At 68.9% G+C, this 57671-nt stretch carries 47 protein-coding genes and 2 pseudogenes (2 of these 49 only partly in view); 17 read left to right on the forward strand and 32 right to left on the reverse strand.

Going from position 1 to position 57671, the window contains the following annotated elements; all coding sequences use genetic code 11:
• Positions 1–1275: the 3' portion of an MMPL family transporter gene (locus tag NBG84_RS22610; RefSeq protein WP_250921383.1), read on the forward strand. It extends 876 nt beyond the left edge of the window; the window shows 1275 of its 2151 coding nt (coding positions 877–2151); the start codon falls outside the window, past its left edge; it ends in the stop codon at positions 1273–1275.
• Positions 1276–1307: 32 nt separating this feature from the next.
• Positions 1308–1712 (forward strand): Imm7 family immunity protein, encoded by a 405-nt coding sequence (locus NBG84_RS22615; RefSeq protein WP_250921384.1) that lies wholly within the window; start codon positions 1308–1310, stop codon positions 1710–1712.
• A gap of 28 nt (positions 1713–1740) precedes the next feature.
• Here NBG84_RS22615 and NBG84_RS22620 read toward each other — a convergent pair whose 3' ends face one another.
• Together NBG84_RS22620 and NBG84_RS22625 are read right to left on the reverse strand one after the other, a co-directional pair.
• A complete protein-coding gene (locus NBG84_RS22620; protein ID WP_250921385.1) occupies positions 1741–2025 on the reverse strand; it encodes a putative quinol monooxygenase in 285 nt (94 codons plus the stop codon).
• Positions 2026–2338: 313 nt separating this feature from the next.
• Positions 2339–3334, reverse strand: a complete 996-nt coding sequence (locus tag NBG84_RS22625) for an NAD-dependent epimerase/dehydratase family protein (protein ID WP_250921386.1) — start codon at positions 3332–3334, stop codon at positions 2339–2341.
• Between the two features lie 159 nt (positions 3335–3493).
• Here NBG84_RS22625 and NBG84_RS22630 point away from each other — a divergent pair, with 159 nt between their 5' ends.
• Both NBG84_RS22630 and NBG84_RS22635 read left to right on the forward strand, forming a co-directional pair.
• On the forward strand, positions 3494–4141 hold the full coding sequence (locus NBG84_RS22630; protein ID WP_250921387.1) for a hypothetical protein: 648 nt from the start codon (positions 3494–3496) through the stop codon (positions 4139–4141).
• A 44-nt stretch (positions 4142–4185) separates the two neighbouring features.
• On the forward strand, positions 4186–5601 hold the full coding sequence (locus NBG84_RS22635; protein ID WP_250921388.1) for a PepSY-associated TM helix domain-containing protein: 1416 nt from the start codon (positions 4186–4188) through the stop codon (positions 5599–5601).
• A 63-nt stretch (positions 5602–5664) separates the two neighbouring features.
• Here the strand turns inward: NBG84_RS22635 and NBG84_RS22640 are convergent, their stop codons facing one another.
• From NBG84_RS22640 to NBG84_RS22660, 5 genes are all read right to left on the reverse strand, one after another.
• The gene (locus tag NBG84_RS22640; protein ID WP_250921389.1) at positions 5665–6306 is read right to left on the reverse strand and encodes a winged helix-turn-helix domain-containing protein; all 642 of its coding nucleotides are present in this window, start codon (positions 6304–6306) and stop codon (positions 5665–5667) included.
• A gap of 433 nt (positions 6307–6739) precedes the next feature.
• A complete protein-coding gene (locus tag NBG84_RS22645) occupies positions 6740–7825 on the reverse strand; it encodes a DUF6891 domain-containing protein (protein WP_250921390.1) in 1086 nt (361 codons plus the stop codon).
• Positions 7826–8104: 279 nt separating this feature from the next.
• Complete coding sequence (gene glnII / locus NBG84_RS22650; protein WP_250921391.1) at positions 8105–9130, reverse strand: glutamine synthetase; 1026 nt, start codon at positions 9128–9130, stop codon at positions 8105–8107.
• 261 nt (positions 9131–9391) lie between these two features.
• The gene (locus NBG84_RS22655) at positions 9392–10540 is read right to left on the reverse strand and encodes an ARPP-2 domain-containing protein (RefSeq protein ID WP_250921392.1); all 1149 of its coding nucleotides are present in this window, start codon (positions 10538–10540) and stop codon (positions 9392–9394) included.
• Positions 10537–12096 carry a hypothetical protein gene (locus tag NBG84_RS22660; protein ID WP_250921393.1) on the reverse strand — a complete coding sequence of 520 codons (1560 nt, stop codon included), beginning with the start codon at positions 12094–12096 and terminating at the stop codon, positions 10537–10539. Before NBG84_RS22660 ends, NBG84_RS22655 begins: the two co-directional genes overlap by 4 nt.
• 349 nt (positions 12097–12445) lie before the next feature.
• Between NBG84_RS22660 and NBG84_RS22665 the strand changes: the two genes are divergently transcribed.
• Entirely contained in the window at positions 12446–13369 is a 924-nt protein-coding gene (locus NBG84_RS22665; protein ID WP_250921394.1) for a Gfo/Idh/MocA family protein, read from the forward strand.
• 335 nt (positions 13370–13704) lie between these two features.
• Here the strand turns inward: NBG84_RS22665 and NBG84_RS22670 are convergent, their stop codons facing one another.
• The gene (locus tag NBG84_RS22670) at positions 13705–14085 is read right to left on the reverse strand and encodes an ArsC/Spx/MgsR family protein (RefSeq protein ID WP_250921395.1); all 381 of its coding nucleotides are present in this window, start codon (positions 14083–14085) and stop codon (positions 13705–13707) included.
• A 462-nt stretch (positions 14086–14547) separates the two neighbouring features.
• On the opposite strand from NBG84_RS22670, the gene NBG84_RS22675 reads away from it, so the two are divergent.
• Together NBG84_RS22675 and NBG84_RS22680 are read left to right on the forward strand one after the other, a co-directional pair.
• Positions 14548–14862 (forward strand): hypothetical protein, encoded by a 315-nt coding sequence (locus NBG84_RS22675; protein WP_250921396.1) that lies wholly within the window; start codon positions 14548–14550, stop codon positions 14860–14862.
• Positions 14863–15306: 444 nt separating this feature from the next.
• Positions 15307–16737 carry a glycoside hydrolase domain-containing protein gene (locus tag NBG84_RS22680; RefSeq protein WP_250921397.1) on the forward strand — a complete coding sequence of 477 codons (1431 nt, stop codon included), beginning with the start codon at positions 15307–15309 and terminating at the stop codon, positions 16735–16737.
• 121 nt (positions 16738–16858) lie between these two features.
• On the opposite strand, the gene NBG84_RS22685 is transcribed toward NBG84_RS22680, so the two are convergent.
• The 4 genes from NBG84_RS22685 to NBG84_RS40730 form a co-directional block, all read right to left on the reverse strand.
• Entirely contained in the window at positions 16859–17683 is an 825-nt protein-coding gene (locus NBG84_RS22685) for an MOSC domain-containing protein (protein WP_250921433.1), read from the reverse strand.
• Positions 17684–17753: 70 nt separating this feature from the next.
• Complete coding sequence (locus NBG84_RS22690; RefSeq protein ID WP_250921398.1) at positions 17754–18347, reverse strand: GNAT family N-acetyltransferase; 594 nt, start codon at positions 18345–18347, stop codon at positions 17754–17756.
• Between the two features lie 79 nt (positions 18348–18426).
• Entirely contained in the window at positions 18427–19362 is a 936-nt protein-coding gene (gene hemC, locus NBG84_RS22695) for a hydroxymethylbilane synthase (protein WP_250921399.1), read from the reverse strand.
• A 22-nt stretch (positions 19363–19384) separates the two neighbouring features.
• Positions 19385–19516, reverse strand: a complete 132-nt coding sequence (locus NBG84_RS40730) for a hypothetical protein (RefSeq protein ID WP_285367398.1) — start codon at positions 19514–19516, stop codon at positions 19385–19387.
• A 394-nt stretch (positions 19517–19910) separates the two neighbouring features.
• Here NBG84_RS40730 and NBG84_RS22700 point away from each other — a divergent pair, with 394 nt between their 5' ends.
• The gene (locus NBG84_RS22700) at positions 19911–21041 is read left to right on the forward strand and encodes an amidohydrolase family protein (protein ID WP_285367400.1); all 1131 of its coding nucleotides are present in this window, start codon (positions 19911–19913) and stop codon (positions 21039–21041) included.
• Positions 21042–21685: 644 nt separating this feature from the next.
• Here the strand turns inward: NBG84_RS22700 and NBG84_RS22705 are convergent.
• A complete protein-coding gene (locus NBG84_RS22705) occupies positions 21686–22054 on the reverse strand; it encodes a hypothetical protein (protein ID WP_250921400.1) in 369 nt (122 codons plus the stop codon).
• A 772-nt stretch (positions 22055–22826) separates the two neighbouring features.
• Complete coding sequence (locus tag NBG84_RS22710) at positions 22827–24242, reverse strand: hypothetical protein (protein WP_250921401.1); 1416 nt, start codon at positions 24240–24242, stop codon at positions 22827–22829.
• Positions 24243–24527: 285 nt separating this feature from the next.
• On the opposite strand from NBG84_RS22710, the gene NBG84_RS22715 reads away from it, so the two are divergent.
• Positions 24528–25385, forward strand: coding sequence for a hypothetical protein (locus NBG84_RS22715; protein WP_250921402.1), 858 nt, complete (start codon positions 24528–24530; stop codon positions 25383–25385).
• A 339-nt stretch (positions 25386–25724) separates the two neighbouring features.
• The gene (locus NBG84_RS22720) at positions 25725–26336 is read left to right on the forward strand and encodes a DUF5753 domain-containing protein (RefSeq protein WP_250921403.1); all 612 of its coding nucleotides are present in this window, start codon (positions 25725–25727) and stop codon (positions 26334–26336) included.
• Positions 26337–26514: 178 nt separating this feature from the next.
• On the opposite strand, the gene glnA is transcribed toward NBG84_RS22720, so the two are convergent.
• Entirely contained in the window at positions 26515–27924 is a 1410-nt protein-coding gene (gene glnA, locus NBG84_RS22725) for a type I glutamate--ammonia ligase (protein ID WP_250921404.1), read from the reverse strand.
• 367 nt (positions 27925–28291) lie between these two features.
• Here glnA and NBG84_RS22730 point away from each other — a divergent pair, with 367 nt between their 5' ends.
• Positions 28292–28756, forward strand: a complete 465-nt coding sequence (locus NBG84_RS22730; protein WP_250921405.1) for an RDD family protein — start codon at positions 28292–28294, stop codon at positions 28754–28756.
• Positions 28757–28878: 122 nt separating this feature from the next.
• On the opposite strand, the gene NBG84_RS22735 is transcribed toward NBG84_RS22730, so the two are convergent.
• From NBG84_RS22735 to lipB, 4 genes are all read right to left on the reverse strand, one after another.
• Positions 28879–29589 (reverse strand): DUF4191 domain-containing protein, encoded by a 711-nt coding sequence (locus NBG84_RS22735; RefSeq protein WP_250921406.1) that lies wholly within the window; start codon positions 29587–29589, stop codon positions 28879–28881.
• Positions 29590–29599: 10 nt separating this feature from the next.
• Positions 29600–29818, reverse strand: coding sequence for an SCO2195 family GlnR-regulated protein (locus tag NBG84_RS22740; protein WP_250921435.1), 219 nt, complete (start codon positions 29816–29818; stop codon positions 29600–29602).
• Positions 29819–30417: 599 nt separating this feature from the next.
• Positions 30418–31371, reverse strand: coding sequence for a lipoyl synthase (gene lipA / locus NBG84_RS22745; protein ID WP_250921407.1), 954 nt, complete (start codon positions 31369–31371; stop codon positions 30418–30420).
• A gap of 125 nt (positions 31372–31496) precedes the next feature.
• The gene (lipB, locus tag NBG84_RS22750; protein ID WP_250921408.1) at positions 31497–32291 is read right to left on the reverse strand and encodes a lipoyl(octanoyl) transferase LipB; all 795 of its coding nucleotides are present in this window, start codon (positions 32289–32291) and stop codon (positions 31497–31499) included.
• Positions 32292–32517: 226 nt separating this feature from the next.
• Here lipB and NBG84_RS22755 point away from each other — a divergent pair, with 226 nt between their 5' ends.
• Positions 32518–33972: an NsdA family TPR-like regulatory protein gene (locus NBG84_RS22755; RefSeq protein ID WP_250921409.1), complete on the forward strand. Its 1455-nt coding sequence runs from the start codon at positions 32518–32520 to the stop codon at positions 33970–33972.
• 156 nt (positions 33973–34128) lie between these two features.
• Here the strand turns inward: NBG84_RS22755 and NBG84_RS22760 are convergent, their stop codons facing one another.
• Positions 34129–35448, reverse strand: a complete 1320-nt coding sequence (locus tag NBG84_RS22760; protein ID WP_250921410.1) for an NAD(P)/FAD-dependent oxidoreductase — start codon at positions 35446–35448, stop codon at positions 34129–34131.
• A gap of 632 nt (positions 35449–36080) precedes the next feature.
• On the opposite strand from NBG84_RS22760, the pseudogene NBG84_RS40735 reads away from it, so the two are divergent.
• Both NBG84_RS40735 and NBG84_RS22770 read left to right on the forward strand, forming a co-directional pair.
• Positions 36081–36173, forward strand: a pseudogene (locus NBG84_RS40735) (helix-turn-helix domain-containing protein); the annotation flags it as partial.
• A 675-nt stretch (positions 36174–36848) separates the two neighbouring features.
• Positions 36849–37556 (forward strand): annotated as a pseudogene (locus NBG84_RS22770) (sensor histidine kinase); the annotation flags it as partial.
• A 157-nt stretch (positions 37557–37713) separates the two neighbouring features.
• Here the strand turns inward: NBG84_RS22770 and NBG84_RS22775 are convergent.
• Positions 37714–38613 (reverse strand): TIGR01777 family oxidoreductase, encoded by a 900-nt coding sequence (locus NBG84_RS22775; RefSeq protein ID WP_250921436.1) that lies wholly within the window; start codon positions 38611–38613, stop codon positions 37714–37716.
• Positions 38614–38649: 36 nt separating this feature from the next.
• Between NBG84_RS22775 and NBG84_RS22780 the strand changes: the two genes are divergently transcribed.
• On the forward strand, positions 38650–39228 hold the full coding sequence (locus NBG84_RS22780; protein WP_250921411.1) for a GNAT family N-acetyltransferase: 579 nt from the start codon (positions 38650–38652) through the stop codon (positions 39226–39228).
• A gap of 30 nt (positions 39229–39258) precedes the next feature.
• Here the strand turns inward: NBG84_RS22780 and NBG84_RS22785 are convergent, their stop codons facing one another.
• A complete protein-coding gene (locus tag NBG84_RS22785) occupies positions 39259–39780 on the reverse strand; it encodes a DUF4240 domain-containing protein (protein ID WP_250921437.1) in 522 nt (173 codons plus the stop codon).
• A 159-nt stretch (positions 39781–39939) separates the two neighbouring features.
• On the opposite strand from NBG84_RS22785, the gene NBG84_RS22790 reads away from it, so the two are divergent.
• Positions 39940–40878 (forward strand): SDR family oxidoreductase, encoded by a 939-nt coding sequence (locus NBG84_RS22790; RefSeq protein WP_250921412.1) that lies wholly within the window; start codon positions 39940–39942, stop codon positions 40876–40878.
• Between the two features lie 194 nt (positions 40879–41072).
• On the opposite strand, the gene NBG84_RS22795 is transcribed toward NBG84_RS22790, so the two are convergent.
• The 8 genes from NBG84_RS22795 to NBG84_RS22830 all read right to left on the reverse strand — a co-directional run bounded on the left by NBG84_RS22795 (position 41073) and on the right by NBG84_RS22830 (position 53796).
• Positions 41073–42056, reverse strand: coding sequence for a helix-turn-helix transcriptional regulator (locus tag NBG84_RS22795; RefSeq protein WP_250921413.1), 984 nt, complete (start codon positions 42054–42056; stop codon positions 41073–41075).
• Positions 42057–42087: 31 nt separating this feature from the next.
• Positions 42088–42906, reverse strand: a complete 819-nt coding sequence (locus tag NBG84_RS22800; protein ID WP_250921414.1) for a MerR family transcriptional regulator — start codon at positions 42904–42906, stop codon at positions 42088–42090.
• A gap of 140 nt (positions 42907–43046) precedes the next feature.
• On the reverse strand, positions 43047–45728 hold the full coding sequence (gene aceE, locus NBG84_RS22805; RefSeq protein WP_250921415.1) for a pyruvate dehydrogenase (acetyl-transferring), homodimeric type: 2682 nt from the start codon (positions 45726–45728) through the stop codon (positions 43047–43049).
• A 614-nt stretch (positions 45729–46342) separates the two neighbouring features.
• Positions 46343–46966 (reverse strand): GntR family transcriptional regulator, encoded by a 624-nt coding sequence (locus tag NBG84_RS22810; RefSeq protein WP_250921416.1) that lies wholly within the window; start codon positions 46964–46966, stop codon positions 46343–46345.
• 143 nt (positions 46967–47109) lie between these two features.
• The gene (gene sucB, locus NBG84_RS22815) at positions 47110–49011 is read right to left on the reverse strand and encodes a 2-oxoglutarate dehydrogenase, E2 component, dihydrolipoamide succinyltransferase (RefSeq protein ID WP_250921417.1); all 1902 of its coding nucleotides are present in this window, start codon (positions 49009–49011) and stop codon (positions 47110–47112) included.
• A 128-nt stretch (positions 49012–49139) separates the two neighbouring features.
• Positions 49140–50528 carry a dihydrolipoyl dehydrogenase gene (lpdA, locus tag NBG84_RS22820; protein WP_250921418.1) on the reverse strand — a complete coding sequence of 463 codons (1389 nt, stop codon included), beginning with the start codon at positions 50526–50528 and terminating at the stop codon, positions 49140–49142.
• A 381-nt stretch (positions 50529–50909) separates the two neighbouring features.
• Entirely contained in the window at positions 50910–52427 is a 1518-nt protein-coding gene (locus NBG84_RS22825; protein WP_250921419.1) for a leucyl aminopeptidase, read from the reverse strand.
• 577 nt (positions 52428–53004) lie between these two features.
• Positions 53005–53796 carry an adenosylcobinamide-GDP ribazoletransferase gene (locus tag NBG84_RS22830; RefSeq protein WP_250921438.1) on the reverse strand — a complete coding sequence of 264 codons (792 nt, stop codon included), beginning with the start codon at positions 53794–53796 and terminating at the stop codon, positions 53005–53007.
• A gap of 159 nt (positions 53797–53955) precedes the next feature.
• Here NBG84_RS22830 and NBG84_RS22835 point away from each other — a divergent pair, with 159 nt between their 5' ends.
• Positions 53956–54723: a hypothetical protein gene (locus tag NBG84_RS22835; protein ID WP_250921420.1), complete on the forward strand. Its 768-nt coding sequence runs from the start codon at positions 53956–53958 to the stop codon at positions 54721–54723.
• Between the two features lie 332 nt (positions 54724–55055).
• Here the strand turns inward: NBG84_RS22835 and NBG84_RS22840 are convergent, their stop codons facing one another.
• Both NBG84_RS22840 and cobT read right to left on the reverse strand, forming a co-directional pair.
• Entirely contained in the window at positions 55056–56831 is a 1776-nt protein-coding gene (locus tag NBG84_RS22840) for a phosphatidylglycerol lysyltransferase domain-containing protein (protein ID WP_250921421.1), read from the reverse strand.
• Between the two features lie 79 nt (positions 56832–56910).
• On the reverse strand, positions 56911–57671 hold the 3' portion of the coding sequence (gene cobT / locus NBG84_RS22845; protein ID WP_250921422.1) for a nicotinate-nucleotide--dimethylbenzimidazole phosphoribosyltransferase. Its footprint extends 397 nt past the window's final position; only the last 761 of its 1158 coding nucleotides appear in the window; its start codon lies beyond the right edge, outside the window — the gene reads right to left on this strand; the stop codon is at positions 56911–56913.

A 57671-nucleotide genomic window follows, 5' to 3' on the forward strand; every position in this document is an offset into this window, starting at 1 on the left:
GGTCTGATGCTGTTCGAGGGCTTCGCGCTCGCCACCATCCTCGTCGTCTTCATCGCCATGCTCGGCTCGGTCACCGTGCTGCCCGCACTGCTCGCCTGGCTGGGGGACCGCGTCGACGCCGGCCGCCTCCCCTTCCTCAACCGCCGTGCCAAGAAGGCGGGCCGGAGCGGTGCTCTGGCGGGCGCGGTGCTGGGGCCCGTACTGGCGCGGCCGAAACTGTTCGCCGCCGTGGGCGCCGTCGTTCTGCTGGCGCTCGCCGCCCCCGCGGTGGGAATGAAGACCGAACAACTCGGTATGGAGAAGCAGTTCGGCTCCGACGCGGCACTCTCCATCGCCCATCAGCGCATCACCACCGCGTTCCCCGGTGGACCCGAACCTGCCCGGGTGGTCGTTTCGGCCGATGACATCACGGCCGGGCCGGTACGGGCCGCGCTGGCCGCCTTCGCCCAGGTCACCGTGGACCGGGAGCGCGATGTCGCGGAGATCGAGGTACCCCTCGCCGGCGATGGCTCCGACGACCGTTCGAAGGCCGCCCTCGCCGAACTCCGGGACAAGACCGTGCCCGCGGCCTTCGACGGCACGGGAGCTGAGGCCTATGTCGCCGGTGAACTCGCCGAGTCGGTCGACTTCAACGACCAGTTGAAGCGCGGCATCGTCCCGGTCTTCGTCTTCATCACGGCGGTGACCTTCCTGCTGATGCTGTTCTGCTTCCGCTCCTATGTCATCGCCGCCACCTCGATCCTGCTCAACCTGCTCTCGGTGGCCGCCGCCTACGGGGTGATGGTCGCGGTGTTCCAGCACGGCTGGGGCGCGTCCCTCCTCGGCACGGAGGCGGTCGGCGCTATCCAGAGTTGGCTGCCGCTGTTCGTCCTCGTGGTGCTGTTCGGGCTGTCGATGGACTACCACGTGTTCGTGGTCTCACGCATCCGTGAGGCCTGGGACCGGGGGGCCGACACACCGAGCGCCATCAGCGAGGGCGTACGCGCCACCGCGGGCGCGGTGACCGGAGCCGCGGCCATCATGGTGGCGGTGTTCGCGGTCTTCGGCACGCTCTCCATGCAGGACATGAAGCAGATGGGTGTGGGCCTTGCGGTCGCGGTCCTGCTGGACGCGACGATCGTACGGATGGTGCTGCTGCCCTCGGTGATGGCGCTGCTCGGCGAACGGAACTGGCACACCCCCAGGGCCCTGCGCCGGCTGCCCCGGCTGGAGCACGGCGAACCGACCGACCAGCCGTCCGTGGCGACGGGATCTCCCCGGCACGCGGCCCGGTAGGGCGGGCGGGTGACGGTCGTAGGATCGGGAGGGTGTTTGAGTACCACGGCTGGGTGACGGTCCGGGAGAGCTCGTTGGACGATGACAGCGAGAGCGCCTCGCGGGAGATCGCCGCCGAGCTGCGCCGACGGATCGAGCAGATGGAATCCCGCACCACGGCACTGCTGGATCTCCGCTGGATGAACGGAGAGCTGTTCCTCCATCTCGCCGGACACACCAACCACCGTGCTTCCTCAACCGCCGCGCTCGACCTCTTCGCCGAGGTCGGCGCGCTGGCCCCCGGCTCCTACGGCCTGCTCCACATCCGCGATGACGAGGACCCCGCCCATGAGAACGCGGTGCGGGTGCTGAGTCTGGTACGCGGACGGGTCAGCGAGTCCACGGAGCGGCTGCTGTCACCGTGCATACCGACCCTGGAGTCTCCCCACCAGGGGTAGTTACGGCCCAGCACGGTGGTCACGGTGGTCACGGCGGCTCGATCGCGGAGATGCGGTACTTGTGCACCTGCGCGTCCCGGATCTCCGCGGTCTGCTCCGGTTCCGGCCCGGAGCCACGGAACCCCGCCAGTTCGGCATCCGATGCCCACCGCTCGTACACGGTGATCCGATCGGCCTCCAACGGGTCCGCCGACAGGACGAAGTCCAGGCAACCGGGGGTGGCCCGCGCCTCCTCGACAACCCGGCGGCACCCGGCCAGATAGCCCTCTCGCGCCTCCGGATCGACCGCGATCCAACCGGACACAATCAGCATGTTCGTCCTCCTGAGCGCATGGGCGCGGTGAGTGCACACCGCGGGTGGGAGCCGCTGGAAGCAACGGCCCACCGAGAAGAAGACGCTCCGGAGCACGGAAAGTCATCGGACGACACGGACCTTGGGGAGATGGGCTTCAGCGATACGGGCCTGGGGGCTGGGGGGACCGCCATGGTCGGGGCAGTGCTGCGTGCCGGGCCATGGTGTGGTGGTGAACCTCATGAACCAGGCCATCACCACTTGGGCCGAGCCGGGGCCGAAGCCCGCTTGAGGTGCGCGGGCCTCGCGGCCGAGCCCTACCGCACCGGCCTCCTCACACCCCCAGGAGCTTCGCCTCCACCACCGGGTCAAGCCCCACCTTTGGGCGGTCCGGCCGCAACTCGGCCCTACCGCCGACCGATTGGAGCCACGACCAGGTGTCGGCGACCGTTTCGGCAGCCGGCCGGCACCGCAGCCCGGTTCCCAGCGCCCGCACCACACTCAACCCGTACACCGCGTTGTGGAGATCGGCGGCCTCCGCCCGCGGCACCCAGATCGGCAGATCACTCCATGGCTCGACACCCGCCGCCAGAATCCTCCCCGGCTCCGTCCAGCGCAGCTCCGCCCCGGACCCGGTGACCTGGACACAGGCCGTCAGCAACTCCTCCATCGTGGTGTGCGCCGGCTCGCTGGCGAGGTTGTACGGACCACTGAGCCCGGCGGCGGCCGCCGACAGCGTCCACTCGGCGAAGTCACGGACATCGATGAACTGCAACGGCGTCCGACCAGGCCCGGGCGCCAGCACCGGACCGCCGCGGGCGATCCGGCCCAGCCACCAGGGCAGTCGGCCGATGTTCTCCCAGGGGCCGAGGAGCAGCCCCAAGCGCACCAGCAGTGTCCGATCGGCGCCCAAGGCGTCCAACGCCGCCAGTTCACCACCCCGCTTGGCCTCCGCGTAGGGGACGCCGTCCGCGTCCGAGGAGGACTCCACCACCGGCGCCGACTCGTCATAGCCGACCGCCACCGGCCAGGTGTACACCGAACAACTCGACACATAGACATAGCGGCCCACCCGGTCGGCCAACAGCCGGGCCGAGTCCCGCACCACCCAGGGCGCCGCCGACCAGGTGTCGAGCACCACGTCCCAACCGCCTTCGGCGAGCGCGGCCAGCCCGTTCGGCTCGGTCCGATCGCCCAGCAGCTCCGTCGTACCGGGCGGAGCCTCATGCCGACCCCGATGGAAGACGGTGACCTCCCAACCGCGGGCGAGAGCCGCCTCCGCCACCGCCCGACCCGCGAACTCCGTACCACCCAGAATCAGAAGTCTCATACGTTGACTCTGCCTCCTCCCTCCCCAGGTGAACAGGACTTCTGCTGCCAGAAGAGTGCTGTTTGCACAGCAATCGCCCCAGCGTTGCCAGCAGTCCCAGAGATCAGAACGTTCCCGCCTCTCCCACAGCCGCCCGGGTGATGGCAGCATGTGCGCACCATGACGGATGCCCGGTCGCCACTGCGCGCTCTGCGGGCCGCACTTTTCGCGGCGATCTGCTGCTCCTTGGCGGCCATGGGGCATTCCTTCACATCTGGGCACGACCTACCGCTCCTCGTACTGCTGCCCGTCCTCCCGGTGACCGCCGGCTGCGCCTGGCTCGCGGCCGGAAGACGCCGCGGCACCCTCTCCATCGGACTGGGCCTGCTGGCGATGCAGGGCGCGCTCCATCTGTTCTTCGCGCGCGTCCAAGGCCATACCGCGGCGCCACCACCCGCCCCGCCCCACTCCGCCATGGGAGCGGTCGACCATATGGCCACGGCGGTACCTCCCGACGCCGCACCGCTGGGCCAGTCCTCCCTCACCATGGTCGCGGCGCATCTGGCCGCCGCCGCGTTCTGCGCGCTCTGGCTGGCGCACGGCGAGTCCGCGTTCTTCCGGCTGGCCGCCGCGGCCACCTCACTCGCCTTCACACCGCTGCGGCTGCTGCTCACCGTCGTCCTGCTGCCGGACAATCCACGGCCGGCGCCGGCGCGACGGCCGCTGGCCATCCGCCGCAGCACTCTTCTCCTCGGTCACACCCTGGTGCGCCGTGGCCCGCCCACGGTGCTCACTCCCCGTGCCACGACCCCTGGAGCAGCCGTCTGACCTGGGGTCGATTCCCCATGTCACACCAACTCCCCAGGATGACCATGGCCATTGACGTCCCTGTCCAGGGCACCACCGAGACCGAACAGGAGACCGCAGCCTCCACCTCCACCTGGAGCGCACTGCGGCCCCTCGTCCTCCGTATCCACTTCTACGCCGGGCTGCTGGTGGCCCCGCTGCTGCTGATAGCCGCCGCCAGCGGTCTGCTGTACGCACTCTCCTTCCAGGCAGAGAAGATCATCTACAGCCATGAGCTGGAGGTCCCGGTCGGTGACCGGGCCCTGCCTCTCGCCCAGCAGGTCAAGGCGGCCCAAGAGGCCCGGCCCGATGGCACGGTGACCGCCGTCTGGCCCAGCTCTGAGGACGGCGCGACCACTCGGGTGCTGATGAGTTCGCCCAAGGTCGATGAGAACAAGTCCCTCGCCGTCTTCGTCGATCCGTACACCGCCGAGATACGCGGAGCACTCCCCTCCTACGGCGGCTCGGGAGCCCTTCCGGTGCGCGCCTGGACCGATGAGCTCCATCGCGACCTCCACCTCGGTGACCTCGGCCGCTACTACAGCGAACTGGCCGCCAGTTGGCTCTGGGTGGTCGCCCTCGGCGGTCTGGTGCTCTGGCTCGGCCGTCGCCGCCGCAACAAGCGCGCCCTGGTGCTGCCCGAGCGGGGCGCCAAGGGCCGTCGCCGTACGCTGTCCTGGCACGGCGCCATCGGCCTGTGGGCGACCATCGGTCTGGTGCTGCTCTCCGCGACCGGACTGACCTGGTCGCGGTACGCGGGCGAGAACATCGGCGCCGTCCAGGACCAGCTCGGTGGTGCGACCCCGGCCGTCTCCGCGGTGCTGGACGGCGGCTCCGGCGGTGGCGGTGACCATGAGGGCCATGGCGCGGGTCACGGTGAGGCGCACCAGGGCGCGGATGTCGGCATCGACAAGGCGCTGCAGTCCGCGCGGGCGGTCGGGATCGACGGATCGCTCGCGATCGTGCTGCCCAGCGAGGGCACCGGCTATGTGATCAGGGAGACGGACGCCAGCTTCCCCGTCCATCTGGACTCGGCCGCGGTCGATCCGGCGAGCGGTGAGGTCATCGATGAACTGAGGTTCGCCGACTACCCCGTACTGGCCCAACTGACGCGCTTCGGCATCGACGCGCATATGGGCGTGTTCCTCGGCCTGACCAACCAACTGGCACTGGCGCTGCTGATGGTCGCCACGATCATGCTGACCCTGTGGGGCTATCGGATGTGGTGGTTGCGCAGGCCGACCAAGGGGCGGAAGCTCGCATTCGGCCGCCCCGTTGCGCGGGGCACATGGCGCAAGGTCCCGGTGGTCGTGCTGCTGCCGTTGGCCGCGGTCACCGCGCTCATCGGCTGGTTCGTACCGTTGCTCGGCATCACCCTGGTCATGTTCCTGGTGCTCGACCTGGCGATAGGGCTGATGGCGAAGGTCCGCGCCCGCGCCTAGCTCGTGTCGTCGCAGAACGGACGGGGCCCGGTCCGCGTGTCACCACGGGACCGGGCCCAGCACTCACGGGGTGTACTTGTAGCCGACCCGGCGCACGGTCTTGATGGTGCGCCGGTGCTCGGCACCGAGCTTGCGGCGCAGCCGGGCGACATGGACATCGACGGTCCGCCCGTCGCCCACATGCCCATAGCCCCACACGGTGGTCACCAACTGATCGCGGGTGTGCACCCGATGCGGGTACGCCACCAGATGCGCCAGGAGTTCGAACTCCAGATACGTCAGGTCCAGCGCCCGCCCCGCCACCAGCGCGACCCGCTCCACCGGATCGATCCGCACCGGGCCCGATTCGCTGACACCGGCCTCGCTCGCGAGGGACGGGTAGGGGGGAGCGGCTGCTGCTGGGGCGGCCGGAGCCGGTAGCGGTAGCTGCTGGTCGGCGGGTACGAGAACGAGATAGCCCACCATCGGCGGATGGCCGGGCAGGCTGGGCACGCTGTGCTGGGGTGCGGGCAGCCAAGTCGCTCCGGGTGGGAGGAAGTCCACCACACTGCGACGGTTACCGGTGCTGCCCAGGGGCGCGACCTCATCGCGGTCGACGGCACGCAATCGATGACGGACGGGGTTCAGCGGCCCGCTGTCGACGGCGGCTGCCGCAGGGGCACCGGAGACAGCCGGAAGGGAGGAAAAGGAACGGGGGTTCGCCATGAGAGGTCAGCTCTCTTTCGCGCGGAGGATTCGTCGAGCCGTAGGGACGGACGTACGTCATGCGCGCTGGCCGAAGGCCGGGGGAAACGGCTTTAGAGGGCCTGCGCGTTCACCGCGCGGCAACACACCCGGTCGAAGTCATGATGCTGCCGGGACGGCCAGAACGGCTCAAGGTCGCTGCGACCTGTCGCGAGATTCTCAAGGCTGGCCATGGGGCTCATTGAATCAGATGAACACGATGCGAACGAGGGTCCCTCTCAGGGATCGAGACGCGAGTCTCATCACATCCCGTTTCCGCAGGCAGAAGGGTTGGCGAAATGCTGTCGGTGGGGCGCGGGGGACTGACTTCCCCGCCGGTGGATCCGCCGAGAACCGGCAAGCGCACCGACCCGCGCCCGCTTCCGCACCGCCCACACGCTGTGCGCCCGCGCGCTCAACCCACGAGCCGCCTGCGCCACTCCAGCGGGACCTCGATCGCCTTACTCGGATCGTCGTTCCAGTCCGTGGCAAGCCCCACCTCGGTGAGCGCCGAAACCACTTCTCGACCGATGGCCCTCGTCGTGTCGGCCGAGCTGTCGAACCCGCCGTAGTGCAGCAGCAGTCCACGCTCTGACGCCTGCTCAGCCGTCTGCGCGTGGAAGTAGACAAAACCGCGAGCCGTGGGCGAACCGGCACCACCTATTTCGGCCTGGCCGCAGGAGTGGCAGCAGGCGAAATTCTCCCGGGCGGTGATGCCCGAGGCGTCCAGGGCGGCGAAGGCGCGGGCCAGCCGCTCCGGGTCGGTCTCGCCCTCCCACTCGGACTGCTCGGCGACCCGCTCCAACCACAGCCGGTTCACCAGCGACTCCGCCTGACCAGTGGTGACGACCACGGCGGAGCCTCGGCGACCACCCTCACGCCGATCACTCGCGCCAGCGCTCCCGGCCGGCTCCCCGTCGGGGACCTCACCCGCACCCCGGGGATCGTCCGCGCCGCTCGTCCCGCTCCCGTCGCGGCTGCTCTCACCCCCGTCCTCCCCGCCATCAGCCGCTTCGAGGCCATCTCCGGTCACCCGGAAGTGATCGCGGACCCTCTCCACCAACCGGCTCCGGGTGCTGTATCCGGCGATGAGCTGCTGACGGACCAGTCGCTCCAGTTCCTGACGGACGCCATCGTCCAACTCGGGCACCGGTCCCGGCTCGGGGCCCAGATCCACGGGCGTCCACTGGCCACCCGCGCGCCACTCGTCCTCCCCCTGTGCCCAGCCGGTCAGCAGCCGGGCCACGGACTCCGCGTCCGTGAACCGCGCTTCCTGTTGGAGCATGGGGCGCGGCCCCTCGCGGTACTCGACGTCGAAGTGAGCCTCCGGGCCGCGCCGCACCTGGATGAAGACATCCGGGAGATCGGGTATCCGCTGGATCAGCAGAGAACGCCGGTCCCCGTCCCCCTCCCTGGTTCGGCGCACCAGTTCCGCCAGCTTCGAGGACGTCACTCGGACATGCTGCTCATCGTCTTCGGTCATCACCTTGATCTCCAACATACGGGTCACCATGGCATGCCCCGCTGACAGCCGACACCAGAACAGAAGGTGACAAAAAAAACATAGGCGACGAAAGAATTCGACAGCGCCCAAGACGCCGAGAAGGGGCGCCGCCGTATGGCGAACGCCCCTTCGAAAGCGGTACGTATCAGTGCGAGACCGGCCCAGGGCCCGCGCGTGGCCACCATGGTCAGCGCTGGACCAGCGCGAGGTCGATACGAGAACGGTGCGAGATCAACGCGGTATCGGCGCGAGGCCCCCGCGGGAGCCCGTGCGGGATCAGACCCGCCCGGCCTTCTCCAGCGCGGTGCAGCACGTGTCCACGAGCAACCGGGTCACCACATACGGGTCGACGTTGGCGTTGGGGCGACGGTCCTCGATGTAGCCCTTGCCGTCCTTCTCGACCTGCCACGGGATGCGGACCGAAGCACCCCGGTCCGAGACGCCGTAGCTGTACTCGTTCCAAGGAGCGGTCTCGTGCAGCCCGGTGAGCCGGTCGTCGATGCCCGCGCCGTAGTTCTTGACGTGGTCGAGCGGCTTGGACCCCTCGCCCAGGGACTCACATGCGGTGATGATGGCCGGATATCCGCCGTCCTCACGCATGGCCTTGGTGGAGAAGTTGGTGTGCGCGCCCGCGCCGTTCCAGTCACCCTTCACCGGCTTCGGCTCCAAGGTCGCCGACACCCGGAAGTCCTCGGCGGTGCGGTAGAGCAGCCAGCGCGCGATCCACAGCTGATCCGAGACCACGACCGGGGTGAGCGGACCTACCTGGAACTCCCACTGTCCCGGCATCACCTCGGCGTTGATTCCGGAGATGCCCAACCCGGCGGTGAGGCAGTTCTCCAGATGCGCCTCCACCACATCGCGGCCGTGGATCTCATCGACACCGACACCGCAGTAGTAACCACCCTGAGGGGCGGGGAAGCCGCCGATCGGGAAGCCGAGCGGCCGCTCGCCCTCGAAGAAGGTGTACTCCTGCTCGATACCGAAGATCGGTTCCTGCGCGCCGAACCGCTCGGCCGTCTCGACCAGCTGCGCCCGGGTGTTGGAGCGGTGCGGAGTCAGATCCGTGTTGAGGACCTCACACAGCACCAGTACGTCGTCACCGCCCCGGATCGGGTCCGGGCAGGAGTAGACCGGCTTCAGCACACAGTCCGACGAGCGGCCCTCGGCCTGGTTGGTGCTGGACCCGTCAAAGCCCCAGAGGGGCAGTTCCTCGCCCTTGGTCAGGATCTTCGTCTTGGAACGGAGCTTGGCGGTCGGTTCGGTGCCGTCGATCCAGATGTACTCAGCCTTGAAGGTCACGGGTCTCATCCTTTGCGGGTGCTGCTGTATCACCGCCACTGTCGCAAAGGGCGATTTCCCCACCATTGCCCGAAGATGAACCCCGTGTTACGTGGGGGTGGTGCGGCCTCAGGGATGGGAGGGGTATCCAGGCCGCTAGCGCACCAAATGCCCAGGTCACCCATGCCCCTGCCGTCCCCAGTCGACGCCCGGCCCCCGTTTACGCCACCGTCATCTCGTCCATGCGAACGCCACCCGGCTCATGCCGACGCCACCCCGGGTTCACCTTCGGCCCGCGCGCTCCACCCCGTGCTTCAGCAGTGACGAAAAACCCGCGTCATGGATCCTGCCGACCAACTGACCCCGGTCGATCCCCAGGGCCTGCGCCGTGCGATTCAGCTGCCAGTCGTGGTCGTACAGCCCGTTCAGCAGATGACCGCGACGGATCTGCGCCTCGGAGAGTCGGAACGTCTTGAGATAGGCCACCCGCCCCTTGTGGTCACAGATCGCCTCCCCGATGTGCTGCTCCGGCTCCCCGCGCCCGAACGACGGCAGAAAACGCCACAGCCCGAACTCCCCCATCCGGTACACCCGCTCGAAGTGGTACGAGGGGTTCAGCAGGCGGTTCGCCATCAGCGCGTCATGGTTCTCGGTCCAGCTGCGCTCCTGCGCCCGGGCCGCCGCCCGCAGATCCGCCAGACTCCGAATGTGGCGCTCCCCACCGATCCGCGCGTCGAAGGCCGGCACGGGACCACCGTAGAAGGCGTACTGGTGCACCAGCTCGCCGTAGAGGTCCTCGATCAGCGAGGGGTGCAGCGCACGATAGTCATCCGGATGCGGCACGACGAAGGCAGCCGCCAGTGCGTCCGCCGTGTACACCAGCACCCCGCACTGTCGCGGATGGAGCTCGAAGATCCGTAGCGCCTGCCCGAGCCCCGGCACCTGCCAGCCCGCGTACGCAGCCTCGGCGCGCGGTGACATCCCCTGCCGTACCGCCGCTTGCGACCACTCGTCCCAGATCACCGACGGCCCACCGAAGTGCAGCGCCAAATAGCCCTCCAGCGCCAGATGCAGCGGAAGGAACCGCAGCCGCTTCTCGGTGACCCCCTTCTGGCGCCGACGCTTGGCGAGCCCGTGGTGCAGCCGAATGGGAACGCAGTCCGTCCCGGTGGGGGCCGAACCGGCCAGCTGCGTGCCGTAGGCGGCTGACTGTCCGCCGTCACCCGACCAATCCGCGATGAAGCCGTGCGGAATGTACGAGAGGTACCGCGTACGGGGGCCGACGTCCACCGCGCCCAAGGCATGGCGGTAGATCTCATGGTGCAGCCGCAGCCCGGCGACCGGGGCCTCACGCACCAGGGGCACCAATCGGATGCCGCCCCACACCTGGGAAGGCATGGCGCTCACCCCGGACAGATCCAGCTTGTTCATCGTCCCCCCTTCCCCTGGTCGGCCTTCCGGCTGGAGCTCTGATCGCCCTGCTGGTCGCCTGGCTGGTTGCTCTGCTGATCGGTCCTCTGACGGTGCTGCTGAAGGGCCTTCCGGTCGGCCTTCCGGTCGGCCTTCTGAGCGGTCAGAAAACGCTCCGTCCGGCGGTCGAGATAGGCCAGCAGCTCCGGGAGTCCGGTACGCCCCTCGGTGAACTGCGCGATCTCCACCAGCGCCGCAAGGTCCTCCGCGTCACGGATGCCGGCCGTGGGGACACTGGGCGCCAACCGACGCACATCAAAACCCTCGGCGTCGTAGACCGGGTTCAGATGGACGATGCTGGTGCGTCGCTCCGGATCGAGCCGGGTACGCCACACCCGCAGCACCTCACCGGCCAGTCCTGGGGGCGCGTTGTCAAAGCCGTCAGAGACGATCACCAATCGCTCGGGAGAATCCTCCAGGGCGTCGAGTACCCGGCTGCCGAGCGGGCTCGGGCCCCAGGGCCGGACCATCAGCGGATCACGGCCCCCCGACGTCCAGTGCGCACCGTAGGAACCAGCCAGCGCCTCCAACAGGAAGTGGGCACCCAAGGCGACCGCGAGCGGTCGGCGGCGCTTCACCCCCGATCCGTACGACGAGTAGCTGTCGTCCAGAACGGCCGAAACCCTGCCCCAGCTCCCGGCGTAGGGACCCGCGGCCCGCAGCGCTGACGCCCGTAGGGCGGCCGTCAGCTCCGCCCGCCGGAGGTGCCGCTCCGCGCGGGGAAGGGAGAGGACGAACAGGGCGAGCCGAGTGAGTGGCATCACGGTCAGATCGGTGGTGGTGCCGGTGGTGTCGCCGGTCGTGCTCTGCGTACGCAGTCGCTCCAAGCGGGTCATACGCGGCGCGATCCGCTCCAGGAAGCGAGCGCGAGGCACACCGTGCTTCGCGGCGAAGCCCTCGGCGATGGTGAACGGCAGCTCGTAGATCGCGTCCTGCTCGTAGCGGGCGCGCCGGTAGGCATCGAGACGGGGGTCGGAATAGCGCGTGCTCTTCCCCGGGCGGAAGAGAAACGCGCCCAACTCGCCGTCGAGTGGGTTGTGGGTGTGGCGGGCGACCGTCTTGAGAGCGCTGCGGTACTTCACCGCGTCATGGGCGAGGTCGGCGCGAGCAGCCAGCCAGTCCCGCTGAATCGCCCGGGTACGGCGGTTGTTGACCTTGGCACTGCGCAGTGCGTGGAAGGCCCGGTAGACGCGCTGCGGCGGCAGGGCGGCCAGTCGGGCGGCGATCAGACGGCCCTCGGTCCGCTTCTGCTCCGGGTCGGCCTCATCCGCCGTGCACAGCAGTTCCACGATGATGCGGACGGCGTTGTGGTCGTTGATGTCGAGGGCGAGGACCGCGGCGTAGATGGAGCGGTAGTTGACTCGTACGTACTCGTGCAGGAAGGACAGCGACAGACGCTGGTGGTCCGCCCGGGAATGGAACTCCCGCTGACCAGTCGCCGTGACCGCGGCATTCACGAAGAGTAGTACGTCCTCGGCCGCTATCAGATCGGCGAAGCTCTCCTTCGTCCCGGTCATGGCCCCTCCGCTCGCTTCACCGATGGTCCTCTCGCCCAGAGGAGACAGGCCCTCCCCGCCCCTATGCGGCTGCTCGTCACCTGCCCCGTCCCCGGCCGCTGCCTGATGCGCCTGATCCCTTGTGTTGTCCACAGGGTGCTTTGGCCTCGCGGCGAACAGCCGGCGAGATGGGGCACCTCGCTAGCTCCGGCAGGGGAAGCCGGCCGGGGAATGAGGGCGCGATCAGCGAAATCACTGCTTCAAAGGCAAGTCCCGGAAGTCGCACCGGAGTCCCGCGGCCGGCCCGGAAAACCTAGCACCTTGTCCACAGGCCGCTACGGGAATATCCGTGGGCGGGCACACTGAGGCCATGACTGATCTCATGTCCGTGCGGAAGCCCCGGTGGGGGCTGCTGGGGGCCGGCCCCTGGGCAGAGCAGACCCAGGCGCCCGCCCTCGCCACCCATGGCGGTATCGAGTTCGCGGGGGTGTGGGCGCGGCGGGAGGAGGCGGCTGCCGCGCTGGCCGCTGCCCATGGCACCCGGGCGTTCAGCGGTGATCAGGGCGTCGAGGAGCTCCTCGCCTCCTGCGACGCCGTCGCGTTTGCGCTGCCACCTGATGTGCAGGCGCCCTTCGCCGTTCGTGCGGCGCGGGCGGGCTGTCATCTGCTGCTGGACAAACCGATCGCGACAACCGTGGCTGCCGCGCGCTCGGTGACCGACGCGGTGGAGGGGGCAGACGTCGCCTCGGTGGTGTTCTGCACCCTGCGCTTCGCCGTGGACACCGAGCCCTGGATCGAGCAGCAGGCCGCGATGGGCGGCTGGTTCACGGCCCACGCCCAGTGGCTCGGTTCCCTCTATGCCGCGGATGACGCTCCGCCCCAAACCGGTTCCTTCGCGGCCTCCCGCTGGCGCCGGGAGAAGGGCGGACTATGGGATGTCGGACCCCATGTGCTGTCCGTACTGATACCGGTGCTCGGAGATGTCACCCAGGTGACCGCGGCCCGAGGCCCCCGGGACACGGTCCATCTGGTGCTTCGCCATGAGTCGGGTGCTTCCAGCACCACATCGGTGGGCCTGAGTGCCCCGCCGAAGGCATCGGGCGCCGGCATCGAATTGATCGGGGACCAGGGGCGAGTGATGCTGCCGCAGTGGTCGGACGCGGTCACTTCGTTCCACCGGGCGATGGACGCCCTGCTGGAGTCCGCACGGACCGGGCGTCCGCATGGCTGCGACGCTCGCTTTGGACTGCGTCTGACGGAGATCCTGGCAGCGGCGGAGTCGCAACTGAGTTGATCGGATGAGTTCATTGGGCGAGCTGACCAGATGAGTTGATTGGACGAGCTGGTCGAACCGACCGCCTGCGCGAGCCCGTCGATGAGCCTGCCCGGGTGCATCTGTCCCGATGAGCCTGTCCCGAGGCTGGCCCGTTTCGCTGTGGTCGACTCCGGCCTCACCGACGGCCTTGGCGACGGCCCGGCCCGTGGGGCATCGCCCACGCATGGGTCAGGGGAGGCCTCATCCCCAGCCCCAGCCCAGTTCGGGCCGTCGATGCTCGATACTCGGCGCCGGGGCGCTGTCCGCTCCGGTACCCGACTTCGTTCGGCTCCTGCCCAGACCACGCTGACGCATCAGTGCGTCGGGGCATCTCCTTGACGCCTGAGCGCCTCGCGTACAGCTTCATCGTCTCGCGCCACCACAGCCGTGCCGTCGTCCGCGGTGATGATCGGACGCTGGATCAGCCGCGGATGGCGGGCCAGTGCCTCGATCCAGCGTTCACGCGAGCCGTCCTCGCGGGCCCACTCCGCCAACCCCAGGGCCTTTGCCTCGGGTTCCTGGCTGCGAGCGATGTCCCAGGGCTCAAGCGTGAGGCGTCCCAGCACCTCCCGGATTTCGTCCTCGCTCGGGACATCCTCCAGATAGCGCCGCACGGTGTAGCGGGCGCCTTCCCCGTCGAGCAGATCCAGGGCGCTGCGGCACTTGGAACAGGCTGGGTTGATCCAGATCTCCATGCCGAGCACCGTACCGCCGCCCCTGCCACATCAAAGCCCCCGGCCCGACCCGCCGGCCCTCCATCCGGGAGGACCCCGAGGAGGCCGTCGGGGATGGTTCCGCCGCACCCCTTCGCCCCTCTCGTCCCCCGACTGCCGCCGCCGGCGAACCGCTACCGCGCACCACCCGGGGCGGGCATCCCCGCCTCGCCCCACCCCGCGGACGGCTTCCGGACGGCGATGGGCAGCGACCAACCCCGCCCGCATCTGCCCGGATCCTCCCGAGACCGTTTCGGGCGGGCCAGCGCCCGTTCGCCCCGCCGCACCATCCCTCGGCACCTTCCCCACCCCGTTCACCCCATCCCCTCGCGACACGGGGCCAACATGCCTCAAATGGCCTCTGAGCAGGGGCGATTGTCAGTGTCAGCGAGTAGAATGGGCAGTAGTTCGGGATGGTCCCGCCAGCCTGTCTGGAGGTTGCCAATGACCGTGGCCAAGCTCATCAGGAAGCCGTCGCAGACCGACGCACGCACCGAGTCCACCGCCGGGTCTTCGGCGGAGCAAGCCCCGCCGAAGAAGAAGCGGCTGCCCGCCGGCCAGCCGCGCGAATGGTATGTGACACACAACCGCCGGTTGAAGGCGATGCGCCTCGCCATCGCCCTGCTCGACTCCGGTGTCTACCACCCCGCCACCGCCGACAACCGCCGGATACGGACGACGGCCGATCGCATCGGCATCCATCCGCCGTCGGACACCACCTGCCGAATGGTGCGCGCGCTCATCCGCTACGGCCGCTGACCCGCTAACGGCACCGACAGAACCAAAGGAACCAGGACCACCAACGGTCCAACACTCCAACGCGTCATGGGCGACCCATGGGCGCCAACGGATCAAGGGGCCCGTCGTCCGGCCGGGGACGGCGGGCCCCGACGCGACTCCTCCAGCGATTCCCCTTCGTGCCGGGCTTCGTACCGGGCCCGGCACAATTTCCCTCCGTACAGGGTCCATCCATCCCGAAACCGGGCATCCTGATCCCCATCGGTTAGCGCCACACCTTGGGGGACTTGTATGTGGCATCCGCACCGCGCCCTGCGTAGAACTCTGCAAAGAATCCTGCACCCTGGGCAACGACTGATCCGCCCCGCGTCCAGCACTCACCCCGGAGACCACCGACACCACACGGCCACCACGCACCACACGGATCGCGCCCATCGTGCAGGCAGCGAGCGGCCCGCCGAGCATGTGTCCCACGCCGACCACGCCGACCGTACGGATCTCACGCGTCGGAAGCACCGTAGGCGCGACCCGTCTCAGGGCACCCCGTACGCACTCCGGGGCCCGGCCCGCCGCGGACTTCGCCTCTCCACCGTCATCACCTTCTCGACGGCTGCGCTACTCGGTGCCGCCACCGCCCTCTCCTTCGCTCCACCGGCGGCGGCGGAACCGGCCACACCGGTTCCCTACGCGGCCGGTGCGAGCGCCACCCGCTACTCCGGACTTGCCTTCGACACCTGCACCGCGCCCGCCCTCGAAGCCATGCGCGCCTGGACGGCCTCGCCCTACCGGGCGGTGGGGGTGTATTTCGGCGGGGTCAACCGCACCTGTGCTCAGCCGGAGCTCACCCCGTCCTGGGTGGCCTCGGTCGGCGCCCTGAAGTGGCGCCTGCTGCCGATCTACAAGGGTCTGCAACCCCCGTGCGGGGCCAAGCCGACCGATGCCAAGATCAGTCTGGTCCCGGCGGCTGCCAGGTCCCAGGGCATCGCCGCCGCCACCGACGCCATCGCCAAGGCGAAGGCGCTCGGCATGCAGCCTGGCAGCGCGTTCTACAACGACATCGAGTTCTACTCCCAGACCGACAGCGCCTGTCGGACCGCGGTACTGACATACCTCTCCTCCTGGACCAAGGAGTTGCACCGCCTCGGCTATGTGTCGGGCGTCTATATGAACCTCAACCTCGGGGCGAAGCAACTCTCCGACGTCTACGCCTCCACGGCCTACGCGCGTCCGGACGCGCTGTGGGTCGCGCGGTACGACAACGTCGATTCGCTCAGGGGTTGGACCGGCGTCGCCGACTCCAAGTGGGCCGTGCACCAGCGGGCCAAGCAGTTCCGCGGTGACCACAACGAAACCCACGGCGGCACCACGATCTGGATCGATTCCAACCGTCTCGACACACCGGTGGCGACGCTCGCGTACTCCTACACGGTGACCAGCACGACCGCGCTCAACGCGCGCACCGGCCCCTCGGGGGCGTATCCCATCACCCGTTCGCACGCCCCCAGGGCTGCCCTGAAGGTGGTGTGTCAGACCCCGGGACAGAAGGTCGGTGGCACCACGGTGTGGAACAAGCTCTCCGACGGCTCCTATGTCAGTGACCGCTATGTGAGCACCCCGTCGGCCACCGGTTACAGCTCGCCGCTGCCTCGTTGTCTCTACCCGTACCAGGTCACGGCGGCCGGCGGACTGTCGGAACGCACTGGTCCCGGGGCTTCCCATCCCGCCCGGGCCACCCTCCCCAATGGCTCGCTGGCCTGGGTGTACTGCCAGCGAGCTGGCTCGAAGGTCGGTACGACCACCGTCTGGAACCGGCTGGAGAACGGCCGCTACGCATCGGACTACTACGTGGCCAACCCCAGCAACACCACCTACAGCAAGCCGGTTCCCCGCTGCTGACGCGGGCCCCGCGGCCCGGGCGCTCCTCGCCCGGGCCGACTCCCCGTACAGCGGGGTCTGGCCGGGTCATGCCGGGGTCCGGTCGAGCGTGTGGGGAGGGAACGCTGGTCGGTCGACCCGGTCAGGGGCGGTCGGTGACCGAGACCGGGTCGCCCACCCGAAGCGTGCCGTGCCGCACCACCGCGGCCTTCATCCCAAAACTGACCCTGTTCTCGTACTGCGGCTCCCGCCGGTAGGTGGCGAGGGTCCGGATCGGTTCCGGCCCGGATCGCGCCCCGCTGAGCTGGTCGACCATGGGGACCGCGCATCTCGTCGCCCGCACCGCGTAGGCGAGCCGTACCGTTCCGATGCGCAGTCGGCGCATCTGGTCTTCGGCATGTGGCGCGGTACAGCCGTCAAGGACGATGTTGGGCCGGAAGCGGTCCATCGGCACGGGTGCGGCCCCCCGCGCCTCGATCAGCGCGTTGAGATGGTCCAACGAGGCCTGGGACGTCACCAGCACGGCATGGGCGTCGGCGAAGCCGGCCTTGCCGGGAGTCTCACCCCAACCGTCGCGGTCGAAGTCCGGAGGCACCCGTACCAGCCGTGATGGGGCTCCCAGCGCTTCGGAGAACCACTCGGCGGCGGCCTCGCCCTGGTCCACTCCCTCGCCGATGGGCCGTCCGAACATGCTCACCGCGAGCCGCTTGCCCTCCGGTTCCACCGGGAGCAGTAGCTTCTCCACCCCGTCGGCGGTCAGCTGCAGCCGGGCACCGCCGTCCAGGACCGCCGGTCGGATCGCGGCCATCGCGGGATGGGTGCGCTGGCTCCGGAAGGAGCCGTCAACGGCATCGACGACCATAAACGTACGGTCATGGGCGAGGCCGGTTTCCGTCACGGTCGCGGAGTCGGTTTCCGTACCGGCACAGCCCTTCACCGGGTAGTACGTCAGGCGCTGCACCGAGATCGCGGTGGACTGACCCGATGACACAGATCGGGAGTCGGACGCGGAACCGGAACCGGCGACGGAACCGGAATCAGAGCCTGGCACGGAGACGCTCCTTTGCGGCGGGCCACTCATCGGCGAGTAGCGAGAAGTAAACCGTGTCCCGCCAGCTGCCGTCATGACGTATTCGATGCCGGCGCAGTACTCCCTCACGCCGGGCGCCGAGGCGGGCGATGGCCGTCTGCGAGCGCTCATTGCGATGGTCGGTCTTCAACTGGACGCGGCCCATACCGAGATCCTCGAACGCATGGCCCAGCAGCAGCAGTTTGGCCTCGGAGTTGACGACCGTGCGCCAGTACTCGCGGCCGTACCAGGTCCATCCGATCTCCAGCCGCTCATCGCTGACATCAATGTCCAGATAGCAGGACCAGCCAATCGCCCGACGGCTGGCGAGATGGATCACTGCGAAGGGCAGGGAGGTCCGCTGCCCGGCCCCGTCGAGCAACGCGCTGAGTTTGGCGCCCAACTCCTCCTCGGTAGCGGGGGCGGGGCCGCCCTGCCAGCGCCAGATCTCCTCCACACCGCCACCTGCGGCGAAGAGATCGGGAAGGTGAGCCATGGTGAGCGGCTCCAGTCGGATGTGGCGGCCGAGCAGGGTGATCGGAGCCGGTGTCTTCGCGGACATACCACCGCACGCTAGCCGGTTGCTGTATTAGTCGCAAACTATTTTCACACTAGTGCGAAGTTCCCCGGGGTGCGGTTTCTCAGTGCGCGATCTCGTCGATCAAGTCGCGTGCCCCCTGCCGCAGCAGAGCCACCGCTACGGACGTGCCAAGGGTGGCGGGATCGAGTGGCCCGGCCCACTCATGGGCGTTCAGCACCCGCTTTCCGTCCGGGGTGAACACCTTGGCCCGCAAGGAGAGATCCCCGCTGCCCTCGGACCGGGCGTAACCGGCGATGGGGGAGTTGCAGTGCCCCTGAAGGACATGGAGGAACATCCGCTCGGCGGTCGCCTCGCGATGCGCGGCCGGGTCGCCGAGCCCGGTCACGGCATCGATCGTCGTGGTGTCGTCCTCCCGGCACTGGAGCGCGAGAATCCCCGCTCCGATCGGCGGGCACATGGCCTCCACCGACAGCACCTCGCTGATCACATCCGTGCGCTCGATGCGCTCTAGCCCAGACACGGCGAGCAGTAGCGCGTCCGCGTCCCCCGCGGCGAGTTTCTCCAGCCGCCTGTTCGCGTTCCCGCGCATCGGTACGCACTCCAGTTGCGGATGGGATGCGGCGAGCTGGGCGACACGTCGTACGGACGACGTGCCGATACGAGTCCCATCCGGCAGTTCATCGAGAGACAGCCCGCCGGGGTGGACCAGTGCGTCCCGGATGTCATCGCGACGCAGAAACGCCGCGAAGGTGGTGCCGGCCGGCAGCGGGCGATCGGCAGGCACATCCTTCACGCAGTGCACGGCGAGATCAGCCTCCCCGGCGATCAGCGCGGCATCCACCTCTTTGGTGAACGCGCCCTTGCCGCCCAACTGGGCGAGATCCCCCATCCAGCGGTCCCCCGAGGTGGTGACGGGCACGACCTCGGTCCGGACTCCGGGGTGCAGAGCGCTCAACTCGGCCCGGACGCGCTCGACTTGAGCGAGTGCCATGGGGGAGGAGCGGGAGACGATACGGATCAGCTCAGGGGCAGACATGCGGACACCCTAGGGCGTCTCGCTAGAGGGTCATTTCACTTCCCAGCTCAGGGCCCTGCGCTGACCCGATGGCGGAGTCGGCGGAAGCGGCATGGACGCCATCGGCGCGCTCCCGCGCTGAGGAGCCCGCCTTCCAGGTGGCGGGGAACTCCACCGGCTCCTTCCGAAGTCCGCACGCGGCCGCCCCAGCCCAGGTCATAGGAGAGCGGAAGCGCCTCGGGGAGGCGGGGGAGAGGGCCGCGGTCCGGTCGTCGGGCGGGTACCACGGGCAACGCCATGGGGCTCGACCCACGCCGAACGATCGTCTTCTCATCTGCTCCAACCCCGGGTCCATCGGCTCGGGCGTGGGCGGTGGCAGCCCTTCCGCTGCGCGGAGCCAATCGCATGGCCACCGCCGCGTCGGCGGTCGTGCATCCGGGGGACCGGTCACCTACGGCGTGTGTGTCGGCGTCACCCTCGGGGCCGTCCACTCCACAGTGAGTATCCAGACAACGAGTATCCGAACACTGAGTGTCCAAACCCACCAAAGCGCCCAGGGGTGTACCCACATGCCACACGCAAACCGGGGGATCGGCCGCCGCGACATGCTGCTGCTGGCAGGAGGCGCGGCAGCCACCGCGGCCGTCACCGACACCAGCGCCGCACACGCCCTTGGTACGAGCGCGAGGCCACTGCCGCGCACGCGCCCCAGCGGCGATGCCCGAGGCGCGAGGATCGACGTCCACCATCACTACACCTCACCCGCCTGGGTGCGGTGGGCCGAGGGGAAGGACCTGATCAACCCCGCCCAACTGCCCTGGTGGACCCGCTGGGACCGCACCACCACACTGAAGCTGATGGACGACGCGGGTATCGCGACCAGTGTGCTGAGCCTGGCCATGCCGGTACGCCGCTTCAAGGACCCGGCGCAGGTACGGGAGAGTGTGACCGTCGCCTTTGAGGCAGTGACGGAACTGACGGCCGCTCACCCCGACCGATTCTCCTTCTTCGCGCCCATCTTCACCGATGACCTGGAGACCTCACGCCATTCGTTCACCCGGGGACTCGACGAACTCGGCGCACTCGGCGTGCAGACCCGAGCCAGCACCCATGGTGTCTATCTCGGCGACCCATCACACAACACACTGCTGGCCGAGCTCAATGAGCGCTCCGCGGTGATCAACACCCACCCCCTCGACCTGCCCGGCGCGGACCCCACCCGCCCGGCCGTTCCCGGCGTACCGAGCTTCCTCTGCGACTTCCCGCTCGACACCACACGCGCCGCGGTCAACCTGATCCTCAACGGAACGCTTGACCGCTTCCCCAACCTCTCCTTCATCCTCCCCCACGGCGGCGGCTTCCTCCCCTACATCGCCAGCCGAGCGGAGGCCTTCGCCGGCTTCCTCACCCCCGCGATCGAGCCCTCCCGAGTGCGGGACTACCTCCACCGCTTCTACTACGACACAGCGGCCCCCATGGGCCCGGAGTCCCTCGCCACCCTTCTGACCGTCACCGACCCCAGTCGTCTCCTCTACGGCAGCGACTGGCCAGCCACCCCCGCCACCACCATCACCGACTTCGCCCTCCCTGCCCTGGACAACGACCACACCCTCACCCCCCGCCAGCGCCGCCACATCAACCGCGACAACGCCTTGCGCCTGATGCCGGCACTGAACCGAACGGGGGCCGGGGTGGGGTGATCGTTCGGGGGGGCTAGCTCATGGGTGGGACGTCGGGGTGAGGTGTCGCCTGGCGATTGACTTCGTAGCGTCAACTGTTCGCTGTCGCGCGTCGTGCCGGATGGGCGGAGGGCCAGCCAGTCCGTTTTCAGCGGTCTGCCAGGCGAATTTGACGACCGTGCGTATGCACTGAGGGCCGTTGTCCCCGAAATCAGGGACAACGGCTCTCAACCACTCGTGCTCACGCCCGGTGGGACGGACACCGCTCAGACGCGCCTGGAGGCAGAACACTCCCTCCCAGGGTTTCTCGGTGCACTCTCGGCGCATCAGGAAACACGCAGCGACCGCTCCCCGCCGGGCGCACCGTCCCGGAAACACGGCGGATCACTCATCGACACTCCCTGGGGATGGCGTTCCATGCGATTCACGCCGACCGGGTGTGTCATACGAAGGCGGTTCTTCCGACGCCGGTCCGAGACTTCGGGTGTCATGTTCCCGCGAGGCGTCTCGGTCGTCGACAACCGCCCCGTTGCGCAGCTCGTTCCGTACTTGCCGCCAAGCACGAATGATGTGCGGAAGCTTCGACAGTACCTCGCCCACCTGTGTCAGCAGGAGCGTGAGACAACCGAAGGCAGCAAGGATGATCAAGCTGAGGTTGTCCCAACTCACCGGGTGACCCCCGACTCCTGCTGCGGGAGGCCTCGCTGTCCGTCCAAGCGCAAGGTCGCGTCGCCCAACCGGATTTCGAAGTGATCGACGGCATCGTGAGCAACGGCACCGGAAACACCGACGGGAGAAGCGGTCAGCGACGCGGCCACGTCCTCTACATAGGGGAAGCCGTTCCATTGAAACGTCCAGCGGTGTCCGTACCCTTGCAGCTGCTTCTTGTATCGATCTTCACCTCCGGCGTTGAGCCGACCGGGTCGCATCAGCGGGTCGGAGAACCAATTGCCGATCGCCCATCGACCATCCGCGTCCTGTGCGGCAATGCGGCACGTCAGCCCCGCCAACAGGCGTTCGGCGTCGTCGCTCATCGCAGGGACTTCTGCCAGCCGTGCTCCCTCGGCCCCGGTGAAGGCCTTGTCGACGGGATAGAAATCCCATCGAGGCGATGGGCGCAGCTTCCCACCCCAGGTTCCGGAAGGGTTGCCGGTGATGACGAGTTGAGCCCCGGTGGGAAGATGGCGCGCCACGTATGTATGCCGCCCCCGGAACCCTTCGAGGCGGAGCCCCGGCAGGGAGCTTCCACCGTGACTGCTGGGCAGGAGATACGGAGCCACGTTGTGGGGCACGTCCGTGATGAGGACGAGCCGGTTGAACCGGGGTGAGACAATGATGTCGTAGGCAACAAGGGTGTGGAGCCCCCACGTGGCGACACCGCGATGAGGTTGCCAAGTCCCCGGCCGGTTGAACAGCCCTAGGGCAAGCAAGGCGCGAAGCCTGCGCTGCTCGGGCGTACAGGTATCCAAGCCGAGGGACCCGTCACGCGGTACCGCGGCCAGGGCGGCTGACCTTGGTTCACCCAGGTACCGCATCCGGGTGCGGGCAATTGATCTGCTGGTGCTTCTGGGCATGTGGATACCTCGCGCCAACCCGGCTGGCAACTCAGGTCACATACCTAGTGAGCCCACGAATGATTGCCACGGAGCTGGGCGAACCACGCCCATATGCAGCGTCCCAGGGTGCCGGGCCCGAGAGGAAAATGCCGCCCACCGACTCTCCGCGAGCCGGCTGCTTTGATGATAAACCCGTGCTGGTCCTATCTGCCCCGAGCCCGTCAGCTACCGGGCGGTCCAGATGGCCGGATCAAGCAAGCAGGGCTTGGGCGGAGATCCAGTCGAGGGCGTCTGCCCCCAGCCTGTCGGGTGCTTCGAGCAACGCCGCTTCCACTACCGCGAGGTCCCTCAGGGCCTCGGGTGCGCCCAACCTGTCCAGCACCGCATAACGCTCCATCGCCGTGGCGACTGCGCCGGGCCAGCCCGGCATACCGAAGTGAGCCGGGGCTTTGAACACGGCCGAAACCGCTCTGTGCAGCAGCCCCGCGCGCCAGCCCTGTTCACGCATCACCTCTGCGGTGAACCAGACGCGGTCATCGACGTGCTGAATGAACTCCGGCAGGGGCCGGCACACTTCCCGCAGCACGAATCGCGAGCCGCCAGCCCAGGGAAGGTCCACGTCCGAGGCGACGGCCACGAACGCGAGTAGCGCCTCGGGCCCATCGTTCTGTGCGGCAACCAGTGCCGCGCGGGCCCTGCGGTAGAGATCGACGCTCTGCGCGAAGATCTCGCCGTCGCTCGGCCCGTCGTCACCCGCGTGGATCAAGTCCACTAGCCCCTCGCGCCAGGCATCCGCGACCAGACCGACCGCCGCCGCACTCACCAGGACGTCCGTGTCATCCGCGTTGATGCCGAAGCGCGCCAGGACCACAGGCGCTCCCTCCTCGATTTCGGGCAGTGGAGTGTGCTTCTCCTCCGCTTCGGTCCTCCCCGGAAGATCCGCGCGGCGAGGTGACAAGGGCTCGGACTCCGGATGCTCCATGGCGATTCCGTGATCTGCCAGGTCCTCGTAAACAGTGTCCGGCCCGCAGTCGATGTGCGAGGAGTCATGGCGACCCGAGCAGGCGTCTGGGCATTCGAGCTCTTCGCACATCTCCGGCTTGTCGGGCTGTGCCTCGTTGATCAGGTGGTAGGAGAGACGCTCCGCCACCGCCCCCCGCGTCGTGATCATGGCCAGCTGGAGCCGGAGTGTTTCGTCCTGCAGCTCCGAGTCCTCATGATCTACGGAGGCGGGTGGATTCGGCGTATCGGGGACCCAGGTGTACGCGGACTCCAGCGAGACCAAGAGCCAGGCGACGCGCAGTGCTTCGATATCCCCGTCCGTGGCAAGCCCGGTCACAGCCTCGGCGGCCTGCCGCACGCTGTCGAGCCGGGCGAGATGCCGCTCACGCACCGGCATCCAGGCCGCGGACTCTGCTCGGGCTCGCTCCGCGTCCTGGGTCATCGCGACGTCGCGGGTCCGTCGTGCCCGGGCGATCAACCGTGTAAGACAGGGGCGGCACGCGAACAGCCCGGACATCGGTGTCGGCCCGAGCGGTATGGGCGCGAGGTCTGCGCCGAACGACTCGTCGCACATACAGCAGTCCAGGCCACCCACCTGTCGTGATGTGGGCACGCTGGGCAAGGCGGCACGGATCGTGGCGTGAGCGTAGGCAGGGATGTGCATGGGAGGCGACTCCTTAGACGCGGGCGCTTTGTCGGCGCCAACTCCATGCTGGACTCGCTGGTCAGCCGCGAGTCACGGTTTGGCACGCGCAACGGCGAACTTGACGAATACTGACTCGGCTCTGGTCCGCGACTTCTATCGTCTTGGCGGAACTTGACATCGCGAGCAGGGAGAATCCCCTTGACTGCGTCCCGCACCGCACCTCAGCCAGTCGGCTCACACCGGGAGTTGGTCGAGGCGCTGCAGGAGTTGCACCGTGCTGCTGGCAGGTTGAGCTTCCGGAAGGTGAGCACGCTCATCCGCAGCCGCAATGACCAGTTGTCGGACGCCAGCCATGAGACCGTGCGCTCTGCCGTCAGCGGGATCCGGGTACCGCGCTGGGAAACAGTCCACGACATCGTCCTAGTCCTGGCCGGGCTGTGCAGCCCGCCCCGTGACGAGGAATCCGAGACAGCCAGATTCCTGCCACTGTGGCGCGCGATCGCCGAAGGCGAGTCCGGCGGGTTGAAGTCGTTCCAGGAACTCGTCAACGGGGGCTGGGGAGGTGAGGACGGCAAATGGACGCCGGAGCAGGTCATGGGCATCTTGATCAACCCCTTCAGCGCCATCGAGATCCACCCGTCGCTCGCCGCTCCGCACGAGCCGCTGATGTCTGAGGACGACTGGATCCGGCTGATGGTGAAGCAGGTGGAGGAACAGGGAGTCGAACACACGCTGCGCGTCCTGCTGCACATGCTGAAAGGCGACTACGTGGGGGCGGAGGAGGGCACGCCGTATGGCTACCGCAATCCCGACCGGGAGGCCATGGAGGCGTATGCGGCCTTCCGGTACGGCTGCCAGGAGATCCTCCGGCGGCTGGGCCGAGAGCCCAATCTCCTCCCGGAGTCGATCCGCGCCATGCGTGCCGACCAGACGATGGACCGGGACGACCGGGCGGAGATGCTGGAGAACGAGTCGGACCTGAGCTTGATGCGCGAGGTGATGATCGTGACTCCGGACACCTGGGACCAGGTGTCTGAGGAGGCGCATCACATGGTCTTCGGCTATCTGATCAAGCAGATCAGCCCGGTGCGCCCACTCGGACTTCCCGACGCCGAGCGGTTCCAGATCACTTGGCGCATCCCCGAGCCGTCAGCGGTGTAGCTTCGCTCGTTTCCCGTACGGAGCTCTCGTGGTGAAGGCCGCCACCCCAGGAGCGGGACGGCGGCCTTCACACGGGCACTGCTGCTCAAGCAGCCACCGTGTACGAACACGGCTTCGCCCGCCTCATCCACCACAAGATCGACCACCTCGTTGGTTCCTGCGCATGGCATCCAAGTGACCGGAGTGGCGCCGATTCCGGTGGAGAGGTACCGGCAGAGCGGCCAGGCATGGGTACATGGGTATACGACAGGTCATGACATGCGAGGGCGGAATCTGTCTGTTCGCAACCCAGCGGTCGTCTGAAGCGCCTGAAGAGGCATTTACTCAGGAGGGGTTACGGTGACCAGTTCCGTTCCGTGGCAGGAACGCCTGTCCACCGGTACCGAGGCGGTCCAGGACGAGGTGGTCCGCCGGTATCAGGAGACGCGCGAGGGTGTGGCGTACGTGCCCACCATGATCTGGGGGACACTCCAGACCGAGGCGTACGCCACCGTGATCCTGGGCCAGGTGGTCGACTTCCTGGGAGTCCCGAACGACGTACCGGCGGGTGTCGCCAAACGTATGCAGAGGCAGCAGGTGCTGTACGACGGCGGGCACCACTACGACGTCGTGCTCGGTGAGCAGGCCCTGTACACGAACATCGGCGGGCCCAAGGTCATGCGCGAGCAGATCGACCGGATCCTTCGCGAGATCGACCTGCCCTCCCTCACGCTCGGCATCGTTCCCACCTCGGCACGCGTGAACATGCACCCTGTCCATGCCTTCAACCTGCATCGAGACGAGGTCCACGTCGAACTGGTCTCCTCGGGGGTGACCATCACCGAGCAGGCCGAACTCGCCCTCTACGAGAAGGCGTTTGACAGACTGCGGGAAGCGGCTCTGTACAGCGGCGCCGCCAAGGAACTCCTGGGAAGGGCTTTGTCCTTCTGGACCGGGGCTTCACACAACTGACCGCACGACCGCGGGCCGCCACCTCCAAGGGGAGATGGCGGCCCGCGTCTATGGAACGGCCGGTGCACGACTGGTGCACAAGGATCTGGGAAACAGCCGGGAGTAGTGGGAGCCAACGACCAGCGTTTCCCCGCTCACAACATGTTTCCGGGCTTGAGGCGCAGGGCCCACCTGCGGCCTAGATGTCGAAGTACAGCTCGAACTCGTGCGGGTGCGGGCGCAGTTGGATCGGGGCGATTTCGTTGGTGCGCTTGTAGTCGATCCACGTCTCGATCAGGTCCGGCGTGAACACGCCGCCCGCCTGGAGGTACTCGTTGTCCGCCTCCAGGGCCTCAAGCACGGCGGGGAGGGACGTCGGGACCTGCTGGACGTTGGCGTGCTCCTCGGGAGCCAGTTCGTAGAGGTCCTTGTCGATCGGCTCGGCCGGCTCGATCTTGTTCTTCACGCCGTCCAGGCCCGCCATCAGCAGCGCCGAGAAGGCGAGGTACGGGTTGGAGGACGGGTCCGGGGCGCGGAACTCGACGCGCTTGGCCTTCGGGTTCGAGCCGGTGATCGGGATGCGCATCGCGGCGGAGCGGTTGCGCTGCGAGTACACCATGTTGACCGGGGCCTCGAAGCCGGGAACCAGGCGGTGGTAGGAGTTCACCGTCGGGTTGGTGAAGGCCAGCAGCGACGGGGCGTGCTTCAGGATGCCGCCGATGTAGTAGCGCGCCATGTCCGACAGACCGGCGTAACCCTGCTCGTCGTAGAACAGCGGCTCGCCGCCCTGCCACAGCGACTGGTGGACGTGCATGCCCGAGCCGTTGTCGCCGAAGATCGGCTTCGGCATGAAGGTCGCGGTCTTGCCGTTGCGCCAGGCGACGTTCTTCACGATGTACTTGAAGAGCATCAGGTCGTCCGCGGCGGCCAGCAGCGTGTTGAACTTGTAGTTGATCTCCGCCTGGCCGGCCGTGCCCACCTCATGGTGCTGACGCTCGACCTGGAGGCCCTGGCGGTCCAGTTCCAGCGAGATCTCGGCGCGCAGATCGGCGAAGTGGTCCACCGGCGGGGCCGGGAAGTAGCCGCCCTTGTAGCGGACCTTGTAGCCGCGGTTGTCCTCGACCTTACCGGTGTTCCAGGCGCCGGCCTCGGAGTCGATGTGGTAGAAGCCCTCGTTGGCCGAGGTGTTGAAGCGCACCGAGTCAAAGACGTAGAACTCCGCCTCCGGGCCGAAGTACGCGGTGTCCGCGATGCCGGTGGAGGCCAGGTAGGTCTCGGCCTTCTTGGCGATGTTGCGCGGGTCACGGCTGTACTGCTCGCCGGTGATCGGGTCGTGGATAAAGAAGTTGATGTTGACCGTCTTGTCGCGACGGAAGGGGTCCAGCCGCGCAGTCGACAGGTCGGCGCGCAGCGCCATGTCGGACTCGTGGATCGCCTGGAAGCCGCGGATCGAGGAACCGTCGAACGCCAGCTCCTCGGTCGGGTCGAACACCGCCGCCGGGATGGTGAAGTGCTGCATCACTCCTGGCAGGTCACAGAACCGGACATCGATAAACTTGACGTCCTCGTCGGCGATGTACTTCTTCGCGTCGTCGGCGTTCTGGAACATCCAACTCCTCCTACTCCCGGCCCGGGAGGGCGGGGGTTGCAGCTTGGTCGTGAAGCCAGTGCGGTGGCACACGCAAGACCCGACCATAGGCAGACGGGATTTCTCCAGCGTGACCCGTTTGTTTCGCACAAGTTAACCGGGCCCCGAATGGAGGACAGGAGTCCGCCCCCGTGTCACGGCCGTGCCGACCGCTGGTGACCTCTTCTACCGCCCCCGGTGGCGTCCAGCGTTTATCCCGGCTGAGCCATGTCGTCGTCCCTGCTGGCAGGGCCTGGGCAGCTCCAGGCGAGCGCTCCTGTGCCGTGTCCGGCAGCCGCAATCGGCCACCGGGGAGAGGGTGCGAAACCCGGCACAGTACCGTGGACGGGTGGACAACAGGCAAGTAATCGGATCGTGGCTCTCCGGGCCCCGGGCGGCGGCTGAGGAGATGGGGGTCGAATTCGGCCACCGCGGCCAGCGGCTCGGCCTGCCGGAGACGGGGCCGGGCGCCATCGCCCCGCTGGGGCGGCGCTTCGGCGCCCTCTTCATCGACTGGGGGCTCTGCCTCCTCATCGCGTACGGCCTCATTTCCGGGGATCAGCAGACCGCCGGCAACTGGGCGCTCGCCATCTTCCTCGTCCTGAGCATGCTCACCGTCGGTACGGTCGGCTCCACCCCCGGCAAGCGCCTCTTGGGTCTTCGGGTGATCGCCGAGCACGGCGGGCGCCTGGGGTTCGGCCGTGTCATCGTGCGCAGCGTGCTGCTCGCGCTCGCCATCCCGGCCCTCGTCTGGGACCGCGACGGCCGTGGACTGCATGACCGGCTCGCTCGCGCCGTTCAGGTGCGGATCTAGCGCCCACCGGCTGAGAATCCGGGAAACGAACGAGGCAACGCCGGAAACGCATGAGGCAATGAGTGAGGGGCGGTCCGGATCATCATCCGGACCGCCCCTTTGCTTGTGCTGTTGAGCGCGCGTCAGCGCATCTTCGGGCCGCCCCGTGGCATGCGCATGCCCTTGGGCATCGGACCCTTGGGCAGCGGCATATTGCTCATGAGGTCACCCATGGCACGGAGCCGGTCATTGGTCGCGGTCACCTGCGCACCGGTGAGCACACGGGGCAGCTTCAACATCGTGGTGCGGACCTTCTTCAAGGGCACCTGGCCCTCATCCGTACCCACGATGATGTCGTGCACCGGCACATCCACCACGATGCGCGCCATCTTCTTCTTCTCGGCCGCCAGCAGGGACTTCAGCCGGTTCGGGTTGCCCTCGGCCACCAGGACGATGCCCGCCTTGCCAACCGCCCGGTGCACCACGTCCTGGCTGCGGTTCATCGCCACCGCGGGCGATGTCGACCAGCCGCGGCCCACATTCTGGAGCACCGCCGCAGCAGCGCCGGGCTGGCCCTCCATCTGCCCGAAGGCAGCCCGCTCGGCCCGTCGCCCGAAAATGATCGCCATCGCGATGAAAGCGATCAGGAAACCGAGAATCCCGAGATAGATCGGGTAGTCGATCAAGAATCCGATCGCGAGGAAGACACCGAAGGTGACGATTCCCACAGCCGCGACGACGAGACCGACCTTGGAGTCGACCTTCCGGGTCATCTTGTAGGTCAGGGCGATCTGCTTCAGTCGCCCCGGGTTCGCAGCAGCGTCAGCGCTGTCAGATTTTGCCTTCCTCGCCATAACAGGAAGTTTACGTGGCCTGGGAAGCGCGACCAGCCACGGCCTCCAGTACATGCTGAGTCTCGACGCGGTCCTTGGCCCGACGGCGGTCCTCCAGGACGGCGGTCCAGGCATTGCGACGGGCAGTACGGTGCCCACGGCTCAGGAGCAGCGACTCCATGACGCGCAGGGCATCCGTGACGGACGGAAGAGCGGTAGCGCGTACGGGACGTACGGGCGCGGCCTGCATGATGGCGATCCCCTCGGGGTAACGGGCAGAAAGTGCGGGGGGTGCGGTGCTGAGAACCAGGCTCACTGGCTGGTGTTACCAGCGCGTGACCGAGCGGTCAAACACCGGTGAAAGCTATACGTGTCTGCTCTAAAGCCCCGGAAAACACCAACGTGGCCCACACACCCGTCCCGACCTGCGGGGAGTGTACGGGCCACGTTCGAATCGACGCTACTGGCCGGTAGTTACTTGTGCGGGAATTCACACGGGCCGGTCGGTGGGTCCGGAGAAGAACTCAGCACGCGCGACCTGCCCGAACGATCAACCCCTCCACACTCTTCGGCGGGCCGTGCAGTGCTCCCCACCCACCGCCACCGTGCGGTCCCCAGACCCCCGACCTTCACGGCCGCTCGACTCCGCTGCTGGTGTTGTTGGTCGCGCTGTGTTTCGCGTTCGTTGCGGCCGGGTGCCCGCTCTCGTACTGGTCCGGATGGGGTCAGGCCCCCGACCTACACTGCCGCTCGACTCCGCTGCTGGTGTTGTTGGTCGCGCTGTGTTTCGCGTTCGTTGCGGCCGGGTGCCCGTCCTCGTACTGGTCCGGATGGGGTCAGGCCCCCGACCTACACTGCCGCTCGACTCCGCTGCTCCATGGCCTGGCCGAAGAGGCGTCCCGCCCGGTACGACGAGCGCACCAGCGGACCCGACATCACGCCCGAGAAGCCGATCTGCTCGGCCTCTTCCTTCAGCTCCACGAACTCATGCGGCTTCACCCAGCGCTCCACCGGGTGGTGGCGCACGGAGGGGCGCAGATACTGCGTAATCGTTATCAGCTCGCATCCGGCGTCATGCAGGTGCCGCAGTGCCTCACTGACCTCCGACCGCTCCTCGCCCATCCCCAGGATCAGATTGGACTTGGTCACCAGGCCAGCCTCGCGGGAGCGGGTGATGACCTCCAGGGAGCGCTCATAACGGAATCCGGGGCGGATGCGCTTGAAGATCCGCGGCACGGTCTCCACATTGTGCGCCAGCACCTCGGGGCGGGCGGAGAAGACCTCCGCCAGCTGCTCGGGCACCGCGTTGAAGTCGGGGATGAGGAGTTCGACCTTGGTCTGGCCGCCCTCGCGCTCCGCCGTCATCGCATGGATCTGGCGCACGGTCTCCGCATAGAGCCAGGCACCGCCGTCCTCCAGGTCATCGCGGGCGACACCGGTGATCGTGGCGTAGTTCAGGTCCATCGTGACGACCGACTCGCCCACCCTGCGCGGCTCGTCACGGTCGAGCGCCTGCGGCTTGCCGGTGTCGATCTGGCAGAAGTCACAGCGTCGGGTGCACTGGTCGCCCCCGATGAGGAAGGTCGCCTCGCGATCCTCCCAGCACTCATAGATATTGGGACAGCCCGCCTCCTGGCACACGGTGTGCAGACCCTCGCTTTTGACGAGTTTCTGCATCTGCGTGTACTCGGGGCCCATCTTCGCCCGGGTCTTGATCCACTCAGGCTTGCGCTCGATGGGGGTCTGGCTGTTCCGGACCTCCAGGCGCAGCATCTTGCGTCCGTCGGGTGCGACAGCGGACACGTCGGCGCCCCTTTCTGCTATCGCGGCATGTGATTCTGCGGCGCACACCAGCGTACGCCCGTCATTTGTTTGGTCCTACGTCCGGCCAACCTGCCCACGGCGGGGTGCATTCCCCATGTGTGCGCTCATACCGCGCTCTCCACCGCCCTCGGACGCGGCTCCGCCGCCTCCAGCACCGCCTGTAGACGCCCCTCGACCACCGGGAGGACCTCCCCGATCGTGACATCCCGGCCCAGCTCGTTTGCGAGGGAAGTCACCCCGGCGTCCCGGATTCCACAAGGCACGATCCGGTCGAACCAGGTGTTGTCCGGATTCACATTGAGGGCAAAACCATGCATGGACACCCCCTTGGCGATGCGGATGCCGATGGCCGCCAGCTTTCGGTCTTCGCGGCGCTGGCCCGCGTTGGACGGGGCGTACTCGGGACCGTTCAGCCTGGGGTCGAACTCGTCGTCGTGCAGTCTGGGATCGAAGTCCAACGACAGTCCGCCGATCGCCGGGCGCTCCTCGACCGGATCGCCCAGCACCCACACCCCGCTGCGGCCCTCCACCCGGCTGGTCTGAACGCCGAACTCGGCACAGGTGAGGATCAGCGCGTCCTCCAGTCTGCGCACATGCGCGACCACATCCACCGGGCGCGGCAACTTCAGAATGGGGTAGCCCACCAGTTGGCCGGGGCCATGCCAGGTGATCTTCCCGCCGCGGTCCACATCGATCACGGGAGTGCCGTCCAGCGGGCGCTCGCTGTCCATCGTCCGCCGTCCCGCCGTGTAGACGGGCGGGTGCTCCAGCAGCAGGCAGGTGTCCGGGATCTCGTCGGCGAAGCGTGCGGAGTGCACCTCGCGCTGCTTCTGCCACGCCTCCTGGTACTCCACCGCATCCGCACCGAAGCCCAGCCGAACGAACCGCAGCTCACTCACGCCACTGCCTCTCCCTAGAGCCTCACCCAGCACTTCACACTCCCCAGTCACTGTACGGCGACCCGGAAGGGCGCGACGGGGAGGTTTGACCGTCAGCGCCACCCCAAATCCTCACACGATCGGATGAATGTGGGGCGAAGTCGACGGTACTCGCGGTAAGGGCCGCTACATTCACGCCGTTCCATGAGGGCTGGACCGGCCCGGAAGGCAGGAGACCGCACAGCTGATGACGGAACGACCCTCGCAGCGCATCCCCAATCGCCAGCTTGCCGCACTCATCGCAGAAGCCGGATTCTCCAACGCAGGACTTGCCCGCCGAGTGGATCAACTCGGTCTTGAGCACGGTCTCGATCTGCGCTACGACAAAACGTCCGTGACCCGTTGGCTGCGCGGCCAGCAACCCCGCGGAACCACTCCCGCACTGATCGCCGAGGTGTTCACCAGACGTCTGGGGAGACGCCTGTCCGCCCAGGACCTCGGGCTCGACGCCTGTGCCCCCGTCTACGCCGGATTGGAGTTCGCCGCCACGCCCGAGGAGGCCGTGGACATCGTCAGCGGGCTCTGGCGCAAGGACTCCGGCAGCCAGGTGGAGTTACGCAAGATCGCGTTCACCCCGGCCGGTCTGGTGGTGCCCAGCCGGGACTGGCTCATCGGTCGCGCCGACGAACGGGTCGGGAGGGGAGAGAGCGGGCCGGGTGGCTTACGGGTGCCCCCGCAGAACCCCGGTGGCCTGCCCCGGCAGCGCACCGTTGACCGCGGCACCGAGAGGGGACCGGGACAGCGGGTCTCCGGCGGTGACATCGCCGCACTGCGTTCGGTCGGCGAGCTCTTCCGCACCCTCGATCACGCCTACGGCGGTGGCCACGCCCGACAGGCCCTGGTGCGCTATCTGGAGCATGAGGCGGAGCCGATGCTCCGCGGCACCTACGGCGAGACAACCGGCCGCAGACTCTTCGGCGCGGTCGCCGATCTCACCCGACTCGCCGGCTGGACGTCGTACGACATAGCGGCCCACGGTCTCGCCCAGCGCTACTTCGTCCAGGCCCTGCGGCTCGCCCAAGCCGCGGGTGACCGCGCCTACGGCTCCTATGTGCTGGTGACCATGAGCCGGCAAGCGATCTATCTGGGGCATGGACGGGAAGCCGTGCAGCTCACCCGGGTCGCCCAGCAAGGTGTCGGGCTGTCAGCGCCACCCGTGGTCCAGGCCCTGCTGCATGCGGTCGAGGCCCGCGGGCACGGGGCGCTGGGGGAGGGACGGGCCTGCGCGGCCTCCCTCGTACGGGCGGAGAGGGCCCTGGAGGCAGCCAGGTCGGGGGATGAGGTGCCGCACTGGGCACGGTCCTTCGACGAGGCGCAGTTGGCCGATGAGTTCGGGCACTGCCATCGCGACCTCCAGCAGTACCGGCAGGCGGTGCAGCACGCGGAACGCTCGCTTCAACTGCGTCCACCGGGGCTGGCCCGCAGTCGGCTGTTCTGCCGGGTGGTGCTGGCGTCGGCCCGGCTGGGTCTGGGGGAACTCGACCAGGCATGCGTCCTGGGCGCGGAGGCGGCACACCAGGCCTCCGAGATGAGGTCGGTGCGGGCGACCGAGTATGTGCGCGAGTTCGAACGGCGTCTGGAGCCCTACCGCGACGCGGCGGCGGTCCGCAACTACCGGGATCGGGTCGCCGCCTACGGGTGACATCGACGTCCCGCGCGTTACGGGTGGCTCAGCCGGTCGCCAGCTGACTTCCGGGGGTGTCCGTTACATCGGACGCCCCCGGTCGCCGGTGCGGACGACCGCCGCCGCTCGCGGATCGCGGTTCCGGTGATGTCCCGCTGGCTCGATCCCCGGCTGCTAGGCCGCCGCCGGCAGCGGTGGCATTCCTCGTCGACGTACGGCGAAGTCCTGGAGGATCGCGTCCGCCACCCGGCGGGCCGAGGACAGCGCGCCCTGGACCGTACTGGTGGCCCGATGGTCACCGCACACATACAGGCCCGACAGCACGCGCATCGGGCGACGGAGGTCATGGGGCGGGGGCATCGCCGGGATCGCCTCCGGGGCGTGGTGGACCGCGAGCAGTTCCCAGTCATCCGTGGGCATCCCGTAGATCCGCGCCAGTTGCGCCCTCGTACAGCGGTCCAGTCGCGGCGGGGGAGGGCCCAGCACGGTGGAGGAGATCAGCACCCGACCGTGTGGGGCACGGGTGGGATCGACTGCGCTCATGACCGTCGTGTGCGAGATGGGTCCGGTCAGTTCCGCGTCCAGGACCAGGGCCGCCCCGGTGGGCGGTGCCTGCGGTGCCGTGTGGTGCAACACGGTCACCGGATGAAATGACGGAACCCGGAGCCCCGGCAGTAGCTCCGCCGCCTCACGGGCCCCGGTGGCCACGACGAGAGCACGGCAGGTGAGCTCGCCGTACTCCTCGGTGCTGACACGGTTGATCGACGCGTCCTTCACCCGTACGCCGGTGAGAACCGTCCCCGCGGGGAGCGCCGCCGCCAGCTGTTCCGGCAGGGTCACCGCGCCGCCCTCGGGCACACAGAGTCTGCCGCGGGCGAAGCCGCGCAGGGCGAGATCCGCGGTCCGGCTCGATGTGGTCAACTCCGGGTCACCGAGCAGCGCCGACAGCAGCGGCCGCAGAAAGCCATCGACGGTACGGGCCGGGAGTCCGCGGGCCGCGAGCGCGGCCCGGGCGGTCCGTTCCGGGCGGGCGACCAGACGCGCGGTCGGGACACCGGCGAGCCGGGCGAGCGAGGCACTGAGGCGGGCCTCGTCCAGCGGTCTCGGAGCGCTCGCGAGGGCTCGCGCAACGGTGAACGCTCCCCGTGCGCTCCCCGGGTTGCCCGGCCTCTGGACGGTGTCTCCCATGCGGTGCAGTCGACCTCCGGCGTGTACCAACACCCCCGGAGAGAAGGTCCGCAAGGTGAGTTCTCCGGTGGCCGCGCCTCGTCGCAGTCCTGGGTAGGAGGTGTTGAGCAGCTGTCCGATGCGGTCAAGACGGAAGCCGTCTACCCTGTCCGTGGCCATGCGGCCGCCCAGCCGTGGGGCGGCTTCGAGCACGCTGACAGTGATTCCCGCACTGATCAGCCGATGGGCGGCCGAGAGTCCTGCGACTCCGGCTCCGACGATGATGACGTCTGCGTGGTCCGCGTTGTGAGCGGTGCTGATGAGCACGTGCCCCTCCCCGAGGTCGCACGGCTGGCGGGAGGATCAAGCCCCCGCCAGGCCCCTGGAATACCCGAGTTCGGTACGAGAGTAGGTACGGGCCGACACGATGCGGCGCGCGCGTGTGGCGGGGCACCGGTGCGCGGGGGGCGCACGCTCCCGGCGCGAGCTGACTGCCATCACCTCCACAGCTCGGGATCGGTGCGGTCCGACGCCCCGAACCGCCGCCCCCACCCGCCACCCGCCGGTGTCCTCGCCCCTGCCCGGCCGCCGATGGACGCCCCGCCGCTGGCGCGCCGCACGCCATGCCGGCCCCAGAGCCATGCCGAGAGCTCAGAACCGAGGTACCACCGAGCCCGGTTCGGTGACCACTCCGACCCTCACCACCTGGTTCGGTCCCCTTCCTTCGCACCCATGCGCACACCCCGAAAGTCGCAAAAGCCGAGAAACTTGCGCCGGAAGCAACAAATGATCTTCCCGAAGTCCGGGAAGATTGCTCTACGGGCCGGCCGGATGGGGAGTTGTTGCGGGGGATGCAAGAAGTACGGCGGGGGCGCCCGCTCAAGAAGCTGGCTCCGGACCTCAAACCGGAGATCATGGCCTGGGCGACCAGGCTCCGCGAGTTCTACACCATCTTGAACATGACCCTGGTCGAACTGGAGCGGCATCTGGGCGTGCCGCCGGCGACGCTCTCCCGCTATCTCAACGGTGAGCGACTGCCGGAGATCACCTTCCTCGCCAGCCTGGATGCGGCTGTCGCGAACAAGACCGGCGCCCCGCTGCGACCGGAGGTACTGCTCTCGGTCCGGGAGCAGTACTACGCGGCCTGCGCGGTGCGAGAGCCGCTGCGGCACCAGGTCTACGTACTTCGCGATGCGCTCAAGGCCGCGGAGGACCGTGTGGCGGAGGCCGAGCAGACGGTCTGGGAGCTGCGGGCCGAGCTCAAGACGGAGCAGAAACTCAGGGCCGAAGCGGAGGCGAGCCTCCGAGCGCTCAGGGAACACGCCCACCACAGCGGCGAGATGGGGGCCATCCGAAGGGAGCTCGAAGCGGCGGCCGCCGAGCGCGACCGGCTGGGGGTGCTCGTACAGCGTCACTCAGCCGAGTTGACCCATGCCCTGCAGACCCAGCAGCACATCGAACAGGACCGGTCCCAGGCGAAGTTCGTGCTGCAGCGGGCGGAGTACGACCTGGAGATGGAACTGGAGCGCCGCTGGGTGGCGGCGGAGGCCCGGTCAGCAGGGGAGTCGGAGAACGAGCCGTACGATCAGTCGTCTTCCGGCGGTCCACCGAAGGGTGGTTGGCGCAACCGGTTCCGCCAGCAGCCCGAGCCGGCCCATCGATCGCATCGAGCGGAGAGGCCGAGGAACGCCCGGGCGTCCGAGTGGCCGCCGCCGGAGAGCTCCGCGGCCCCGGACGAGCCAGACGCGCGCGAGCTCATGAACGGGCTGATCGCCAATCTCTCGCGCCGCAACCAGGTACTCGTCGGACTCCAGCTCTCGCTCATCTCCGAACTCGAAACCCGTGAACAGGACCCGGACCAGTTGTCCTCCCTGTTCAAACTGGACCACCTCGCCACCCGAATGCGCCGCAACAGCGACAACCTCCTGGCCCTCGCGGGCGGAGAGCCCGACAGCCAATGGACCCAGCCGGTTGACCTGGTCGATGTGCTGCGCGCCGCGGTCTCCGAGGTGGAGGACTACGAACGCGTCTACCTGTCGTCGTTCCCCACCGTCCAGATCAGCGGGCGCACAGTCAACGACCTGGTGCACCTGCTGGCGGAGCTTCTGGAGAACGCGACGAATTTCTCGCCGGCCCAGGCGGCGGTCCGGGTGGACGGACGCTCCCTCGACGATGGGCGGGCGCTGATCGAGATCCACGACAGCGGCCCGGGACTGCCCCCTGAGGGGTTGCTCGAAATCAACGAGAGGCTTGCCTCGCCCCCCATCCTCGATGCCGCAGTCGCCAGCCGTATGGGCCTCTTCGTGGTGGGCCGACTGGCGCTGCGCCATGACATCCGCGTCCAGTTACGTCCCTCAGCGTCCGGCGGCACCACTGCGCTGGTGATGCTCCCGCGAGAAAGCCTGGAACGTAACGAGTGGGAGGCGCCCACCCCCGCGGATTCCTGAGCTCCCGCGGACTTTTGAGCTCCCGCGGACTTCTGAGCTCCTGCGGATTCCGGAGCTCCCGCGGACTTTTGAGCTCCCGCGGACTTCTGAGCTCCTGCGGATTCCGGAGCTCCCGCGGACTTCTGAGGCCCGCGCGGGCGCCCGGCTATCGCAGGGCCGCGCCGATGGCCGCGTCGATCCCCGGGAAGGCGAACGAGAACCCGGAATCCAGCAGCTTCCTCGGCACCGCGCGTTGGCTACCGAGGACATCGGCCGCCATATCCCCGAGGACGGTCCTCAAAGCCACCGCCGGCACCGCGAAAAGCGTCGGGCGACGCAGCACCCGGCCCATCGCCGCCGTGATCTCGCGGTTCGTCAGCGGGTCCGGAGCAGTGCAGTTCACCGGGCCGAAGAGCGATTCGGTATCCAGGATGTGCCGCAGAGCGGCCACCTCGTCGTGCAGCGAGACATAGCTCCAGTACTGGTGGCCATCGCCGAGCCTGCCCCCGAGCCCCGCCTTGAACAGCGGAATCATCCGCGCCCAGGCGCCGCCCTCCTTGGCGACCACCAGACCTGTGCGGGCGAACGCGGTCCGCACACCGGCTTCCTCGGCGGGGGAAGCGGCTTCCTCCCACTCCACGCACACATCCGGCAGGAACCCGCTCCCGGGGGGCGCGCTCTCGTCCACCGCGTGATCGCCGGTGTCCCCGTAGTAGCCGATCGCACTGCCGTTGACCAGCACCCGTGGCGGGGTGTCCAGCGAGGCGATCGCCTCCGCCAGCGCTGCCGTGCCCAGCACCCGGCTGTCCCTGATCTCCTTGCGGTACGCCTCAGTCCAGCGGTGGTCGCCGATACCGGCCCCGGCGAGGTTCACCACGGCCTCGCAACCGACCAGGCCCGTCGCGTCGACCCGCTGACGCTTCGGTTGCCACTCCACCTCGTCCCCGGACCGTGCGGGGCGCCGCACCAGCCGCACCACCTCATGCCCGTCCGAACGAAGTGAGCGCACCAGGGCGCTGCCGATGAGTCCGGAAGAACCGGTGACCGCGATCCGCATACGGCCCATCCTGCCCCTGAAAGTCCCCATGACACAGTTGCCACCATGCCTGAGTCGCACATACGCCCCGCTCTGCTCGCGGATGAGGCCGTGCTCACCCGCCTCGACGTGGAGACCTGGTCGACCCTGCACGCCGTGACCCCGCGGCGACTGCCCCCGTACGATCCGTTCTTCGACTCCAACCACCGACCTCAGGACTACCTGGTCGCGCAGGAGGTGGCGGAGACCGGCCTGAGCCATGACGACCCAGGCGGCCCCGACCTCGGCGAGGATGCCGATGTGCCGCCCGAGGCCGGCGGTGCCGGCGGGGCGGTCATCGGCTACATCCGGGTGGCCCCGCCCACCTCGCTCGCCTGCAATCAGCATGTGCGTCAGATCCAGGGGCTGGCCGTCTTCCCGCACGCGCGCGGACGCGGAGTGGCCCGGGCGCTGCTGCGGGCGGCCTGTCGGGAGGCGCGCCGTCAGGGCGCGCTCAGGATCACCCTGCGGGTGCTGGGGCACAACGACCCGGCCCGCTCGCTCTACGCGTCCGAGGGCTTTGTGGTCGAGGGGGTGCTGCCCGGGGAGTTCTTCATCGACGGGCGGTATGTCGACGATGTGATGATGGGGCGCGAGCTGCGATAGCCCCGCTGTTCGATCGCGAGCCGGCGCGGGTCAGCCGGAGCCGAAGCGCTCCCACAACCGGGGGAACCGCCGGGCCAGTGCGGCGTCGTCGTCAAAGCCGAACGGGGTGCCCACCGGCTCGGCCGGCTGCGGTGCGATCCCCAGATCCGGTGCCACCACCCCGGTCAGAGCCTCGTACGCCTCGTCCGCCGCGTATCCGAGCTCCTCGCCGTCGCCGTCGATGTCGTCGTCGAAGTCTTCGAGCAGTTCGGCCAGCGCGTCCGGTTCATGGACCGCGCCCTCGAAGACCTCCCGCCCCTGACCGATCAACCAGCAGCGGAAGTAGTCGAACGCATCGTCGCTGGCCCCACCGAGCAGGACTGCCGCCGCTCCCCAGAGATCCCAGGTGTACGCGCGGTTGTAGCGGGCCTCGAAGTGGCGCGCGAAGTCCAGCACGGAGTCAGGGTCGAGCTGCATCAGCCGCTCGACCAGCAGATCGGCATGATCCTCCGGGTCGCCCTCGGCGGCCTCGCGGGTACTGTCGATGATCTCCCAGAACTCCGTCTCGTCCATCACGGGTCCAGCATCGTGGTTGGAGAGGGGTGACGCACGCGGAGCCGCCGAAGTGATGAGGATTTCGAAGGGTTCTTTCGAAGGAGATTCTCCCCGGCTTCCCCCAGACTGACGAATCGTAGACAGAAGATGTCGGGTATACGTGCGACGGTCGGTCGTATGACGACTCAGCACACAGCAGCAGCGGGCGAACCCTCCCTCTCCGGGCGGATCGCCCTGGTCGCCGGGGCCACCCGGGGCGCGGGGCGCGCCATCGCCGTACAGCTCGGGGCCTTGGGCGCGACCGTGTACGTCACCGGTCGGACGACCCGTGAACGAGTCAGCGAGCTGGGCCGGGCGACGGAGACCATCGAGGAGACCGGCGAACTCGTGGACGCGGCGGGCGGCACCGGGATCGCCGTACCGACCGACCACCTCCAGGTGGAGCAGGTCCGCGAGCTCATCGCGCGCATCGAACGCGACCACGGCCGGCTCGACATCCTCGTCAACGACATCTGGGGCGGCAATCCCCTGCTCGACTTCGACACCAGGATGTGGGACGTCGATCTCGACCGTGGGCTACGGATGATCGACCTGGGTGTGCGGACTCACATCATCACCAGCAGCGTCGCGCTGCCCCTGCTGGTCCGCCGACCCGGCGGGCTGGTCATCGAGGTCACCGACGGGACGGCACGGACGAACGACGGCTTCCGGGAGAACTTCTACTACGACCTCGCCAAGAACACGCCCATCCGGATGGCCTTCATCCTGGGCGAGGAGTTGAAGAGCGTCGGCGGCACGGCGGTGGCGGTCACCCCGGGGTTCCTGCGGTCCGAGGAGATGCTGGACAACTTCGGCCTCACCGAGGAGAACTGGCGCGAGGGAACCGAGGCCCAACCGCACTGGTCGCTCTCCGAATCCCCGCACTACATCGGCCGGGGAGTCGCCGCACTCGCCGCCGACCCGGAGCGCGACCGCTGGAACGGCCAGTCGCTGGACAGCGGACAGCTGGCGAAGGAGTACGACCTGACCGACGCGGACGGCAGCCGGCCTGATGTCTGGGGCTACATCCTCGCGGAGCGCGCGGGCAACTCCCCGGACCTGGCCGAGTACCGCTAGCCCGAGAGACGCTGACCACGGCCGGCGGGCGGACGAGCGGGACTGCCCACGGCACAGCGGCCCGTCCGTGCCGCTCATCGGCCGTCGCGGGGCCTGCGGAGTACGAGGCCGAGCCGGGGGCGTACGGGGTTCACGTCGTACGGGGTCGAGCCGGGGTGGTACGGGGCAAGGGGGCAGGGCCGACCCGTCTGCCGTCACCCCTTCTCCTCGTAGAGCCGGACCAACCGCTTCGCCGCCTCGGCGAATGCCGCACGCAGCTCCACCGGTTCCACCACCTCCACCTCCGGGCCCAGCGCCAGCAACTGGCCGTACGCCACCTCGGGAGACTCCATCGGCAGGGTGAGCGTCAGCCGCCCGGCGGCGTCCGGCGGGTCCGCCGCGGCCAGCGCCGCACGGGCCGCGGCACGATCCCCGACATACGGCAGCTGCCTGGCGCCCTCCTCGGTGACGCGGACCACCACCTCGGTCTTCAGGATGGAGCGCGCGAACTGGGCCGCGCGCTCCTCCCAGAACCCCGGTAGGTCGAATCCCTCGTCGCGCTCGAAGACACCCGGCTCCACCGGCTCCCCGACGGACTCGAACCGGTCGATCCGGTACATCCGGAAGGAGCCGTCCACCCTGGCGCACAGATACCAGACCCCCGCTTTGAGCACGAGTCCATACGGCTCCAGCTCCCGCTCCACCTCCGCCCCCTTGCGGTTGCGGTACACCACCGCGATCCGGCGGTCATCCCATACCGCCTCGGCGATCGCCGGGAGCAGGGGCGGGGTCGCTGGTTCCTGGTACCAGCCGGGAGCATCGAGGTGGAAGCGCTGCGTCGCGTTCTGGGACGCGTCGCTGAGCGAGGGCAGCAGTGCTGCCGACACCTTCAGGCGCGCGGCGGACGCCGCGTCCGCCAGCCCCATCTCCCGCAGCGCCCCGGGCAACCCGGACAGGAAGAGGGCCTCCGCCTCGCTGCGGCCCAGACCGGTCAGCCGGGTGCGGTAGCCGCCGACGAGTCGGTAGCCCCCGGCCCGGCCCCGGTCCGCGTAGACCGGGACACCCGCCTCCGCAAGGGCCCCCGCGTCCCGGGTCACGGTCCGCTCCGAGACCTCCAGCTCCCGGGCCAACTCGGCCCCCGTCATGGACGGTCGGGACTGCAGGAGCAGCACCATCTTGATCAGTCGGGCAGCGCGCATGCCCCCATCATGACTCCCGCCCCCGGGGGAGCTACCGCAAGGGCTCCTGGAGCTCGGTGACCCACTGGTCCAGGTCCGGGGGGCACTCCAGGGAGACCTCCCGGGCGTATCCCGCCGAACGGTGTCCGCCCGCATCGATCCAGCGGGCCAGCTTCTGGGCCGTCGGCATCACCGACTGCATGGCCCCGCGGTGCACGATCGTCGCCGCCCGCTCTACGGCGGGCAGGTCCACGATGGCGAAGTCGAGTCCCACGCGCGGGGCCGCGGAGACCGTCACCCCGGCATGGACCACGAGGGAACCGTCGCCCTCCGGAGCGTCCTCGTAGTAGGCGATACCAGGACCGCTCGGTGCGATGCCCGAGGACTCCACCCGGCGGAACAGCTCCTGGTACAGCGGGCCGATGACCGGGCCGATGTCCTCGGGGGCATAACTCTCGGCGATGGCGGTGAGCTCGGCCACCCGGACCGCGGGCAGGGACTTCACAGTGACATCGTCGGTGGTCATACGACCCTCGCTCTCAAGAGAACGGAGCCGCGCTTCGACCTGGCCCAGGGTCGCGGCAGCGGCGGCCATCGCCGCCTCCAGTTCCGCCTGCCGCACGACGAGCATCGTGCGCAGCTCCTCCGTACTCACCTTCTCCTCCAGGATCCGCCCCACCTGGTCCAGGGTGAAACCGAGGTCCTTGAGGGCGATGATCCGGTTGAGTCGGGCGAGCTGGACCGCCGCGTAGTAGCGGTAGCCCGTGAAGGGGTCGGTGCGCTCCGGGCGCAGCAGCCCGATGGCGTCGTAGTGACGCAGCATCCGGGCCGATACGCGACCGTGTCTGGCGAAGTCTCCGATGGTGAACATGACTCCCCAAGTGCACGGGTTCACACGGTGTCAAGGTCAAGGGGCGCCCCCGCCGGGAGCGCCCCTCAGTATCACCTCGACGGTGCCATGCTCAGCGGTGCCACCGCTGAGCGCACCGCACTTGTCACGTCATCCTCAGGTCACAGACCGTAGCGCTCGCGCGCCTCCTTCACGGCACTGGCCGGGATCTCACCGCGCCGCGCCAGCTGCGCGAGCGCCGAGACCACGATCGACTGCGCGTCCACACCGAAGTGTCGACGGGCCGCCGGCCGGGTGTCCGAGAGACCGAAGCCGTCCGTCCCCAGCGAGGACCAGTCCTGCTCGACCCACTGGCTGATCTGGTCGGGCACCTGACGCATCCAGTCGCTGACCGCGAGCACCGGGCCCGGAGCGCCGCTGAGCACCTGGGTGACGTACGGGGTGCGCTGCTCACCGCGGAGCAGAGCGGCGTCGGCCGCCAGCGCGTCCCGACGCAGCTCGCCCCAGGAGGTCGCGGACCAGACGTCGGCGGTGACGGCCCATTCGGCGGCGAGGATCTGCTGGGCCTCCAGGGCCCAGTGGATCGCCGTGCCGGAGGCGAGCAGCTGAAGCCTGGGGGCCTCGGGGGACGCCGGTACACCCTCCTTGAAGCGGTAGAGCCCTCGTACGATGCCTTCCTCCACGCCCTCGGGCATGGCGGGCTGCGGCTTGGGCTCGTTGTAGACGGTCAGGTAGTAGAAGACGTTCGGGTCCTCGCCCGGAAGGCCCTCCCCGTACATCCTCCGCAGACCGTCCTTGACGATCACCGCGACCTCGTACGCGAACGCCGGGTCGTAGTTGAGCGACGCCGGGTTGGTGGCGGCGATCAGATGCGAATGGCCGTCCGCGTGCTGGAGGCCCTCCCCGGTCAGGGTGGTGCGGCCCGCGGTGGCGCCGACGATGAAGCCCTTGCCGAGCTGGTCGGCGAGCTGCCACATCTGGTCACCGGTGCGCTGCCAGCCGAACATCGAGTAGAAGATGTAGAAGGGGATCATCGGCTCGCCGTGCGTCGCGTACGACGTGGAGGCGGCGATGAAGTCCGCCATGGAACCGGCCTCGGTGATCCCCTCGTTGAGGATCTGGCCGTCCTTGGCCTCCTTGTAGTACATCAACTGGTCGCGGTCGACCGGCTCGTACGTCTGCCCCATCGGCGAGTAGATACCGGCCGAGGGGAACAGCGACTCCATACCGAAGGTACGGGCCTCGTCGGGCACGATGGGGACCCAGCGCCGGCCGGTCTCCTTGTCCCGCATCAGGTCCTTGACCAGTCGGACGAAGGCCATGGTGGTGGCCATCTCCTGCTTGCCCGAACCCTTCTGCAGGGTCTGGAACGCCCGCTCCTCGGGTGCCGGCAGGGCCACGGTGTGCGTCCGTCGGGCGGGGGCGGGGCCGCCGAGTGCCGCGCGGCGCTCGTGCAGGTAGCGCACCTCGGGAGAGTCCTCGCCGGGGTGGCCGTAGGGCACCAGGTCGCCGACGAAGGCACTGTCGGGAATCGGCAGTTCCAGCAGATCCCGCATGCACTTGAACTCGTCCACCGTCAGCTTCTTCATCTGGTGGTTGGCGTTCTTCGACGCGAAGCCCTTGCCGAGGGTGTGGCCCTTCACGGTCTGCGCGAGGATCACGGTCGGCGCGCCCTTGTGGGAGATCGCGGCGCGGTAGGCCGCGTACACCTTGCGGGCCTCGTGGCCACCGCGGGAGGTGTAGAAGCACTCGCCGATCTTGGCGTCGCCGATCACCCTCGCCAGCTCGATCAGAGCGGGCTCGGTACCGAAGAAGTGCTCCCGGATGTAGGCGACGTCGCGGGTCGCGTACGTCTGGAACTGGGCGTCCGGGACCTCGCGCAGCCTGCGCAGCAGGGCACCCGTGGTGTCGAGCTGGAACAGCTCGTCCCAGGCGGAGCCCCAGAGCGATTTGATGACGTTCCAGCCCGCGCCGCGGAACTGGGACTCCAACTCCTGCACGATCTTGAAGTTGGCACGGACCGGGCCGTCGAGGCGCTGGAGGTTGCAGTTGATGACGAAGGTCAGATTGTCCAGCTGCTCCCGGGCCGCAAGCCCGAGGGCCGCGGTCGACTCGGGCTCGTCCATCTCGCCGTCGCCGAGGAAGGCCCAGACATGGGAGTTGGCCGTGTCCTTGATTCCGCGGTTGTGGAGATAGCGGTTGAAGCGTGCCTGGTAGATCGCCGAGAGCGGACCGAGGCCCATGGAGACGGTGGGGAACTCCCAGAGCCACGGCAGCCTGCGCGGGTGGGGGTAGGAGGGCAGACCGTTGCCCCCCGCTTCCTGGCGGAAGTTGTCCAGGTGCGCCTCGCTGAGGCGGCCGTCGAGGAAGGCTCGGGCGTAGATTCCGGGCGAGGCATGGCCCTGGACGTAGATCTGGTCGCCGCTGCCGTCCTTCTCCTTGCCCTGGAAGAAGTGGTTGAAGCCGGTCTCATAGAGCCAGGCGGCAGAGGCGAAGGTGGCTATGTGACCGCCCACACCGAGGCGGGAGCCCCGGGTGACCATCGCGGCCGCGTTCCAGCGGTTCCACGCGGTGATCCGTGCTTCCATCGCCTCATCGCCGTCAAAGGCGGGTTCGGCGGCGGTGGGGATGGTGTTCACATAGTCCGTCTCCAACAACCGGGGCACCGGGATGCCGGTGGACTCGGCGTGCTGGAGGGTGCGGCGCATCAGATACGCGGCGCGATGCGGGCCGGCATGCTGGGTGACGGCATCGAGGGAGGCCGCCCATTCGGCGGTCTCCTCGGTGTCACGATCCGGGAGCTGGTCGAGCTCACTCGGACGCTTGCCTACGAGGTCGGACATGATCGCCGCCTTCCGGACTGGGAGGTGGTTGAACGGGGGGTATGGGGGTGCCTCGTCTGGCAGGACAGGGCGGTGGGGACTGACCCCAAAAGCGACTGTAAGCCGTTGATCGATGATCGATCAAAGTATTCGGAGATAAAACTACCCCGGAAGTCAAAGTTGGCATTCCGTGCCCTGGATAACGGCACCCGGTGCCGTCATTCCCCGCTCTGATCAGGGGTTTGTTGCTGGCTGGGCCAGTGGGAACGGCCAGATCTCGCCGCTCCCCGAGGGCGCCCTTCGGGGGCTGGCAGCGGGGGCTGCGGGGGTTGGCCGCGGTGGCGCAGCCGGAATGGACTCGGGCCATGGGCGAACCCTGCGACAGAGGCGTTGGGCCCGCCTAAAGCACCGCATCGACGCTCGCCGGGACCCGGGCCGCACCGCCCAGTCCCGTGGTGTACGGCGGTCCGGCCAGGGGAAGGCGCTGACGACGGGCCGAAGCGCCTACCGGTACGGAGTGCCCACAGGGAGGGGCGGCCTCGGGCTTGGCCCGGCTTATCTGCGCCGTCCGCCCACCCGCGAGCCGTGGGTCACCGTGAGCCCCGGGCGCGACGCAGGCCTTTGGCGGACGGGTCCTACGCGTGCGGTGCACAGCCGAGTACATGCGCCTTGACCAGCAGTCCGATGTCCGGATCCCGACGCAGGAACGCCTCCACCAAGGCTTCATGCTCCTCGGCGTACGACTGCTGCACGGTGCCCAACCATCTGATGGACAGGGCGGTGAAGACCTCGATGCCCAGCCCCTCCCAGGTGTGGAGCAGCACCGCGTTGTCCGCCGCGCGCACCAGTTCCCGGTGGAAGGCGACCGTGTGGCGCACCTGACCGGCCGAGTCGCCCGCGTGGTCCGCCGCGTAGAGGGCCGTCACATGCGGAGTGAGCGCCGAGCAGTCCTCAGCCAGCTGTGCGGCCGCAAGCTCCGCCGCGATCTGCTCAAGGCCCGCCCGTACCGGATAGCTCTCCTCCAGGTCCGCCGCCGTGAGGTTCCGCACCCGTACGCCCTTGTTGGGCGCGGATTCGATCAGCCGCAGGCTCTCCAGCTCGCGCAGCGCTTCACGGACGGGGGTCTGGGAGACCTGGAGCTCGGTGGCGATACCGCGCTCCACGATCCGCTCACCTGGCTTCCAGCGGCCGCTGACGATCCCCTCCACGATGTGCGCGCGGATCTGCTCCCGCAGCGACTGGACAACGGGCGGGGTCATGGGGGCTCCTTTGGGGACGGGTGTAACTCACCGATTATGCCCCTCGGCGGTTGGGTGGCAGCGAGACGCACGGCGCCCCCGCCCGGGAGAACCCCGGACGGGGGCGCCGTAGTGCACTGTCTGCGGACAACCGCTGACGGACCTCAGAGGCCCAGCTCAACCTCGAACTCGCCAGCTTCGAGGATCGCCTTGACGGCCGTCAGGTAGCGGGCGGCGTCCGCGCCGTCCACCAGCCGGTGGTCGTAGGAGAGCGAGAGATATGTCATGTCACGGACACCGATCACGGTGCCGTCGACGGTCTCGATGACGGCCGGGCGCTTCACCGTGGCGCCGATGCCCAGGATGGCGGCCTGGGTGGGCGGCACGATGACCGTGTCGAAGAGCGCACCGCGCGAGCCGGTGTTGCTGATGGTGAAGGTCGCACCCGCGAGGTCGTCCGGCCGGATCTTGTTGTTGCGTACGGCCCCGGCCAGCTCGGCGGTCTTCTTGGCGATACCGGCGATGTTCAGGTCGCCGGCGCCCTTGATGACCGGTGTCATCAGCCCCTTCTCGGAGTCCACGGCGATGCCGATGTTCTCCGTGTCGAAGTAGGTGACGGTGCCTTCGTCCTCGTTGATGCGCGCGTTGACGATCGGGTGGGCCTTCAGCGCCTGCGCCGCGGCCTTCACGAAGAACGGCATCGGCGAGAGCTTGACGCCCTCACGGGCCGCGAAGCTCTCCTTGGCCTGGCTGCGCAGCCGCATCAGCTTGGTGACGTCGACCTCGACGACCGAGGTCAACTGGGCCTGGCTGTGCAGCGCCTTCATCATGTTGTCGCCGATGAGCTTGCGCATCCGGGTCATCTTGACCGTCTGACCGCGCAGCGGGGACACCGCGAGCGCAGGAGCCTTCGCCTGTGGCGCGGCGGCCGCGGGAGCGGCGACCGGAGCCGGCGCGGCGGCCTTGGAGGCCTCCGCCGCGTCGATGACGTCCTGCTTGCGGATACGACCGCCCACGCCCGAGCCCTTGACCGCGGACAGGTCCACGCTGTTCTCGGAGGCGAGCTTGCGGACCAGCGGGGTCACATAGACATCGCTACCGACGGGAGCCGCCGGTGCCGGTGCGGGTGCCGCTGCCTGGGCGGGTGCCGGTGCCGGTGCGGCAGGTGCGGCCGGAGCCGGTGCCTGAGCTGCCGGCGCGGGGGCCGGGGGAGCGACAGGTGCAGCCGGGGCTGCGGGAGCGGCCGGTGCGGCGGCCGGTGCAGGGGGAGCGGCAGGCGCCGGGGGAGCCGCCGGTGCCTCCTGCACGGGGGCGGGTGCCTCCGGTGCCGGAGCGGGTGCCGGGGCTGCGGGCTGAGCGGGGGCGGCCGGAGCGGCACCCGGAGCGCCGATGACGGCCAGCCTGGCGCCGACCTCGGCGGTCTCGTCCTCGCCGACCACGATCTCCAGCAGTACGCCGGCCGTGGGGGCGGGGATCTCCGTGTCGACCTTGTCGGTCGAGACCTCAAGCAGCGGCTCGTCGGCCTCGACGGACTCGCCGACCTCCTTCAGCCAGCGGGTGACGGTGCCCTCGGTGACGCTCTCACCGAGCGCCGGCAGGACCACGTCCGTGCCGCTCGCACCACCGGCGGGGGCGGCCGGCGCGGCCGGTGCTTCCTGGACCGGAGCCGGAGCCGGAGCCGGAGCCTCAGCGACCGGTGCGGCAGCGGGGGCGGGGGCTTCCTGCACGGGGGCGGGTGCCTCCGGTGCCGGAGCGGGTGCCGGGGCAGCGGCCGGAGCTGCGGGGGCCTCAGCAGCAGCCGGTGCCGGCGCCTCGGCCGGAGCGCCGGACCCGTCGTCGATGATCGCCAGCTCGGCGCCGACCTCGACGGTCTCGTCCTCGGCGACCTTGATGGATGCCAGCACACCGGACGCGGGTGCGGGAATCTCCGTGTCGACCTTGTCGGTCGAGACCTCAAGCAACGGCTCGTCGGCCTCGACGCGCTCGCCCTCGGCCTTCAGCCAGCGGGTGACAGTGCCCTCAGTGACGCTCTCACCGAGCGCCGGAAGGGTTACGGAAACCGACATGGTTTCAGTTGCTCCTAACGGTGGGGTCTCCCCAGCTCAAGCGAAGCGCGAGCCTAGGGGAAGTGCGGAAGTGGTCGTCTGGCCCGAGGGACTCAGTCAGCTCAAGCGGTTCAGCGTGCTCAGGCACCTTAGTCATGGGCGTGCAGCGGCTTGCCCGCGAGCGCGAGGTGGGCCTCGCCGAGCGCCTCGTTCTGCGTCGGGTGCGCGTGGATGAGCTGCGCGACCTCGGACGGCAGAGCCTCCCAGTTGTAGATCAGCTGCGCCTCGCCGATCTGCTCGCCCATCCGGTCACCGACCATGTGGACGCCGACCACGGCACCATCCTTGACCTGGACGAGCTTGATCTCACCCTGGGTCTTGAGGATCTTGCTCTTGCCGTTGCCACCGAGGTTGTACTTCAGGGCGACGACCTTGTCCGCACCGTAGATCTCCTTGGCCTTGGCCTCGGTGATGCCCACGGACGCGACCTCGGGGTGGCAGTACGTCACCCGGGGCACGCCGTCGTAGTCGACCGGGACCGGGCTCAGACCGGCGAGCCGCTCCGCGACCAGGATGCCCTCGGCGAAGCCGACGTGCGCGAGCTGAAGCGTCGGGACGAGGTCGCCGACCGCGGAGATCGTGGGCACGTTCGTCCGCATGTACTCATCGGCCAGGACATAGCCGCGGTCCATCGCGACGCCCTGCTCCTCGTACCCGAGGCCGGCCGAGACCGGGCCGCGGCCGACGGCCACCAGCAGCACCTCGGCCTCGAAGGTCTTGCCGTCCGCGAGGGTGACGCGGACGCCGTCCTGGGTGTACTCCGCCTTCTCGAAGAAGGTGCCCAGGTTGAACTTGATGCCGCGCTTGCGGAACGCGCGCTCAAGAAGCTTGGAACTGTTCTCGTCCTCGACCGGGACCAGGTGCTTGAGTCCCTCGATGACGGTCACGTCGGCGCCGAAGGACTTCCACGCGGACGCGAACTCCACCCCGATCACACCGCCGCCGAGCACGATCGCCGACTGCGGGACGCGGTCCAGCTTCAGCGCGTGGTCGGAGGAGATGATGCGGTTGCCGTCGATCTCCAGACCGGGCAGCGACTTCGGTACGGAACCGGTCGCGAGCAGGATGTGACGGCCCTGCACACGCTGGCCGTTGACATCGACCGAGGTCGGCGAGGACAGCCGGCCCTCGCCCTCAATGGTGGTGATCTTGCGAGAGGCGATCAGACCCTGGAGTCCCTTGTACAGGCCGGAGATCACCTCGTCCTTGTACTTGTGCACGGCTGCGACGTCGATGCCCTCGAACGTCGCCCGGACACCGAACTGCTCGGACTCACGGGCCTGGTCCGCGATCTCACCGGCGTGCAGAAGAGCCTTGGTGGGAATGCAGCCGTAGTGCAGGCAGGTGCCGCCCAGCTTGTCCTTCTCAATCAGGGCGACGTCCAGGCCCAGCTGGGCTCCGCGCAGCGCCGCAGCGTAACCGCCGCTACCGCCGCCGAGGATCACTAGGTCGAAAACGGTGCTGGCGTCGTTCGCCACGTCACGTCCTCCATGCATGTGCGCCGGTCGCCCGGGTCCCCCTTCCCGGGGGATGGGCCGGCCGATCGGCTGGTGTGCGGCCGCTGTTTCTTCGGCCCTGTCGTGGGGCCCTGTCCTGCCGAGCCCATCTTCGCACTTGTTGGGGGAAGACGGGACGCGGGGCGGGGGTCTTCCGGCGTCTGATCGATCACCCCGTATGTTACTGCTGCGTAATAACCCGGCCCCGGCCGGAACGATTCCGCTGACACCGGGATTTCGTCGAGAGCGAACGTGCCCGCGGGGACCGGTAGCAGGAGCCCGCAGGGGCCGGTGGTGAAGAGAAGGAGGGCGGTGCCGGACAAACCGCCCGGGACCGCCCCCTCAGTCATCGCCCGTCGACTGTCAGCCGAGGTCGCCCGCGCCGATCCGCTCGGCCAGCTTCACCAGGGTGCGGACCGAGGATCCCGTGCCGCCCTTGGGGGTGTAGCCGAAGGGCGCGCCCTCGTGGAAGGCCGGACCCGCGATGTCCAGGTGCGCCCAGGTGATCCCTTCGCCCACGAACTCCTGGAGGAAGAGCCCGGCCACCAGCCCGCTGCCCATCCGCTCGCCCATGTTGGCGATGTCGGCGGTGGGGGAGTCCATGCCCTTGCGCAGCTCCGAGGGGAGCGGCATCGGCCAGGACTGTTCGCCGGCTTCCTCCGCGGTCTCGTAGATCGCGGTGCGGAACGCGTCGTCGTTGGCCATGATGCCGAAGGTGCGGTTGCCGAGGGCGACCATCATCGCGCCGGTCAGCGTCGCCACGTCCACGATCGCGTCCGGCTTCTCCTCGGACGCCTTCCACAGCGCGTCCGCCAGCACCAGGCGCCCCTCGGCGTCCGTGTTGAGCACCTCCACCGTCTTACCGCTGTACATCCGCAGCACGTCGCCGGGACGGACGGCCGAGCCGGACGGCATGTTCTCGGCCAGGGCGAGCCAGCCGGTGATGTTCACCGGGAGTCCGAGCCGGGCGGCGGCGATGACAGCTGCGAACACCGCGGCGGCACCCGCCATATCGCACTTCATCGTCTCGTTGTGCCCCGCGGGCTTCAGCGAGATGCCGCCCGAGTCATAGGTGATGCCCTTGCCGACGAGTGCCAGCGTCTTGGCGTCCTTGGAGTGGGTGTAGCTGAGCTTCACCAGGCGCGGCGGGTTCTGCGACCCCTGCCCGACGCCCAGGATGCCGCCGTAGCCGCCCTTGAGGAGTGCCTTGTCGTCGAGGACCTGCACCTTGACGCCGTGTTCCTTGCCCGCTGCGGTGACCTGGGCGGCGAAGGACTCGGGGGTGAGGTCATTGGGCGGAGCGTTGACCAGGTCACGTGCGCGATTCAGCTCTTGGGTGACCGTCAGCGCACGCTCGGCCGCGGCCTTGTGCGCCTTGTCCCGCGGCTTGGCACCCAGCACGGCGATCTCGGCGAGCGGTGCCTTCGGACCGTTCTTTCCGTCGCCGCCCTGGTAGGCGGTGAAGGCGTACGCGCCCAGCAGGGCACCCTCGGCGATCGCCTCGGTGTCCTCCGCCGCCTCGATCGGCAGCGCGAAGGCGGCCTTCTTGAGACCGGCCAGGGTACGGGCGGCGGTGCCCGCGGCCCGACGCAGCGCCTCGGCTCCGTACGCCTCGTCGTCGCCCGGGACGGCGCCGAGGCCGACCGCGATGATCAACGGCGCCTTGATGCCGGCCGGCGCGGGAACCTTGGTCAGTTCGCCCTCGGAGCCACCGGCGCCGAGGGTTTCCAGAACGGAGGCGAGCTTGCCGTCGAACGCCTTGTCCACGGCCTCCGCGCCCGGTGCGACCACCGGGCCCTTGGCGCCCTTCGCGACCCCGATGACAAGGGCGTCGGCGCGCAGCGTCGCGGCGCCGGCAGTGCTGAGAGTGAGAGCAGTCACGGTGGTGAAATCTCGCTTCCGTTGAGTTCGGGGGCCGTCGGGGGGATAGGTCGACATCCCGCCCGGGAAAAGCCTACGCGCGGTCATATGGGTCGCTCACGGCGGCAGCCGTTCACTTCCCCCGTGGCGCCGGTGCCGGATCGGGGCCCTGGCGACCGGGTGCGAGGTGAGGTGCCCGGGGCTTGGACGGCCCGCTGGTCGGACTCCCATCGGCGCGGGGGCACTTGACCGGAGCGTGGTGACCCTTCCCGCACGGTGTGCGTTCCCTGGCCCGTCACGACCGGGAGCCGGCGCCGACGGTGGAGAACGCGCCGTGTTCACCGCGGGCGCACAACCACTCCACCCGGCGAGGGGCCGCCGGCGAGATCGGGTGTCCGGGTGATGCCCGTGATCCCTCTTCAGCGGGCCGCTGACATTGACGGCGAGACCACACCGGCAGGTTGACGCGGGGTCTTGAGGCCTTCGTCCGGAAACTGCTTCGGAGCCTGACCGCGCCCCAGCCGCATACGAGCCAGGGTTGCGGGGCCGCCGGGACCCAGGTGGCGTACGCGGACACCCAGCGAGGTCTCCTGAACCGTCAGCCCAGGACCAGAGCGACCAGGCAGACCGTCGCCGCGGTCTCCGCCACGGCGCCGAACACATCGCCCGTCACCCCGCCGAAGCGCCGTACGCAGTGCCGCAGCAGCAACTGGGCCGCCACCAGCCCACCGCCCACGGCCAGCGCGAAGTGCACAGCGCTGAGCGGACCGGACGCGTACGAGTAGCTGCCCGAGATCGCCCCCACCGCGGCACAGATCGCCGTCACCAGAAGCGTCACCAGCAGGGCGGCCCGTAGCGAGAGCACTTCGGCGACCGCCGCACCCAGGCCTTCGGGGCGGGCCGCCGGTACCCCGGTGCGGGCGGTGAGGGTGAGGGCGAGACGGGCGGCGACGCCGGAGACGACCGCGCCCAGTGCGCCGTACGCCCAGCCCTTCCCGTACAGCTCATGGAGAGCGGCGATCTGGGCCAACAGGGTGAAGAGCAGGGTGAGGACACCGAAGGGGCCGATGTCCGACTGTTTCATGATCTTCAGGGCGTCTTCGGCCGGGCGGCCGCTGCCGAGGCCGTCCGCCGTGTCGGCGAGTCCGTCCAGATGAAGACCGCGGGTGAGTACGGCGGGAACAGCCGCGGCGGCGACCGCGGTGAGCAGCGGCCCGGACCCCAGCAGCACGAGGAGCCCGCCGACCGCTGCCCCGAACACGCCGACGACCAGTCCCACCAGGGGCGCACACACCATCCCGGCGCGAGCGGCGTCCCGATCCCACCGGGTGACGCGCACGGGCAGGACGCTGAGGGTGCCCAAGGCGAAACGTATGCCGGTCAGAGCCATCGAGGCGGGTGCTTCACTCACCGCCGAAGGGTAGCCCGCCGTGGGCGACCGGATGAGCTGCGGCGGCCCGGCTCAGCAGGGGCGGGCCCTGCTGACCTCCCACACCCGCCAGCCCTCAACGGTAAATTGCGCATAGCACGCAAAACGGGAGGGCTGTCCATGGCTAACTGGTTCTCCGCCAACATCATCGAGCCGGGGAAGCTCCCGATGCTCCTGGCCCTGATCTCCTTTGTGCTGACCTTCCTCATCACCCGTGTCATCACCCGGATGATCCGCGCCGGGCGCGGCCCCTTCCGCAACATCGCTCCCGGCGGAGTGCATATCCACCATGTCGTCCCCGGGGTCGTCCTGATGCTCGTAGGCGGCTTCGCGGCCGTCGGCAGTGGGCGGCACGGCATCGCCGCCTCCATCTGCGCGGTCATCTTCGGGGTGGGGTCAGGGCTGGTTCTGGATGAGTTCGCGCTGATCGTCCACACGGACGACGTGTACTGGACGGAGGAAGGCCGTCAGAGCGTGGAGGCGGTCATCGTGGCCACCGCTCTCGCCCTCCTGGTGCTCAGCGGCTTCTCGCCGCTCGGTGTGGACACCCTCACCCCGGACGAACGGCAGAGTCGTGCCACTCTCATCAGCACCCTCGTACTGAACTTCCTCCTGGTGATCGTCACCCTCCTCAAGGGCAAACCGCAGTTGGCCCTCATCGGCACCCTGGTGCCCTTCGCCGCCGTCTTCGGCGCGGTACGGCTGGCCAAACCGACCTCCTACTGGGCCCGGCGCTTCTACCGCGGGCGACCCAAGGCGCGGGCCAGGGCCAGGCTGCGCCTCTACCGGCACGATCGGCGCTGGAACGGACCGCGACGCAGATTCCAGGATCTGATCGGCGGCACGCCCGACCCCGAGCGCTCGGCCGTCCGGGCCTCAGGCCGCTGACGCCGTCCCCACCGCGCGGCAATCCCACTCAGGACCATGGCCGCCATGGCGAGCGGGCCGGTGACATACGCCTCGAAGCGCCAGCAGACCCTGACCGCCGGGCCCACGACCGCCGCTGACGGGCCCGGCTGCCACGACCTGGGCGTCCGTAGCCGGTAGGGGGTGGGCCCGGGGGCGCGAGGGGCCGACCACCGGGGTCCCGGCCCATACGGCCCGATGTCCTGGAGGTGGTGGCAGTTCCCGGTCCCGCACCCCACCCCTTGCCGGCCAGGGCCCGGCGGACCGCCCGTACGGCGGTCCCCATTCACGGCGGGCAGAAGTGCCGGCCGTGTTCACCGACCGCTCTCCACCTGCCTGCGGCGCGACCACTTCGGCAGCCCCGGCGCCTCCAGGAAGCCCTCGGCGCGGCCGGCGGCGATACCGATCCGCAGCAGGTCGGCACTCTTCTCGAAGAGCAGGAAGCGGGGTTCCCACAGGGGGCGGTACTTGGCGTTGGCACGGTAGAGGGACTCGATCTGCCACCAGCGCGAGAAGAAGCCCAGCAGCGAGCACCAGAGCCGTAGGACCGGTCCCGCGCCCAGCCTGGAGCCGCGTTCGAAGGCCGAGCGGAACATGGCGAAGTTCAGCGACACCTGGCTCACCCCGATGTCCCCGGCCCGCTGGAGGAGCTCGATGACCATGAACTCCATCAGCCCGTTCTCGGAATCCCGATCACGCCGCATGAGATCGAGGGAGAGCCCTTTGGGCCCCCAGGGCACAAAGCTGAGCACCGCCCGCAGCTCACCGTGTCCATCAGTGCATTCGAGCATCACACAGCGACCGTCGCCAGGGTCACCCAACCGTCCCAGCGCCATGGAGAAGCCCCGCTCGGTCATACCGTCACGCCACTCATCGGCCCGGCGCAGCAGGGCCTCCATCTCATCGGCCGCAATCTCCTCATGGCGACGAATCCGCACCTGGTAGCCGGCCCGCCGGACCCGGTTGTAGGCCTGACGCACCGTCCGCATCGCGCGCCCCTGGAGGGTGAAGTCGGCGGCCTCGACGATCGCCTCGTCACCCAACTCCAGGGCGTCGAGGCCGTGGCGGGCGTAGATGGTCCCCGCCTCCTGGCTCGCGCCCATCACCGCCGGAGTCCAACCGTGCGCTCGGGCCTCGGCGAGCCAGGGCTCGATCGCCCCCGGCCAGGCCTCCGGATCGCCGATCGGATCGCCCGATGCCAGCGAGACCCCACCCACCACCCGATAGACGACGGCCGCCTTCCCGGTGGGCGACCACACCGTGCTCTTCTCTCGCCGCAGGGCGAAGTAGCCGAGCGAGTCCCGCTCGCCATGGAGATCGAGGAGGGCCCGCAGCCGTTCGTCGTCGTCCGCGCTCAACGGGTCGACGACACGACCGGAGCGGAAGGCCGCGTAGAGGACGGCGAGGAGCAGCAGTGTCGACTGCGCGTTGATGACGACATCGACCCAGCCCGGGGTGGCGATGCCCGCGAAGGGTGGGTCATCGGCGGCGAGTGAGACCAGCCGCGTCACGCCGTAGCGCCAACGTTCCAGGAAGGAGGAGCCCGCTGAGGCCGTGTTGGCCGCGGTGACCAGGACGGTCGCCAGCAGCGAGGAGACCAGCAGCCCGCTCGTCGCGACGACCGCGGCCAGTTTGGTGTTGGAACGGTCGCCCACCGCGGAGAACTCCTCGCGGCCCAGCAGCAGTGCGATCAGGAAGGCGGCGGTGAGAGCGAGCGAGACCCAGTTCTGGGCAGGTGCGCGTAGGGCCGGATCGACCGCCAGAGCGAGTGCGAGCAGCAGGAGGAAGAGCCCGCTCAGGACCAGGTTGAGAATCCATGCGGCGCGCTTGCGACGGCGCATGGTGAGGGCGAGGAAGAGGGTGAACGCTCCCGAAGCGAAGCCCGCCGTCAGCAGATACGGGGTGAAGTAGTCGTCGATGTTGTGGCGCCGGAGATCCTGTCCGAGCGACACCCACACCGCACTCAGCAAGTTGACGAAGGCCACCGCCCGCAGATACCAGACGGCGAACGCCGCGCCCCGCCGCGAGCGGACCGTGCTTCGGCTCGCGCCGCGCTGTGCCTCTTCGCCGGAAAAACGGACCTCTCCCATGAAAAGCGATGATATGGGGCATCTCTGGTCATGGTGGGCGAGGATGGCACCGCCTGTTCAGCGTGGCCACACCTGCGCGTCAGTCCTTGTCGCTCCCCGCGGACGGCGAGGTCGCTGCCGGATCATCCGACTCCACCCGCCCGGCCTGATCGGACGGCGCCGTCTCCTCGGTCTGATCGGCCGCTGTCGGCTCCGTACGCTCCGGCAGTTCGGCCGCGAGCGCGGCAGCCGCCTGGACGATGGGGAGGGCGAGCAGCGCCCCGGTTCCCTCCCCGACGGTGACGCCATGGTCGAGCAGAGGATTGAGCGCCATGCGATCCAGCGCCTTCGCCTGCGCGGGCTCACCGCTGAGCGGTCCGGCCAACCACCAGTCAGGCGCCCGATAAGCCGCCCGTTGCCCAACGAGCGCACACGCGGCCGCGACCACCCCGTCCAAGATCACTGGCATCCGGCGCACCGCGCTCTGGAGGAGGAAACCGGTCATGGCAGCCAACTCCGCGCCTCCGACGGCCGCCAGCAACTCCAGCTGATCGCCCAACACCGGCCGGGCGCGCCGCAGGGAATCCCGGATCGCCGCGCACTTGCGCATCCACGCCAGATCGTCGATGCCCGCGGCACCCCGCCCGGTCACCACCGAAGCATCCGTGCCACAGAGCGCGGCGATCAACGTCGACGCCGCCGTGGTCCCGCCGACACTCAGATCGCCGAGAACCACCAGATCCGTACCGGAATCGGCCTCCTCATCGGCGACCGCCATTCCCAGCCGCACCGCACGCTCGGCTTCATCGGCCGTCAGCGCGTCCTCGATGTCGATCCGCCCGCTGCCACGCCGCACCCGAT

The organism is Streptomyces albipurpureus (genome assembly GCF_023701525.1).
In the GTDB taxonomy this organism is placed as follows: domain Bacteria; phylum Actinomycetota; class Actinomycetes; order Streptomycetales; family Streptomycetaceae; genus Streptomyces; species Streptomyces albipurpureus.

Excerpts from the sequence above, each read along its gene's own strand:
- NBG84_RS22670 (WP_250921395.1), bottom strand. The coding sequence starts at position 14,085 with ATGGAGATCTGGATCAACCCAGCCTGTTCCAAGTGCCGCAGCGCCCTG.
- NBG84_RS22705 (WP_250921400.1), bottom strand. The coding sequence starts at position 22,054 with ATGAGCGACGACGCCGAACGCCTGTTGGCGGGGCTGACGTGCCGCATT.
- NBG84_RS22625 (WP_250921386.1), bottom strand. The coding sequence starts at position 3,334 with ATGAGACTTCTGATTCTGGGTGGTACGGAGTTCGCGGGTCGGGCGGTG.
- NBG84_RS22800 (WP_250921414.1), bottom strand. The coding sequence starts at position 42,906 with ATGTTCACCATCGGAGACTTCGCCAGACACGGTCGCGTATCGGCCCGG.
- NBG84_RS22810 (WP_250921416.1), bottom strand. The coding sequence starts at position 46,966 with ATGACCCCGCCCGTTGTCCAGTCGCTGCGGGAGCAGATCCGCGCGCAC.
- NBG84_RS22840 (WP_250921421.1), bottom strand. The coding sequence starts at position 56,831 with ATGGGAGAGGTCCGTTTTTCCGGCGAAGAGGCACAGCGCGGCGCGAGC.
- NBG84_RS22620 (WP_250921385.1), bottom strand. The coding sequence starts at position 2,025 with ATGCTGATTGTGTCCGGTTGGATCGCGGTCGATCCGGAGGCGCGAGAG.
- hemC (WP_250921399.1), bottom strand. The coding sequence starts at position 19,362 with ATGTCTGCCCCTGAGCTGATCCGTATCGTCTCCCGCTCCTCCCCCATG.
- NBG84_RS22775 (WP_250921436.1), bottom strand. The coding sequence starts at position 38,613 with ATGGGCCGTATGCGGATCGCGGTCACCGGTTCTTCCGGACTCATCGGC.
- NBG84_RS22795 (WP_250921413.1), bottom strand. The coding sequence starts at position 42,056 with ATGCGCGCTGCCCGACTGATCAAGATGGTGCTGCTCCTGCAGTCCCGA.
- NBG84_RS22690 (WP_250921398.1), bottom strand. The coding sequence starts at position 18,347 with ATGTCCGCGAAGACACCGGCTCCGATCACCCTGCTCGGCCGCCACATC.
- NBG84_RS22675 (WP_250921396.1), top strand. The coding sequence starts at position 14,548 with ATGACCGTGGCCAAGCTCATCAGGAAGCCGTCGCAGACCGACGCACGC.
- NBG84_RS22740 (WP_250921435.1), bottom strand. The coding sequence starts at position 29,818 with ATGCAGGCCGCGCCCGTACGTCCCGTACGCGCTACCGCTCTTCCGTCC.
- NBG84_RS22655 (WP_250921392.1), bottom strand. The coding sequence starts at position 10,540 with ATGAACAAGCTGGATCTGTCCGGGGTGAGCGCCATGCCTTCCCAGGTG.
- sucB (WP_250921417.1), bottom strand. The coding sequence starts at position 49,011 with ATGTCGGTTTCCGTAACCCTTCCGGCGCTCGGTGAGAGCGTCACTGAG.
- NBG84_RS22755 (WP_250921409.1), top strand. The coding sequence starts at position 32,518 with ATGACGGAACGACCCTCGCAGCGCATCCCCAATCGCCAGCTTGCCGCA.
- NBG84_RS22645 (WP_250921390.1), bottom strand. The coding sequence starts at position 7,825 with ATGTTGGAGATCAAGGTGATGACCGAAGACGATGAGCAGCATGTCCGA.
- aceE (WP_250921415.1), bottom strand. The coding sequence starts at position 45,728 with ATGTCCGACCTCGTAGGCAAGCGTCCGAGTGAGCTCGACCAGCTCCCG.
- NBG84_RS22835 (WP_250921420.1), top strand. The coding sequence starts at position 53,956 with ATGGCTAACTGGTTCTCCGCCAACATCATCGAGCCGGGGAAGCTCCCG.
- NBG84_RS22780 (WP_250921411.1), top strand. The coding sequence starts at position 38,650 with ATGCCTGAGTCGCACATACGCCCCGCTCTGCTCGCGGATGAGGCCGTG.
- NBG84_RS22630 (WP_250921387.1), top strand. The coding sequence starts at position 3,494 with ATGACGGATGCCCGGTCGCCACTGCGCGCTCTGCGGGCCGCACTTTTC.
- NBG84_RS22710 (WP_250921401.1), bottom strand. The coding sequence starts at position 24,242 with ATGCACATCCCTGCCTACGCTCACGCCACGATCCGTGCCGCCTTGCCC.
- NBG84_RS22665 (WP_250921394.1), top strand. The coding sequence starts at position 12,446 with ATGACTGATCTCATGTCCGTGCGGAAGCCCCGGTGGGGGCTGCTGGGG.
- NBG84_RS22660 (WP_250921393.1), bottom strand. The coding sequence starts at position 12,096 with ATGACCGGGACGAAGGAGAGCTTCGCCGATCTGATAGCGGCCGAGGAC.
- NBG84_RS22700 (WP_285367400.1), top strand. The coding sequence starts at position 19,911 with ATGCCACACGCAAACCGGGGGATCGGCCGCCGCGACATGCTGCTGCTG.
- NBG84_RS22735 (WP_250921406.1), bottom strand. The coding sequence starts at position 29,589 with ATGGCGAGGAAGGCAAAATCTGACAGCGCTGACGCTGCTGCGAACCCG.
- glnA (WP_250921404.1), bottom strand. The coding sequence starts at position 27,924 with ATGTTCCAGAACGCCGACGACGCGAAGAAGTACATCGCCGACGAGGAC.
- NBG84_RS22785 (WP_250921437.1), bottom strand. The coding sequence starts at position 39,780 with ATGGACGAGACGGAGTTCTGGGAGATCATCGACAGTACCCGCGAGGCC.
- NBG84_RS22640 (WP_250921389.1), bottom strand. The coding sequence starts at position 6,306 with ATGGCGAACCCCCGTTCCTTTTCCTCCCTTCCGGCTGTCTCCGGTGCC.
- NBG84_RS22830 (WP_250921438.1), bottom strand. The coding sequence starts at position 53,796 with ATGGCTCTGACCGGCATACGTTTCGCCTTGGGCACCCTCAGCGTCCTG.
- NBG84_RS22635 (WP_250921388.1), top strand. The coding sequence starts at position 4,186 with ATGGCCATTGACGTCCCTGTCCAGGGCACCACCGAGACCGAACAGGAG.
- NBG84_RS22790 (WP_250921412.1), top strand. The coding sequence starts at position 39,940 with ATGACGACTCAGCACACAGCAGCAGCGGGCGAACCCTCCCTCTCCGGG.